A 57,671-nucleotide genomic window follows, 5' to 3' on the forward strand; every position below is an offset into this window, starting at 1 on the left:
TTCTTACGCCTTCGATCGAAAAAGCGGTTCAAGCCATATTTGGCATTGCTATTGACAAAGTAGAATTTCAAACTACACGCAAAGAATTTGAAGGAGATATCACTGTGGTTATTTTCCCATTATTGAAAGTAGTCAAAAGTAATCCTGTAGAGCTAGGGAATAAAATAGGAACTTATTTGGTCGAAAACATGGTAGAAGTGAGTCGATTTAATGTTGTTTCAGGATTTTTAAATATTGTTATTTCTGATGACTATTATTTGGATTTCTTTAATGAAATAAAAGACGATTTACGCTTTGGTTTCGTTACTCCATCCCGAAGCGTCGGGACTGAAGACAAAGCCGTAATGGTGGAATATTCTTCACCAAACACCAATAAACCATTGCATTTAGGTCACGTACGCAACAATCTTTTAGGATATTCGGTGGCAGAGATTATTAAAGCTTCTGGTAAAAAAGTGTACAAAACTCAAATCATTAATGATAGAGGAATCCATATTTGTAAATCGATGTTGGCTTGGCAAAAATTCGGAAACGGAGAAACTCCAGAATCAACAGGATTAAAAGGAGATAAATTAGTTGGTAATTATTATGTTGCTTTTGATAAAAAGTACAAAGAAGAAATAGCGCAATTAATAAGCGCAGGTAAAACAGAAGAAGAAGCAAAGAAACAAGCACCAATTATTTTGGAAGCGCAAGAAATGTTACTAAAATGGGAAGCAGGAGATGAACAGGTAATCACGCTTTGGAAAACTATGAACCAATGGGTTTATGACGGTTTTGCTATTTCGTATAAAAACCTTGGAGTCGATTTCGATAAATATTATTACGAAAGTAATACCTATTTATTAGGAAAAGATGTTGTTCAGATTGGTTTAGACAGAGGCGTTTTCGAAAAAGATCCGGATGGTTCCGTGTGGATTGATTTAACGGACGAAGGTTTAGACCGTAAAATTGTATTGCGTTCTGACGGTACTGCAGTTTATATGACGCAAGATATTGGTACGGCAATCCAGCGTGTGAAAGATTATCCAGATGTAGGCGGAATGGTTTATACCGTAGGAAATGAGCAGGATTATCACTTTAAAGTGTTGTTTCTTATCTTGAAAAAATTAGGTTTTGATTGGTCTAAAAACCAATTTCATTTATCATACGGAATGGTAGATTTGCCTTCTGGAAAGATGAAAAGCCGTGAAGGAACGGTTGTTGATGCCGATGATTTAATGCAGGAAATGATAGATACAGCGCAAAAAATAGCAGAAGATTTAGGGAAATTAGACACCTATTCTGCGGAAGAGAAAAGTGAGCTATATAAAACTATTGGTTTGGGTGCTTTGAAATATTATATTTTGAAAGTAGATCCTAAAAAGCGAATCCTATTTAATCCCGAAGAATCGGTAGATTTTGCCGGAAATACCGGTCCGTTTATTCAATATACGTATGCCAGAATTCAATCTATTATTCGTAAAGCGAATTTTGACTTTTCGAATAAATCAAAAGTTGCAATACTTCATGAAAAAGAGAAAGAATTGGTGAAACAGTTAGCGTTGTTTCCTGAAGTGATACAAAATGCAGCACAGCATCACAGTCCGGCTTTGCTTGCAAATTTCACCTATGATATAGTTCGGGAATACAACTCATTCTATCAGGCGGTTCCTATTCTTGGCGAAGAAGATTTTGAAAAGAAAATTTTCCGAGTTCAATTATCTAAAAAAGTAGCAGATACTATAGCGGCTTCCTTTAAACTATTGGGTATTAGTGTGCCAGAAAGAATGTAATAATGGCATATTTTTTGCGTTAATAATTACTTAATAATTTAAAAATACGATTATGAAAAAAATTTCAATCTTAGCTTTACTTGCACTTGTAATAAGTTCTTGTACAAATGATCCCGCTTCAGGAGGGAATGTAACCTTGAAAGCCTCCGCGGTGTCTACAACAGCTAAGACTTCTCTAAATGCTCGTACTGCTGCCTCTACAGTAGTTTTTACTGATTTTAAAATTAATATTGGGAATATCGAATTTGAAACCGACATGGAAGATGCGATGTACAGTATGGATCCTAAATATGATGACGTTAAACTTAATGGGCCTTTTTTATTAGACTTGCTTGATCCAAACCTAACGTTAAGTCCATTTATTACTTCTGTAAATGTTCCGAATGCGAGATATGAGGAAATCGAATTTAAATTCGAAAAATCTACTTTACTTGATGAAATGAATGGTAAGACTTATTTGATTAAAGGAACCATAAATGGGAAACCATTTATTATCTGGAGCGATGAGGATGCCGAACTTGAATTGGATTTTGAAGACCAAAACAAAGATTTCACTATCAACAGTAATGATTTGTCTTTAAACATTAAAATACATCTTGATGCTTTAATGAATAAATTAACAACTTTGGCAGACCAAGGCCTATTATTAGATACCGATGGAGACGGAGTTATCGAAATTAGTACTGGTAATGAAGATAGTCACAACGATATTGGCGACTTCATAAAAAATTTACTAGAAAATGAAACAGATTTAGACGACAACGATTAATCTAAAGTTAATTGATCGTATAATAAAAGAGGCTATCTGAAGAAGATAGCCTCTTTTTATTTATAATACTATTTAAACTTCAAAATCAAATGCTTAAATTTGCGCCTTAATTAAAGAGAAAAAAAAGTATGTTCGATAATTTAAGCGATAAACTAGATAAAGCCTTTCATATACTTAAAGGTCACGGAAAAATCACGGAAGTAAATGTAGCCGAAACGTTGAAAGAAGTTCGAAGAGCCTTGCTTGATGCGGATGTCAACTTTAAAATCGCCAAAGATTTTACCACCAAAGTAAAAGAAAAAGCAATTGGACAGGATGTATTGACAACGCTTCAACCTGGACAATTACTAGTAAAGTTAGTAAAAGATGAATTGACAGAATTAATGGGTGGTGATGTTGCCGGAATCAATCTTTCCGGGAATCCAACGGTTATTTTGATGGCTGGTTTGCAAGGTTCGGGGAAAACTACTTTCTCGGGGAAATTAGCGAATTATCTTCTTACAAAAAAGAACAAAAAACCACTTTTGGTGGCCTGTGATATTTACCGTCCAGCGGCAATTCAACAATTATATGTAGTTGGAGATTCGATAGGAGTGGAGGTATATTCTGAGCCAGAAAATAAAAATCCGGTTGAAATTGCTCAAAACGCAATCAAACATGCAAAAGCAAATGGATTCAATGTCGTGATTGTCGATACTGCTGGTCGTTTAGCTGTCGATGAGGAAATGATGAACGAAATAGAACGTGTTCATAAAGCCATCGAGCCACAAGAAACCTTGTTTGTAGTGGATGCAATGACCGGACAAGATGCTGTGAATACAGCAAAAACCTTCAACGAAAGATTAAATTTTGATGGAGTTATTTTGACTAAATTGGATGGAGATACGCGTGGTGGAGCAGCAATTTCGATCAAATCAGTTGTTAATAAGCCCATTAAATTCGTAGGTACAGGGGAAAAGATGGATGCCATTGATGTGTTCTATCCAATTCGTATGGCCGAAAGAATTTTGGGAATGGGAGATGTTGTGTCTTTGGTCGAAAGAGCCCAAGAGCAATTTGATGAAGAAGAAGCACGAAAAATACAAAAGAAAATTGCCAAAAATGAATTCGGTTTTGATGATTTCCTTTCTCAAATTCAACAAGTAAAGAAAATGGGTAATATGAAAGATTTGGTTGGAATGATACCAGGTGCTTCAAAAGCCATGAAAGATGTGGAAATAGAAGACGATGCTTTCAAACATATTGAAGCCATTATTCACTCGATGACTCCAGTTGAAAGGAGCAAGCCGGCTCTAATTGACGTGAAAAGAAAAGCCCGAATTGCTAAAGGCTCCGGTACCAAAATCGAACAGGTGAATCAATTGATGAAACAGTTCGAACAAATGAGCAAGATGATGAAAATGATGCAAGGGCCAGGAGGTAAAAACCTTATGAAAATGATGGGTGGTATGAAAGGTGGAATGCCAGGAATGAGATAAAATGAGTCAAAAGCCGAAAGTCTTAAAGTTGTAATGACTTTAAGACTTTCGGCTTTAATACATTAAACTAAATAAAAATGCAATTACTAGACGGAAAAAAAACTGCGGAAGATATAAAAAGCGAGATTGCTATTCAAGTGCAGAAAATGAAAGCTGACGGGCAGAAAGTGCCCCATTTAGCAGCGGTTCTTGTTGGATCAAACGGCGCAAGTTTGACTTATGTTGGCAGCAAAGTAAGATCATGTCAACAAATAGGATTCGAATCTACATTGGTTTCTTTAGCGGAAGACATCTCGGAAGTTGAATTATTGGCAAAAATCAAAGACCTCAATGAAGATGATGAATTAGACGGTTTCATTGTTCAATTGCCTTTGCCCAAACACATCGACGAGCAGAAAATCCTGATGGCTATTGATCCTGATAAAGATGTGGATGGATTTCATCCAACCAATTTTGGAAAAATGGCTTTAGAAATGGAAACGTTTTTGCCCGCAACGCCTTATGGAATAATGGAATTGTTAGAACGTTACAAAGTAGAAACAGCGGGCAAACATACTGTTGTTATTGGACGAAGCCATATTGTGGGTCGACCAATGAGTATTTTGATGAGTCGCAAAGGTTATCCAGGGGATTCAACTGTAACTCTTACGCACAGTAGAACCAAAAATATAGAAGAATACACTAAAAATGCCGATATCATTATTACGGCTTTAGGAGTTCCTAATTACCTAAAAGCAGATATGGTGAAAGAAGGTGTTGTGGTTATTGATGTGGGTATTACCAGAGTGGAAGATAGTTCACATCCAAAAGGATATGTGATTACCGGTGATGTTGATTTTGAAAATGTAAGTAAAAAAGCATCGTTTATTACTCCGGTTCCGGGTGGAGTAGGACCTATGACCATTGCAATGTTATTGAAAAATACGCTTTTGGCACGGGAAATGAAAAGAAATAAATAAAGAGAAAATAGTTTTGATTGAAAGCCTTAGACAGTAGTTTAAGGCTTTTTTTAGTTTAAAAATGTATAAAATTCTGATAATTGAAGCGGAAATGGAATTTAAAGAATACTTTTGTACCACTTAAAAAAACCTTTAAAATGGACGATTATTATTCGGAAATGTTGAACTAATATAGCGCTTGAACGATTTTCAAGAGGCTGTACATAAACCTATAGAATTTTTGAAATGAAAGCTTTTTACAAAAACAATAACGGATTAATTGCCACCGCTGAATGGACTCCAAACTGCTGGATAAATATTGAATGTCCTACCAAAGCCGAAAAAAAATATTTACTCGAAGACATACAAATTCCCGAAGCCTTTTATAATGATATTGAAGATATTGATGAAAGACCAAGGATAGAAATTGAAAATGGTTGGACTTTGATTATCATGCGAATTCCTGTGAAGAGTAATGATGTGAAGTTGCCTTTTCATACGATTCCTGTTGGAGTTGTTTTTAAAGGAGAAGTTTGTATTACCATCAGTTTTCATAAAACGGAAATGCTTACTGATTTTGTAACCTATACCAAACGTAAGAATATAAACATTAAAGACAACTTCGATTTAGTGCTCAAATTATTGCTTTCTTCCAGTGTTTGGTTTTTGAAATATTTAAAGCAAGTCAATCAAAAAATAAGATTAGCCGAGGACAATTTAGAAAAGTCAATTAAAAATGAAGAATTACAAGCGTTGCTTCAAATAGAAAAATGTTTGGTATTCTTTATGACTTCCTTGAAAGGGAATGATATCCTATTGCATCGAATCAAGAATATAAAGTCCCAAAAAGAATATTTTGATTTAGATTTACTGGAGGATGTTGAAATTGAATTGCGTCAGGCACAGGAAACCACTAATATTTATAGCGACATCTTAACGGGAACTATGGATGCGTACGCTTCTGTGATTTCTAATAACATGAATGCGATTATGAAGCAGATGACTTCGATTTCGATTATTCTGATGATTCCAACATTGATTGCCAGTTTGTACGGAATGAATGTGCCTAATGATTTACAAGACAATCGTTATGGAATCTGGATTGTCATTTCTGTATCTGTTTTATTATCTGCTTTTGGTGTGTTTTTGTTCAAAAGAAAAAGATGGTTTTGATAGAAATAGATTTCAACTTTAAATTTCACTATTCCTGAGACTATGGATTTACTTTAATAGTGTATCAAAAAGTTTTAATTTTCCAAAATAATGATTTTGAAATAAAAGTATAATACTATGTTTAGGGTTAAATAATAGCTGTATACACCAAATAATGGTCTTTTTTAGAGTTAAAGCGCCTTGTTAATGATGGCTTTATAAAATATTTTTCGCATAATTTAGGATAGGCCAAATTTATAAACTACATTTATTTCTCAAATAAATTACTATCTAATGAGAAAAAAATTACTGTTTTTATTCGTACTTTGTTTTGGTATCACTCACGCTCAAAAGGACTACCTGAGCTATGAAAACCTTACTAAAAGTCTAAAAGAGCTTGACGCCAAAAGTAAATATTGCACTGTAAAATCAATTGGTAAAAGTAGTGGAGGCAGAGAAATATGGGTAGTAACAATTTCCGAATCAACCACTCCAAAACCAGCTTTGCTTATCACAGCCGGGCTTGACGGAAAATACCGTGCTGGTACACAGATCACCTTAAAAATGATTGATAACGTATTGAAAAACGAGAAGTTAGCTGCGATTTTAAAAGAAAAAACGATTTATTTTGTTCCTGCTGTAAATCCGGATGCCATAGATGCTGCTTTTGGTGCTGTAAAAATGGAAAAGCGCGGTAACGATAACAAAACAGATGATGACAGAGACGGTAAAATAGGCGAAGACCCTTTTGAAGATTTAAATAAAGATGGTTTAATTACGCAACTTCGGATTGAAGATGTAACAGGAAGTTTCATTGAAAGCCCAGAGGATTCCCGTGTTTTAATAAAAGCAGATCCAACAAAAAATCAGGTTGGCAAGTATGTTTTAATTTCAGAGGGAATTGATACCGATAAAGACGGAATGTTTAATGAAGATTTTTCAGAAGGAGTCAATATCGACAAAAATTTTACTTTTGACTATCCTGCTTTCGAAAAAGGGGCAGGAGTTTATGTAGCTTCTGAGCCAGAAACCAGGGCACTTCTTGATTTTTTATATTTGAATCAGAATATTTATGGTGTACTTACTTTTGGGATGCACAATAATTTATCTGAGACTCCAAAGTATGATAGTAAGTTAGCTAGTTCTAGAATTATTAAAGGATGGTTAGAAAAAGATAGTAAAGCAGCAGAGCAGGTTTCTAAATTATATACCCAAAAAGCGACAATCAAAGGCGGCCCTAAAATGCCGATGACCAAAGGAAATTTTGCGCAAACCGCTTATTTCCATGCAGGGAGATTCAGTTTTTCAACACCAGGCTGGTGGGTTCCTAAAGTAGAGGCTAAAAAAGATTCGCTGTATTCTAAATTAGAAAAGCCAGCAGAAAAAGATAAAGAGGAATTGAATTCAGAAGTCTCTTTTTTAAAATGGGCTGATAGCCAAAATATAAAAAATGTTTTTGTTGACTGGTCAGTTATTAAACATCCTGATTTTCCAAATCAAAAAGTAGAAGTAGGAGGTTTTATCCCTTATGCTCTGAACAATCCACCTGTGAAATTTTTAGAAGAAACAGCGAATAAACATGTGCTTTTTGTGGAAGAACTTTTGGCAGCCATGCCAAAAATTGAAACAAATGTTCCCGAAGTAGAAAAGATAAAGGAGAACTTATACCGCGTCACTATAAAAGTGGCCAATAAAGGGTTGCTGCCTACTTATACTGAAATAGGAGACAAAATCCGATTTGTTTCTAAAATGAAAACAGAAATTCTACTCCAAAAAAATCAAATCATGGTTTCTGGCAGGAAATATTTTATCCGTAATAGTATGCAAGCGGATGAATCAGAGGAATATTCATGGTTGATTTCAGGTACAGGAAAAGTGACGATCACTACAGGTTGTGCCACTGCAGGATTTAAAGAGGTAATTGCTGATTTGAAATAATAAGTTGACTTCAAAAAAATAAAAAAGGATATTGAATCCTCACCGATAAAAAGTAAAAAAATGAAAAAATACATACTATTCAGCTTGTTCAGTTTTGTTTTTTGGGTTACTAATGCTCAAAAAAATGGTATTGCTCCACAAGATTTAAATGGCATCCGTGCCATTGGTTCCCCTGCTAATCCCAAAGTAAAAATGACTTGGGATCAGTACCATGATTATGCACAGGTGACTCAGCTAGGAAGAGATTTGGTGAAAGCCTATCCAAATTTAGTTAAAATGGAATCCGTAGGGAAATCCTATGAAGGAAGAGATCTTTGGGTATTAACGATCTCTGATTTCGATTCCGATAAAGTTGAAAACAAGCCTGGTTTTTATATCGATGGCGGAATTCACGCAAATGAAATGCAAGGTGTTGAGGTTGCCATGTATACGGCATGGTATTTAGCGGAGAGTTTTCAAACTATTAAATTCATAAATACTTTATTAAAAGAAAAGGTGTTTTATATTGTAATGACTATCAGTCCTGACGGGCGGGAAAATTTTATTTACAAACCGAACAACTCTAATACCTCTCGTTCAGGAATGCGTCCTTTTGATAATGATGGTGACGGTCTGGTGAATGAAGATACGCTTGATGATTTAGATAACGACGGGAATATCGTGATGATGCGCAGAAAATCAAAAATAGGACGATGGAAAACAGATCCTAAATATCCTACTCGCATGTATCAGGTCAAAGGAGATGAAATAGGAGACTATGAAATGTTAGGGTATGAAGGTTTAGATAACGATAAAGATGGTTTAGTAAATGAGGATTTGATTGGGACGTATGATCCAAACCGAGATTGGGGATGGAATTGGCAACCTAATTATGTTCAAAATGGGGCATTGTTTTATCCAGGTACACTTCCTGAAACCCGTGCTATAAAAGCCTTTATTATCAATCATCCCAATATTGCCGGAGCACAAAGCTACCATAATTACGGCGGAATGTTTTTAAGAGGTCCCGGCGCTGCAGAAGACGATGCGTTATTTGCTCCACAAGATATTGAAGTGTACGATAATATTGGAAAGTTAGGGGAAAAAATGATTCCCGGTTATAATTATTTTGTAATTCACAAAGACTTGTACACTGTTTATGGTGGAGAAATTGATTTTTTGTCTTTGACTCGAGGGATATTTACTTTTAGTAATGAATTGATGACTTCCTATAAGTTATTTAACCAAAAAAATACCGCTGGACGATGGGATAATGATGAATTCAATGAATTTGATAAATACCTGTTGTTTGGTGATGGCTATGTAGAATGGAAGGAGTTTAATCATCCGCAGTTTGGCGATATTGAAATAGGAGGTCCTAAAAAGAATTACATTCGGAATCATCCGGGGTTTATGATTCAGGAAGATGCACACAGAAACATGGCGTTTTCATTGTACCATGCGTATCAGACTCCAAAATTAGAAATTGTAGGTATTGAAACTGAAAAGCTTTCAGGGGATTTAGTTGCAGTGACTGCCACAATTATGAATACAAGGATCATTCCAACCCATTCGCGACATGATGTAAAAAACAAGATAGAGCGTCCTAATTATATCAGTTTAGCGGGTAGTACCGTTGTAGCGGGTATGACAGTTCAAAACGAAGATTTGAATTTATTTACAGAACAAAAATTCAGTCCAGAGACCATTGCAGTACCTATTATTGAAGGGATGGGTAATGTAAAAGTAAGATGGATCGTTAAAGGAAATCCTTCAGGAGCAACGGTAAACGTTTCCAGTGCCAAAGGCGGAACAGTCTCTGAGAAAGTAAAATAGATAAATACTACTGTGGTTTTTAATCAGTACAAACGTGTAATTTGTTTTAGAGTGAAGTGCTATTCAGTACGCTTTAAAATGGTTTCTAAAAACCCAGACTAGCTCTGGGTTTTTTATTTATAATTGTTTTTTAATAATCGCCTCGTCCTTTAAATCTAGGATCATCTCTTTTGATAAATTCCGTTCTTCTTTTTGGTACTTCTGTTTTTGGTAAACTGGCTTCTTCGGTTTTGATCGAAGGTTCGATGAGTTCGTTTAATTCTTTGATTTCGGTATCAGTCAAATCACGGAAACGACCCACAGGAATGTCCAGCGAAATATTGATAATTCGGATGCGTTTTAATGCCGTAACTTCATACCCCAGGTATTCACACATTCTACGAATTTGACGGTTTAAACCTTGTGTCAACACGATTTTAAAAATGGTAGAACTAATTTTTTCTACCTTACATTTTCGGGTGACGGTGTCTAAAATTGGTATGCCATTTCCCATTTTTTCAATAAAACGATCGGTGATGAGTTTGTTGACCGTTACGGTATATTCTTTTTCGTGATTGTTTCTTGCACGTAGTATTTTATTGACGATATCGCCGTCATTGGTCATAAAAATCAATCCTTCACTGGCTTTGTCTAATCGTCCTATAGGAAAAATACGTGTGGGATAATTAATGTAATCTACAATATTATCGCGAACCTCCAGATTTGTGGTGCATTCAATTCCTACCGGTTTGTAGAAAGCAAGATATACAGGTTTTTCATTTTTCTCACGGATTAGTTTACCGTCAATACGCACTTCATCATTTGGTGAAACTTTAGTGCCTAATTCCGGTACGACTCCATTGAGGGTTACTCGACCTTCTGCAATGATTTTGTCAGCTTCGCGGCGGGAGCAATACCCGGTTTCTCCTATGAATTTATTGAGTCGTTTTAGATTTTCTTCCATGATACAAAAGTAATGAATTTGGAAATAGTTATAGGAGTTTTGTATAATCTTTGTCATTTGGACAAAGCAGAAATGGCATAACGATAATACTATTCTGATGGTGTTTGTTCTACTCCGTTTCAAATAAAAAGCGGGAGACTTTTTTATACAACCCATCGTCATGCATGCTATGCCCTAACCCATTAGTTTCAATGAAAATAGAATTTTTCCAGGTGCTGGCTATTTTTTTTCCTTCTTCAAATAAAACAACTGTATCATTAGTGTCATGAGCGATTAATCCTTTTGTTTTTATTTTAGTAGCAAAATGCTTGGCTGAGAATTTTTCAAGTTTTAGTTTAAAATGGTGTAGATAATGTGCTTCAAGTCCTTTTGAAATTTTAGAGTTTAAACTCAACATTGCAATATAATTATCGAGAATGATTTTGAAATCACTCGGCGATCCTAAAATCACCATTTTCTCAATAGTGTTGTTTTGATAAACAGATTGATAATACAAGCAGGTTTTTCCTCCTAAGGAATGGCCAATTAGGTATTGCGGTTTAAATTTTTGAACTATAAAATCAATAGATTTAGCATATTGGGGAATATTAAATTCCTTTCCACTTGATAAGCCATGAGCAGGAGCGTCGATTGCTATGATTGTACTACCGGATTTTTTTAAATAGGGTACCATTTTTTTCCAGCGTGAGGCATTGCTTTCCCATCCATGCACGAGGAGTATTACAGTATTATTTCCTTTCCAAGTATAGGTTTGAATGTCGTGTCCGTTATGCTGAAAAGTTTCCGCAGCTGTTTCTTGTAGTATTTTAGGAAGTTTTGCAGCAGTAAGCCTGCCTTCTCGGGGTTCGCTAAAAAGAGAATAAGCAAGTTGGGTTGCCTTGTCAAGAAATACGTAGCTTAATAAATTTACGTATAATCCAATAGTTTTAGTAAACAGATAATAAAGTATTTTTTTCATAAAAAAAAAGTCCCGATTGGTATCGGGACTTAACTATAATTAGAATTTAGAAAACAATTGTTCCATTTTCTCTTTTTCTTCGTCAGCCAATACACTGTCGACTAATATTCTTCCGGAGTGTTCATCAGTAATGATTTTTTTTCTGGAAGCAATTTCTACCTGTGTTTGTGGGGGTATCGTGAAGAAAGATCCTGCAGAGGCTCCTCTTTCGATAGAAACAACAGCTAAACCATTGCGAACACTTGTTCGGATTCTAGTGTATGCTTTTAGCAATCGTTCTTCTATTAAAGCTTGGTATTCTTGTGATTTCTCAGTTAAGAACGCTTCTTCTTTAGCTGTTTCTGCCATAATGGCGTCTAACTCTGATTTTTTATGCTTTAAGTGATTTGACTTCGCTTCTAATCTTTCTTTAGAACTAGAAATTACTTCTTTCTTGTGTTCGATTGAAGCTTTCATTTCTTTAATTTGTTTTTCAGACAACTGAATTTCTAATTCTTGAAATTCAATTTCTTTAGTCAACGAATTAAATTCTCGGTTGTTACGAACCGTTTCTTGTTGCTTAGTATATTTTTTGATGGACTCTTTGTGCTCATCAATTGCATTCTTTTTTACTTTGATTAGATCCTCAACAACTTCGAGTTCTCCTTTCAGTTTTTCTGAACGGGTGCTTAAACCTGCAACTTCATCTTCTAAATCGTCTACTTCTAAAGGAAGTTCTCCTCTTACGTTTCTGATTTCGTCAATTCTAGAGTCAATAAGTTGTAAATCATAAATTGCTCTTAACTTGTCCTCAACACTTAATTCTTTCGTATTCGCCATATTCTATAAGTACTTAACTGGATTTGAATTTTCTTCTGATAAAATAACTGCAAAATTAAGGATTTTTTTCCGAAGATACTCAACAATATAATTTTTTGTATAACGTTCGCTTTCAAAATGTCCTATATCGGCCAAAAGCAACTTGTTTTCGGCCTCATAAAATTGATGGTACTTCAAATCGGCAGTCAAATAGGCGTCTGCTCCGGCCTGAATTGCATTTTTTATGGCAAAACTTCCCGCTCCGCCAAGCACAGCTACTTTTTTAATTGTTGCACCTGTAAAACCGGAATGCCGAATTCCGCCGCACTCCATTTTTTCTTTTGCAAAAAGCAGAAACTCTTTTTCATTCATGGGATTTTTTAATTCGCCTATCATGCCTAAGCCAATATTTTGGTGTTGGTTTTGCAATTCATAAATTTCATAGGCCACTTCCTCATAGGCGTGGCTATTGAATAAGGCTTTCAGGATTTTTTTTTCTAAATGTTTTTCGAAAGTGACTTCGATTTTGATTTCGTCACCTTGTACAAATTCAAATCGTTCTCCAACCTGCGGATTGCTGTGCTCGTTTCCCATATAGGTTCCAATTCCTTTCGAATTAAAACTGCAATTTGCATAATTCCCAATCGTTCCCGCTCCTGCGTCAAAGAGGGCATTTCGTACTTCTTCCGCATTTTTAGGAATCGTGTAGGTTACTAATTTCCGAATGAAGTTTTGCTTTGGAATCAGGATTTTAGTATGTATTAATCCTAATGCATCACTAAATATTTTATTTACACCTTCTTGATGATTGTCTAGCGCAGTGTGAACGGCATATATAGCTATGTCATTTTTTATGGCTTTGATAACAGCGCGTTCCACGTAGTTTTTACCCGTTATTTTTTTCAATCCAGAAAATAAGATGGGATGAAAACAAACCACCAGATTGCATTTTTTTGCAATTGCTTCGTCAATTATATTTTCTAAAGCATCATGGCAAACTAAAATACCTGTAGCCTCCGTTTCCTGATCGCCAACCAATAGTCCTACATTGTCAAAATCTTCAGCATAGGCGAGTGGCGCCATTTCTTCGAGTACGTCTATTATTTCTTTGATTTTCATGTTTTTGACTCTGATTTACACAGATATATATTTATACACAGATTCAAAGTTATTTTTAATTTGCGAAAATTTGTGAAATCTGTGTTAGATTTTTAAATCAAAGATAATTTATTCTACTTTCGTAAAATGAATTTACTTCGAAAATTACTATTCCCTTTTGCCGTTTTGTATGGTTTAGTAACGTGTATTCGAAACTTTCTTTTCGATAAAGGGGTTTTAAAATCATACTCGTTTGAATTGCCCATTATTGCTGTTGGGAATCTTAGTGTTGGAGGAACCGGAAAAACGCCCCAAATTGAATATTTGATTCGCTTGCTTTCGGATAAATATAAAATTGCTACACTAAGTAGAGGCTATAAAAGGCAATCTAAAGGTTTTATTTTGGCAGAAGCCACTTCGAATGCGGAAACCTTGGGAGATGAACCTTTTCAGTTTTATCAAAAATTCCCATCGATTCAAGTTGCGGTTGATGCCGACAGAAAAAATGGAATAGAGCAATTGCTTTCGCAATCCATAAAACCAGAAGTGATTTTGCTTGATGACGCTTTTCAACATCGAAAAGTAAAAGCGGGTTTTTATATTTTATTGACTTCTTATGGTGATTTATATTCGGATGATTGGATGTTGCCAACCGGGAATTTACGCGAAAGCCAAAGCGGAGCGGCAAGAGCGAATGTGATTATGGTGACTAAATGTCCTCATAACCTTTCATTTGAGGAGCAGGATGACATTAAAAAGAGGCTAAAAGTTGGTAAAAATCAAGAATTATATTTTACTTTTATAGCATACGATGGTTATATTTATGGTGAAAATTTAAAGATAAAGGGGAATGAAATTCAAGATGCTGCTAAGGTACTAGTGGCAGGAATTGCAAAACCGGAACCATTTTTCGCCTATTTTAAGGATACTAATGAGGTCTGTTTGTCTTTTCCGGATCATCATAATTTTACCGATAAAGACATTTTAGAAATTAAAAAGTTAGCTCAAAACAACATGATTATCACTACCGAAAAAGATTATATGCGATTGAAAGGAAGTTTACCAAGCGGACAACTCTTTTATCTGCCTATAAAAAGTACTTTTATTTCCGGGAGTGAAAATTTTGATAAAACAATTACAGATTATGTGGGAACAAGTACAGGAAACCGTTAGTTACATTAAGCAAAGAATTGATTTTACGCCAGAATATGGTGTGATTTTAGGATCAGGATTAGGGAGTTTTACCGATGAAATGAAGGTAGAATATACACTGCCCTACAATGAAATTTTAAATTTCCCTGTATCGACGGTACCAGGTCATAAAGGGGCCTTGGTTTTTGGAACAATAGGCGGTAAGAAAGTAGTGGCCATGCAGGGACGGTTTCATTTTTACGAAGGCTATTCGATGACTGAAGTGACTTTTCCGGTGCGAGTGATGAAGTTTTTAGGGATTGAGAAATTAGTGGTTTCAAATGCATCAGGCGGTGTGAATCCGGCTTATAAAGTAGGCTCTATTGTGATGCTTACGGATCACATCAATATGACGCCGGAGCACCCTTTACGTGGGAAAAATGACGAACGTTTTGGACCTCGTTTTGTAAATATGAGTGAGCCGTATTCGAGAAAAATGATTGCAAAAGCGACTGAATTAGCTAAGCAACTTCATATCGAGGTTCATGAAGGAATTTATCTGGGGCTTCAAGGGCCTACTTTTGAAACTTTGGCTGAATATAGAATGGTCAAGATTCTTGGTGCAGATTGTGTTGGGATGTCAACCGTTCCTGAAGTAATTGTGGCCCGTCACATGGATCTGGAGACCTTTGGAATTTCTGTAATTACGGATATGGGTAATGAAGAAAGTATTGGCACTATTTCACACGATGAAGTATTGGAAGCAGCAAAAAAAGCTGAACCGCAAGTGAGGAGTCTTATTAAAGAATTGATTTTAAACTATTAATGACTAGATGTATTCAGCGATTGTTATGTAAAATTCCTCTGGGGCGAACGGTTTTGTAATGACTTCATTCATTCCAAAAGACAAGAGCATTTTGCGGTTTTCATGCAATGTGATCGCCGTAAACGCTATGATGGGGGTGGTTTTATCAAATATTCTAATCAATTCTGTAGCGATTGTGCCGTTGATACCCGGTAAATGAGCGTCCATAAGAACCAAGTCAAATTTGCTTTTTCGAACTAAATCAATGGCATCTTCCCTATTGTCAACTAATTCACAAATGATTCCTTTATTGATGAGTATCTTTTTAGTGATCATTTGGTTGATTTTATTGTCCTCTACCAAAGTATTTTTTATTCAACAATTTTGAATCATAGTTTGCTTTTGGTTTGGTTTCTTCTTGTAGTGGTTGTTCGCTTATTTTAAAGTCCAGCAAGAATGAAAATGTAGATCCTTCTCCTAACAGTACTTTTTAGTTTAATTTGGCCGCCCAGTATTTTAATTAATTTTTTACGATAGTTAATCCTAGCCCCGTGACGCCATGTTTTTGATTTACTTCTATGGGACTTTGGGAAAAATTGTCAAAAACACTTGCCAGTTTATCTTCGGGGATTCCAATTCCGGTATCAGTAATTTCATAATATAAAGTTGCATTTTCATTCTGCAAAGAGTGCAGTTTGGTAATTACGTGTACGGCTCCGTTTTGTGTAAATTTTAGCGCATTGTTGATTAAATTTCATTTGGGTTTTCTACCAATAACAAATGGGTAATTCCGTTGATGGCATTCAGAGGGGTTTAAAACTTGAAAATAAAGTCGCGCTCTTAGAGAACGTTTCTATGGCGTTATCATACTCTTTTAAATCAAAATAAATTTTACCCAGATTATAATTCTGAAGTGCTTGATCTTCTATGTTTTTATTTCGAGTCGCATAAAGGATTGCTTTTTGAGGGTGTAGCAGTGCCTCTTTTAATTGTTAGTTTGAATGCTGGAGTTCCTTAACTAGTGTAATATAAAATACTGTCCGTTTTCTCTGTAGATTGAGGAAACAGTGAGGATTAAAAAACAATAATAAACACGAAAAAATAATTCATTTGTAATTAAATTTTTTCGTGGTTATTTTCTGTCAATAGTATTAGGTCAATTATTCTGGATGAATAACCAATTTCATTATCATACCATCCAACTACTTTTACCATTTTATCAATAACCGAAGTGAGTTGAGCATCGAATATACAAGAATTTTTATTGCCAATGACATCAACTGAAACAATTGGGTCCTCGGTATAATCTAAAATACCTTTTAAAGTAGTTTGTGCAGCATTTTTGAAGGCGGCATTTATTTCCTGTATTGTTACTGTGCGCTTTACATTGAATGTGATGTCAGTCAAGGAGCCGTCAGGGACAGGTACCCGGATGCCGCAACCGCCAATTTTACCTTCAAACTCGGGAAATATTTTTGTCAACGCTTTTGCAGCGCCAGTTGTTGTGGGTACAATAGATTGACTTGCTCCTCTGGCGCGACGCAAGTCTTTATGTGGTTGGTCGTGCAGACTCTGGTCTGTGGTGTACGAGTGAATCGTAGTAATGTAGGCTTGTTCTATACCGCAAAGGTCATTGATTACTTTGATCATTGGAGCGGCATTATTGGTAGTACAGCTGGCATTTGATATAATGGTTTCCGTTCCGTCAAGTATACAGTCATTGACACCTAAAACGACTGTTTTGATAGCGTCTACTTCTGATGGTGCGGAAAGGATTACTTTTTTGGCCCCAGCCAAGATATGGGCATTCAGCGCTTCAAAAGTCTTGTATTTACCTGTGGATTCGATTACGTAATCAATGTCTACACTTTTCCAGTCCAGATTGGAAATGGTTTTTTCATGGAAAAACAAAAAATGATTTCCGTCTACCAGAATTCCTTTTTCATCATCGCTGACCGTAAAGGGTAACACCCCGTGAATACTATCATATTTCACTAAATGGGCCATCGTTTTCTTGTCGGCAATATCATTTATGGCAACAACTTCTATTGAGGGATGGTTTAAAAGTAATCGGAATAAATTTCGGCCGATTCTTCCAAAACCATTTATGGCAATTCTTGTTTTCAAATGGATTCGTTTATTCATTTATTCGTTTATTTGGTTAACCGATTAAACAAATAAACGAATAAACTATTTATAAAATATGTTTTTGTGCTTTATATGAGGAACGTACTAATGGTCCGCTTTCTACATGACGGAACCCTAGTTCTAAACCAAATTTCTCGTATACTGCAAATTGATCGGGTGTTATGAATTCTTTTACCGGCAAATGTTTTTTGCTGGGTTGCAAGTACTGACCTATTGTAACAATATCCACATTGGCTTCCCGCAAGTCCCGCATGGTTTGAAAAACTTCGGCTTCCTGCTCGCCCAGACCTAGCATAATACCTGATTTTGTTCTCTTAATTCCTTTTTCTTTCAAGTAGCGTAATACGGCTAAACTTCTGTCGTATTTTGCCTGAATGCGGACTTCACGGGTTAATCGGCGTACCGTTTCTACGTTATGCGAAACTACTTCAGGATTGGCTTCTACGATACGGTCAATATTTCTTTCGATACCTTGAAAATCAGGAATCAGCGTTTCCAGTGTTATATTGGGGTTCATTCTTCGAATGGCTTTTACGGTTTCTATCCAAATGATTGAGCCGCCATCTTTTAAGTCATCTCTGTCAACGCTGGTAATCACGGCGTGTTTGATATTCATGATTTTGATAGAACGCGCTACCTTCTCGGGCTCATCCCAATCTACGGTTTCGGGTCTTCCTGTTTTTACCCCGCAAAAACCACAAGAGCGCGTACAAGTGTTTCCCAGAATCATAAAAGTTGCTGTTCCTTCACCCCAGCATTCACCCATATTAGGGCAACTTCCGGAGGCACAAATTGTATTTAAGCTATATTTGTCCACTAAGCCACGAAGCTCAGTGTATTTTTTTCCTATTGGGAGTTTTACCTTCAACCATTTTGGCTTTGCAGTTGGTAAAGTATTTTCTAAAACTATTTCCATATTTAAATTTTCAAAGTACAAAGATAAGGAATAGAGTTTATTTGTAGATTCGTTTCGTTGTTTATTTGAATAAAGAGATACGGATACTTTGGCAGTACTAGAGTCGCTTTTCTTAGGAAGTAGTCGTTCTGATTTTCGGTATATCCATGCTTTTTGCTATGTTTCTCGAAATGGCGGCAAGGGATACCACTACCATCAGAGCTCAATTAGATTAAGGTACACTCGTAAAAAAAATCAGGTATAAAAAAGCTTCAAAATGAATGGAATCTTTTTTATATCTGCTATTTGTTTTCTATTTCATTTTTGGAATTATTCAATTTGTTAGAGTTTTATGGAATAATGAAGTATATGTTTTTCATGGTTGTGAAGATGTAGAAAATTCTCAAGGATATGTAAGTAATTATAAAGAAGGAGATATTATAGGAAGACCGTTAGTTTATTTTACTTTTTTTGGAATAGTGACGAGTCTGATAATAGACATATATTGAATTTAAAAAACAAGATAAACTTTTTAAGTAAGTTACCCTTTTTGATATTTCCAATAATAATTTTGGGGCTTTTATATTTTTTTGGTTTAGATAATAAATTTGAAAATCAAAAAATAGATTTGCTATATTTTTTAAGATAAATTTACCTTCTACTTTTAATGATTTCTGCCAATAATTTCTTGGCACGAAGCAACTTAATTTTGACATTACTTAGCGGCTCATCAATCTTGTTTGCAATTTCCTGGTAACTCATTTCCTGAAAATAACGCAACTGTATCACCTCTTGATAATGGGGTTTCAATTCTTTAATGAATTGCAGTAATCGGGAAAGATTTTGTTCCGTTATCAATTCATCTTCCGCAGATGGAGTAGTGTCGGCAATATTGTAGGCTTGCTGATCGTGTTCATCGGTAATTTCTACAAAAAGACTCGATTTTTTTTTCCGCAATAAATCGATGTGAACGTTTTTTGCAATAGCAATAAGCCAGGTGTTGAACTGGAATTCCGCATTGTAAGTGGCTATTTTATCAAAAGCTTTCGAGAACGTCTCAATGGTGATATCTTCGGCATTGGTTTCGTTTTCGGTGCGTTTCAGCATAAAACCATATACTTCATTCCAGTAATGATTCAACAGAAAAGTGAAGGCAACTTGATCGCCTTGTTTTGCTTTTTCTATCTGTTCGTTTATTTCCAATGGACTGGTTTTGAGAATGTATTTGTTATAAAAATATTGATTTGAGTAAATAGCAATACCAATTCAATTATTGGATACCAATATACAACATCTTTTTCTTTTAATTTGCCTGCCGAAAATCCGATGACAATCCATGTTACAAGATACCGAAGCGCAATTAAACTAAGCACTAATATCCATTGGAATTGAAAAGACAGCAATACAATGGGCAATAAAATGAATAACAATTGCGAACAGTAAAACAGACCTAATTGTAATTTATCAAAAGGTTTGTAATAATTTGCCGTAGCCACATGTCGTCTTTTTTGAATCAGCCAGTCTTTGTAAGTTTTTTTTGGTCTGGAAAGCGTAATGCTTTCCGGCGTGAAAGCAATAGTGGTATTTCTAGCATTTGCCGCCTGGTTTACAAATAAATCATCGTCACCGGAACGAATTTGCATGTGATCAATAAAACCATTTACATTGAAAAACTCTTCTTTTTTATACGCTAAATTTCTTCCTACACCCATGTACGGATGTCCTGTTTTTGCCCAGGAAAAATATTGAATCGCGGTTAACAAAGTTTCAAAACGAATTATTTTATTCAGGAAAGAATTGGCAATTTTTTCATATTTCCCATACCCCAACACGATAGTTTTTTGCATCGTAAATTGAGAACTCATGGCTGTTATCCAGTCCTTTGAAGTGGGATAACAATCCGCATCAGTGAATAGTAAATACTCTTTTTTTGCGGCTTTTATTCCTAATGTCAACGCATATTTTTTGTTTCCCCAAAAGGCTTCGTTGTTTTGTACTTTTACCAAACGAATATTTGGATATTGTTTTTCAAAACCTTCAAAAATAGCCAGAGTAGCATCACTTGAGGCATCGTCAATCAAGACAATTTCAAAATCAGGATAGTTTTGTTCCGCCAGTAAAGGGATGAAATTTGCTGCATTTTCTTCTTCGTTTTTGGCACAAACAATAACTGAAATGGGGATTCTTTTTGGTGTTATTTTTTGGATTTTGGCGAAAGCAAATTTCCCAAAAACACCTAGATAATATAAAATTTGAACCGCAATAATAAAAATAAAAAAGTAAAGAATTAGTATAAGCATCTGAGTTTAATGAGTGTTTAAATCCCCGATCCCGAAGCTTCGGGACGGCAGAGTGCAAAGGTATGAATAGAATTATGAATTGTAAATTATAAATTATGATTTTTAAAAGAATTTATAGTAGGCATTTCTTCATCTCATTTGCAACTGCTATTGACTGAAAATCTTTTGTTTTTTCTAACTCAGAAATGATGTTTTGATGGTTTTTTTCGTCTCTGTTTTGAGATAATTTTTTTGTGGCTTGAATTTCAGTTATTTCAATTTCAAAGGCGACAATACCGCGAGTTTGCATCATGGTTTTTTTAGATAAATCTGCTATACGAATCGGGTTTTCAGAATTCTGTTCGTACTTATCGACCAGTTTTTTTAAGGATTCAATGATGGCTTCTCCTTTAATAATTTTTATTTTTCCGTACACATGAACCGCAATATAGTTCCATGTTGGAACATTTTCATGATCGTACCAAGAAGAAGAAATATAACTGTGAGGTCCGGAAAATACAGCTAAAATTTCGTCGTTGTCTATAAAACCATTCCATTGTGGGTTTTCTTTAGAAATGTGCCCACATAAAATTTCCTTGCCTTCTTTGTTGGTTTCCAGTTCCAAAGGAATATGTGTGGCACACAATTTCCCATTGGTTTGATTGATTAAAATACCAAAACTATTCTCTTGCAGAAATTTTTTGATTTCTTCCTGATTTTCGTTTTTGTAGATTTCTGGAGTGTACATTTTAGGATTGGGTTTTTGGGAATTAGGAATAGGGATTAGTAAAACGATTTTAAAATTTATTGGACTAATGCCTAGCACCTAAATCACATTTACTTCGGCCTCAATATGGATGCCAAAAATTTTAAAAATAGTGTCCTGAATATTTTTAGAAACATTCAAAATTTCCTGTCCGGTTGCATGACCATAATTCACTAAAACCAGCGCTTGATTTTTATGGATTCCGGCATCGCCAAAACGTTTTCCTTTGAAACCGGCCTGTTCTATCAGCCATCCAGCAGGAACTTTTACTTCAGTTTCTGAAATATCAAAATATTTCATTTCAGGAAATTTCTTGTAAATTTTTTCGAAATCGGATTTTAACAGAATCGGATTTTTAAAGAAACTGCCACTGTTTCCCAATACTGCCGGGTCGGGTAATTTGCTTTGTCGAATGGTAATTACAGCATTGCTGACGTCCTTTAAAGTCGGATTGCTGATGTTATTTTTGGTTAATTCAGCCGAAATATCGCCGTAAGAAGTATTGATTTTATGGTTCTTTTTAGTCAATTTAAAAACAACTGATGTAATGATGTATTGGTTTTTTATTTCGTTTTTGAAAACACTTTCCCGGTAACCAAAATGACATTCGTCCTTTGTGAAAATTTTTATTTCCTGATTTGCTACCGTCATTGCTTCACAGGAAACAAAAGTATCTTTGATTTCAGTTCCGTAAGCACCAATGTTTTGGACCGGCGTAGTCCCTACATTTCCGGGAATTAGTGACATGTTTTCTAATCCTCCAAAATTTTGATCGATGGTCCAAAGCACAAATTCATGCCAGTTTTCGCCCGCCTGACTTCTGACCCACACAAAGTCTTCGTTTTCTTCAAGGATTTTTTTGCCTTTCAAATCGATATGAATCACAAGGGCATCAATGTCTTTTGTCAAAAGCATGTTGCTACCTCCGCCCAAAATAAATTTTTGCTGCGTTTTATTTTCTTGTAAAATAGTTATCAAATCCTGTATAGAATGAATGGCGACAAACTGTTTTGCTTTGGCTTCAATACCAAATGTGTTGTATTTTTTTAAAGAGAAATTAGGTACTATTTCCATAAAAGAAAGGGCGTTTTGTGTTGTTGAATCCTGCACCAAAAGTAAGGATTAAAATTTAGTTGCATACGTTTTCATCCAGATATGCATCATAAACAACGGCATTATGTACGGCGTCATTCTGGTGTCTCCTTTTTGTAAATTCATTATCAGTTTCTGGATGTGAATATGTTCAAAATAAGGGATTTGAAACAGATCACTTTTTGCGAAAGACTCTAGTTCATCTTTAAAGGTATGACTCTTTGTGATATAATCGCCCCAAGGCGCACTCAAACCTACTTTTCTGAAATTCAGAATTTCATTTGGTAAACGTTCTTCCATTGCTTTTTTTAGAATGAATTTCCATTTTTTCCCTGAGAAGAGCCACTTGTCATCCAACGATCCTAGACCAATAATTAATCTTGGGTCCAAAAATGGTTCTCTACACTCAATGGATGCGCCCATTGTACAGCGATCGTTCCTGTCCAGAAGTGAGCATAAATAGGTGTGTTGGTCAAAATAAAGGGCTTGTCTCCGCAAGTTATCTGGATACAAAGATTTCGCTTCTTTATAAATTTGTTTTCGGTATTCGTTTTCTGGAGGGGTATTAATACCAAAAGTTTCCGCAATATCATTTGGATAAATATTAGAGCCATTATAAATAACCAAATCAGATTTTTTACTAATTTGAGCATAACGACGCAGCTTTTCATACCTCGGTTTTTTAGAAAATAATTCGATGTTGCTGATGGTTGCAATTGAATTTAACAAAGACGGATATTTCAAAGCTTTGTAGCGTACATAACCACCCATTAACTCATCAGCACCTTCGCCGGAAAGCAATACTTTTACGGCAGGTTTTGCCATTTGAGACACTGCTAAAATATGTGGTTCGCTTAAATGCATGATGGGTTCATCCTGAAAATAAGTGGAACGTATTAACTGATCATAAAGATTCTCATCTTCTAATTGCATGGTGTGAAATCCATAATTGAACTTCTCGGCCATCATTTTTGCTAAATGCGCTTCATTGTGTTCCTTTTCTTTGAAACCCATATTGAACGTCTGAATGTCTTTATATTTTTGATGGTGTAACGAGGCTAAAACAGAGGAGGAATCCAGTCCACCACTCAATAAAACACCTACAGGCACGTCACTTACCATGCGCATTTTAACTGAATCATCAAAGGTTTCCCGAAACCATTCGACCGGATTTTTTATTTCAGGGTGGTTTTGAATTTCCTTTTTTAGATTCCACCAGTTTTCTATAATGGTTTTTCCGCCTTCTTCAATAATTAGGCTATTGCCAGGCAATACCTTTTTTACGTTTAGGTACAGCGTGTTTTCTCCAGCTACAAATCGGTTAAAAACATATTCTTCCAGTCCGTCTTGCGCCATTTTAAGCGGAACTCCAGCCGTGAAAAGTGCTTTTTGTTCTGATGCAAAATAAAATGTTTCGTTATAAAAAGAATAATATAGCGGTTTAACGCCCATTCTGTCTCGAACAAGAGTCAGCTTTTTTTCTAATGTATCCCAAACAGCAAAAGCAAACATACCATTTAGGCGGTGGAGCATTTTTAAACCGTACAATTGAAATAATTTCATCAAAACCTCCGTGTCTGAGGTCGTTCTGATATCAAATCCATTACTTTTTAACTCTGGATAAAATTCTTTGTAGTTATAAATTTCGCCATTATAAATGAGCACATATCTTCCGTCTTCGGATAGGAAAGGCTGGTGCCCGTCTACTGAAACATCCAAGATTGAAAGTCTTCGGTGTCCAAAACCAATATTGTTTGCTATAAATAATCCTTTGTCATCCGGACCGCGATGTTCCAGAGAATCCCGCATATTAGTAAGAACGCGTTCGTTTACTTTTTTCTGAGATTGTAAATGCAAGATTCCATTAATTCCACACATAATTAATTGGATTGATTTTGGTTGATTAATTCGTGGTATTTATGGGCAATAATCTTCATGTTAATACTATAATCAGCATTTTTTTCAACAATTTTTCTATTCATAGAAACAGCTTCGTTTCGGTATTTATCGTTTTCAAATGCCCAAATTAATTCTTCGGCAAGTTTATTGTAATCATCTACGGGGACTAATTGCCCGTTTTTGCGGTGTTTAATCCAGCTTTTATTTCCGGAAATAGCACTTACAATTGGATAACAATTAGTTGCCATTGCTTCAAATAAGGATGCCGAAACGCCTTCCGTTACGGGCATACTGATGTAAATGTTTGATTCTTGCAATAGCTTTGGCAATTCCGTATTCAGAATTCTTCCGGTAAAATTGACTTTATTTTCAATGTTTAACTTTTTAGCTAACTCTTTTAATTTAAAAAGTTGTGTTCCGTCTCCTACAATGGTAAGGACGAAATCTATCCCTTTTTGATTTAAAACAGCAAACGCTTTTAAAACAATAGCATGGCAGTATTCAGGCATCAAAGAGCGGGTGACGATAGCGCAAATTTTTTCAGGATTGGCAGTTTTTTGATTGCCAAATTGCACCAAATCAATTCCCTTTGGTAATACCAAAACTTTACTCATGTCAACTTTAGCCTCCAGCATAGATGAAGTCATCGCGGGTCCCCAAGCGTGAATTAAATCGGCTTTTTTGAAAGCGTAATGCTGAATTATTTTTTTTAATGGAAGTGAAATAGATTTTTCCGGCCACAAATCCGTTCCGCCTTGTTGTGCGATTGCAACTGGTTTTACTCCGGACAATGCAGCAAGAAAACCATAACTGGTGGTTCGTTCCGCGATTACCATATCCGGTTTTTGCAATTGAATAAGTTTTCTAATTTTAAAAAAAGCAAATTTAAATTCGAAAATCCGTAGTATTCGGTTCTTAAAACTATCGCTAGGCGTTTTTAATTCCCATGTTATAATTTCGAAATCACCAAATTCCTTGAGTCCATTCATCCAGGTGATGGCATCGGCTCTGTAGGATTCCCCCAAAAAAAGTATCCTTCTCTTTTTTGTCGATATCATTTGAATTACTCGGAAGTTAAGGCTCGATTGATGAAATCGTTCAATGGTTTTAGCACAATCAGTTTTTGACTCATTACGGCAACAAAATCTTTTTTGGCAGCTGCCGAAAAATCAATTTTCTGTGAAGACTCAAAACTTTTTAGTTTTAATAATTCAATAGCCGGATGTTCTTTTTCGTACCCTCGTGGCGGGTTTTTCAGGGTGTTTTTTTCATTACGATCAAAGTTGTTAAATTCTTTTTTGAAATCTTTCTTCTCAAGAATAGCTTCCAGATCCTCATGAAAAAATGCTATTTCTTTGCGCATTTTTTTTAAATCTTCGGATTCCGGGCAGTACAATCCGCCGGCAATAAAACTCGCGCCTTTTTCCAGATGAATGTAATAGCCGGAACGATTCAGCCCTTTCGCACCAGACGAAAGCCAGATTCCCAAATGCGATTTGTAAGGCGTTTTGTCCTTAGAAAACCGAATGTCGCGATTGATTCTGAACGTACAATTTTTAACTTCTAGCATTTCCAGCGATGGATCCAAAGGTTTCATCGCGTCCAGTAAATCCCCAACTAGTTGTTGGTAGTCTTTCTTGAACCTTTCGTAGCGTTTTTTGTTTTCCAGAAACCAATCCCGATTATTATTGGCTTTTAAATCATCAAGAAATTGTAGTGTTTCTTTTGAAAGCATCTTGTACTATTGTATTTGTTTTCTTAATTCTTCTTCGCTAATGAAACCGGATTTTCTCCATTTTACAGCTGCTTTTTCATATAATAATAGAGTAGGAAGTTCACTGATTTTCATTTCGGTCATTAAGGTTTTGTTTTTGTCGGCATCCAATCGTATGATGGTTACGCTATCTGCTAGTTCAGTTTGCATTTTTGTGATGTAGGGCGTCATTTTTTTGCATGGCGCACACCATTCTGCATAAAAACTAACCAATATTTTTTTATCAGAGTCTACTGATTTATTGTAGTCCTGCAAAGTCATTCCAGTGATTTTGTTGCTTGGTTTAGACAGTCCTGCAGCGTCCCATTTTAATATTCCGCCTTGTAATTGGTAAACATTTGTAAAGCCAAGTTCTTCCAGTTTTTCAACGGCACTTTGACTTCTTCCGCCGCTTTTGCAGTACACGAAAACAGGTTTTGTTTTGTCTAGTTTTTCGGTGCCTGCAACAAAGCTGTCTCCGAGCCAATCTACATTTACGGCTTTATCGATATGATCTGACGAAAATTCCGCAGGCGTTCGTACATCCAGAATTTGTGGATTTGGTGTTGCCGCAATTTTTTCGCTAAAAGCTTTTGCATCGATAGTTTGACTTTCTTTTGATGCTTGTCCATTACAAGATAAAAAAGCAAAAGATATGATTAATACGAATATTGAACTGAATTTCATTGTAATTTGATTTATAATTGAATACGCTAAATTAGGTGTTTTTTCAATTTTCAGGCCTTATAAAGTACTAAATAAAAGTTATAAGTTGAAAATTTTATAGCTCTGATGGGTCAATTTTAGAATAACTTCCGTACGTTCCGGATGGGTATCTGAAATGAAAAGTTGACCAAAAGTATCGCTGTTGACCATTTCGATTATTTTGGCCACGCGACTTTCGTCTAATTTGTCAAAAATATCATCAAATAACAGAATTGGTTTTACACCGCTTTGTTTTTTTAAAAACTCAAATTGCGCTAATTTTAAAGCGATCAAATACGATTTTTGTTGGCCTTGCGAGCCAAATTTCTTTATTGGATGTTGGTCAATTTCAAAGGCTAAATCGTCTTTATGGATTCCTACACTCGTATAATGTAACGCTCGGTCTTTATTGATGTTTTCCTGTAAAAGGGTCAACAAGTCTTTTTCGAATAAATGGCTTTCGTAAACGAGTTGCACGGTTTCCTGTGAACCCGTTATAGCTTGATGATGGGTATTGAAAATAGGAATGAATTGTTCTATAAATGCTTTTCTTTTTTCGAAAATATAGTTTCCAAAACCATTGAGTTGTTCATTATATATGGAGAGCGTGTCAGTATCGAAAACATGATTTAACGCAAAATATTTCAACAAAGCATTGCGCTGACTCATTACTTTCTGGTATTGAATAAGTTGCTGTAAATAGTGGGAGTCCAGTTGCGAAATCACACTGTCCATGAATTTCCGTCGGGTTTCGCTGCCTTCCACAATCAAATCTCTATCGGCCGGAGAAATAATCACTAAAGGAATAAACCCAATATGATCTGAGAATTTGTCGTAGGCTTTGCCGTTGCGTTTCAATATTTTTTTCTGTCCTTTTTTAAGGCTGCAGACAATTTGTTCCGTTCTTTCGTTTTTTTCAAATGCAGCATCTATAACGAAAAATTCGGCTCCATGTTTGATGTTTTGTACCGCCAATGGATTAAAATAGCTTTTTCCGTACGATAAATGGTAGATTGCATCGAGCACATTTGTTTTGCCAATACCGTTTTTACCTACAAAGCAATTTATTTTAGAGTCAAAATCAAAATTAGCTTCAGAAAAATTCTTATAATTGAACAGTGAAATTTTTTTTAAATACATGGGTAAGGCTTACTGGTATTGAGAACTTTGCTGTTTTTGAACAGACTTTTCAAAGTGGGTGCAAATTATTGAAAAATATCGATAAAACCGTCTTTTCTGTTTTTTCTATGAGAATTATTTTGTCTTTGGAAACAAAGAATCTGATAAGATATTTTTTTTAAATATAAAAGCATATTTTTTGTGTGGGTTTGAATAAAAATTTTATTTTTGCGACTCACTAAATTAAATTTAAATGGCTACTTACAATAAAAGAGGATATAAAGCACCAAAAGAAAAAGAAACAAAAGACGGCGTTGAAGCAGTAGTAATTGATGATAAGGACAGTACAACAGCAGAAGTATTTTCTAAATTAGATCAAACCGCTACAATAACGGAGGATTGGGTAGCTAAAAACCAAAAAATTATTATTGGATTAGTTGCCGCTGCTACCCTATTTACTATTGGATATTTAGCCTACCAAAGATTTATTGCTGCGCCACAACAAGAGGAAGCCGCTAATGAAATGTTCGTGGCACAACAAAATTTTCAAAAAGCAACTGATGGAGTGGCAAGTGACTCCTTATATAAGCTGTCTTTGAATGGTTCAGAAGGTAAATTTGGATTCCTGAAAATTGCAGATGAATATTCTGGAACTGATGCTGGAAATTTAGCTAATTATTATGCTGGAATTGCCTATTTGAATACCGGAAAATATACTGAAGCGATTGATTATTTAGGTAAATTTAAATCGGATGATATTGTTTTAAGTGCGTTGGCAAAAGGAGCAATTGGAGATGCTTATTCTCAAAAAAATCAACCAAAAGAAGCGTTAGAGAATTATGTGAAAGCGGCAGGATCTAATAAAAATGATTTTACAACACCACGTTTCTTATTGAAGGCCGGAAAAACAGCTTTGGCTCTAGGAAATAAAGAAGAGGCATTGAAATATTTTACTGACATCAAAGAAAATTATGAGGGCGCTCCAGAAGCTGCTTCAGTTGACGTTTTAATAGGATTGGCACAATAATATAAAAGTTAATAGTCACAGTTTTTAGTTTCCAGAAACTGCATACTGCGACTGCGACTGAAAACTAAATAAGATGGCTACCGAAAATAAAAATTTATCCGAGTATGACAAAAATATGGTTCCAGATGCGAAAAAATTTCGTTTCGGAATTGTAGTTGCAGAATGGAATGACACCATCACCGAAGGGCTTTTTGATGGGGCATTCAAGACATTATTAGAAAATGAAGTTCCTTCCGGACAAATCATACGGTGGAATGTTCCAGGGAGTTTTGAACTTGTCTATGGAGCCAAAAAAATGTTGCAAACTCAAAATGTGGATGCTGTTATTGTTATAGGGTGCGTCATCCAAGGACAAACCAAACATTTTGATTTTGTGTGTGAAGGCGTTACGCAGGGAATAAAAGATTTGAATGTTCAAACGGATGTTCCGGTTATCTTTTGTGTTTTGACAGATAATACCATGCAACAATCAATTGATAGAAGCGGAGGAATTCATGGAAATAAAGGGACTGAAGCAGCTATTGCTGCTATAAAAATGGCGTATATCCGCCAGCAGGCTTCTTTGAATCATCAGTTTGATAACCAACAGTTATTGTCTCCCGGTGCTTTGCAAATTGAAAATTTGCCATTGGAATTAAAAGAATAAGAATAAAAATTTATAATTCTTTAACCTATACTATTGCATATATAGTATAGGTTTTTTGTTTTATTTATGATTAAATACGCTACCATTCCCCGTAGAAATTCATTAAATTTGTGCTTCTTGGTTTTATAATAAACTATTGTCGCCCGGAGAAGTCTATACTGAGCGAAGTCGAAGTACAGTCAAAGGGATAAACTTTAAACCTAATTTTTTTAATGTCGAGTATAATTCAATTACTTCCGGATCATGTTGCCAATCAAATTGCTGCTGGCGAAGTCGTTCAAAGACCCGCTTCGGTAGTCAAAGAATTGCTCGAAAACGCGGTAGATGCCAGAGCAACGGATATCAAACTAATTATTAAAGATGCCGGAAAAGCATTGGTTCAAGTCATTGACAATGGTTTAGGGATGAGTGTTACTGATGCGCGTTTGTGTTTTGAGCGCCATGCTACCTCCAAAATCCGTCATGCCGAAGATTTATTTTCACTGCATACCAAAGGGTTTCGTGGCGAAGCATTAGCATCTATTGCGGCAATTGCCCATGTGGAAATGAAAACCAAACAAGATCAGGAAGAACTTGGAACCCATATTATTGTTGAAGGCAGTAAATTCGTATCTCAAGAGGTAGCTGTTTTGCCTAAAGGAACTTCATTTGCCGTGAAAAACTTGTTTTTTAATATTCCAGCACGACGGAATTTCTTAAAGTCGGACACCGTAGAATACCGCCATGTAGTGGATGAGTTTCAGCGTGTGGCTTTGGCTCATCCAAAAATACATTTTACATTTTATCACAACGGCAGTGAAATGTTCAACTTGCCTCCATCAACTTTACGACAACGAATTGTGAATATTTTTTCAGGTAAAACCAATGAAAAATTAGTTCCGGTTCAGGAAGAAACTGAAATTGTAACAATTCAAGGATTTGTAAGCAAACCAGAATTTGCCAAAAAAAATCGTGGAGAACAATTTTTCTTTGTCAATGACCGTTTTATAAAAAGCGGTTATTTGCATCATGCGGTTATGGCTGCCTATGACGGAATCTTGAAAGACGGTGCGCAGCCCAGTTATTTTTTATATTTGTCAGTGCCACCCAACACTATTGATATCAATATTCATCCCACTAAAACGGAAATTAAGTTTGATGACGAACATGCTTTATATGCTATTTTACGATCTTCGATAAAGCATAGTTTGGGCCAGTTTAATGTGGCTCCAGTGTTAGATTTTGATCGCGATTCTAATTTAGATACGCCGTATCATTACAAAGATTTAGAAGGTGCTACACCGACGATTCAGGTAGATGGCAACTTCAATCCGTTTTCCGAAGAAAAACCCAGTAAGCAATTTTCCAGTTATAGAAAACCAGAACCAACCGCTAATTGGGAAAGTTTATACGTAGGCTTAAAACAGGATACGGATGAAATAGGGCATTTGACTTTCGAAAATGAAGAAGTTACCTCGTCTTTATTTAATGACGAAGAAGTGGAGCATTCTGTTCATAAAACGTATCAAATACATAAAAAATATATTGTTTCCTCCATCAAATCCGGAATGGTAATTGTCGATCAGCAGCGGGCGCACCAACGTGTTTTGTATGAGCAGTTTTTGGTCAATATGACGGTTAATCAAGCCTCAAGTCAGCAGTTATTATTTCCTTTGAACCTATTTTATTCGTCAAGCGAAATGGAGCTTATCGGGGAATTACAATTATCATTAATGAATACCGGATTTGTTTTTGAAGAAAATAACACCGATCATATTGTTATTTCAGGAATACCGGTAAATGTAACGGAGAGTGAAGTTTCACTGGTTTTAGAACAATTATTAAGTGATTTGCAGGACGGAATTCCAGAAAGCAGTTTCAGCCAGAACGATACGATTGCCAAATCGATGGCCAAAAGTTTAGCCGTGAAAACAGGAACACACCTGACAGAAAAAGAACAGGAAAATTTGGTCAACGGACTTTTTGCCTGTAAAGACCCAAATGTTTCCCCATTCTATAAACCCACTTTCATCACCATGCGTGTGGAAGATTTAGATAAAAAATTTGCATTATGAGAAACGTTACTGAAACCGTTAAACAATTAATTATTATCAATGTATTGTTTTTTGTAGGGACACTGATTATAAAAGAGCCCGCCTATAAAATATTAGCATTGTATTTTCCGGAAAACCCAAGTTTTCAATTGTGGCAACCGGTGACGCACATGTTTATGCATGGCGGTTTTATGCATATTTTTTTCAATATGTTTGCGTTATATTCATTTGGATCTGCTTTAGAGCAAATGTGGGGAAGTAAGAAATTCTTGTTTTTCTATATTTCCTGCGGATTAGGTGCAGCGTTGTTGCATACCGGAGTCAATTATTACTATTTTCAAGACGGATTGAATACGCTAATGGCTAATGGTTTTTCTAAACAAGAAATTTTGCAAATTTTGAACGAAGGTAAGATTGATACCAGATGGCAGGAGATCTTAGCGGTTTCTGATTTTCAGAATTTCACAAGTGCCTATGTAGGTACTGCAGTGGGAGCCTCTGGCGCTATTTACGGAACGATAGTAGCCTTTGCCTTTATGTTTCCTAATGCTGAGTTGTCTTTGATGTTTATTCCTGTACCCATAAAAGCAAAGTATTTTGTTCCGGGTTTAGTGTTAATCGATTTGTACCTGGGTATTTCAGGAAAATCAATTTTTGGTGGTGGCGGAATTGCCCATTTTGCCCACGTTGGTGGCGCCTTATTTGGTTTTATTATTACGTGGTACTGGAAGAAAAATCAGTTCAATAAGAACCGTTGGAATTAAAAGTCTAACAGCTTTTAAAGTAGTATATAACCTAAACAGCAGCTCTTAAATCCCAATTAACTTATGAATATTATCGACGACCTGAAATTACAATACAAAATGGGAGGAATAGTGACTCAGCTACTCTTTTGGAATGTCGCTTTGTTTGTGCTTCCGTGGTTGTTTTTTGCACTTTTATCCGTGTTGAGTGTCCATATTGATCATGTTCAATATGTGAGTTTGTCGTCTAATCCGTTGGATTTGCTCTGGAAACCATGGTCGTTGCTTTCGTATGCTTTTTTTCACAGCGGCATCATGCATATTGTTTTTAATATGATTGTTTTGAATTTTTCAGGCAGATTGTTTATGACGTTTTTTACCTCCAAACAGTTGTTGGGCTTGTATCTTCTGAGTGCCATTTTTGCGGGGATTTGTTATATTCTGGTGTTTTATGTTTTAAATATCAATGCACCAATGGTAGGGGCTTCAGCTGCTATCATGGGTATTTTAGTAGCTGTTACAACTTATTATCCGTTGATGAGCGTACAGCTTTTGATTATTGGAAATGTCAAATTATGGCATATAACCGCTGTAATTATTATTATTGATTTGATGCAGCTGCGTTCCGAAAATATGGGTGGACATATTTCTCACCTTTCCGGAGCTCTTTTTGGTTTTATTTTTATTAAATTGCTTCAAAATGGAACGGATTTAAGTACAATTGTATCTCGTAGTTTAGATTTTTTTACAAATTTGTTTCGTAAAAAACCTACTACACCGTTCAAAAAAGTACACAAAAATTACCGTAAACCTGTTGAAAAAACGGCTTCAAAAATAATTGAAAAAGATAAAGCACAGCAACAGATTGATGAGATTTTAGATAAAATCAGCCAGTCCGGTTACGATAGTTTGACTAAAGAAGAGAAAGAGTTCTTGTTTAAAGTAGGTAAATAAGCTTTTTAAAGTGGTTAACATTTTTGTTTAAATATAAAATATAGAAAAAAATGAAAAATCTTTCATGGTTTAATAAAGGAATGTTTTTTTTGAACATAGTCCTTACCCTTGTGACTTTTACTGCCTATGTTTTGCCTTTTCTAGCCCCTAAATCGTTTCCTTTTTTGTCAGTTTTGACACTTTTTATGCCTCTTTTTTTTATATTAAACGGCTTGTTTTTTATGTATTGGGCCATACAATTCAAAAAACAGTTGATTGTATCGGGTTTAGTATTATTGATTGGCATTACTTTTATAAATAAATTCTATAAGTTTTCAGCACCGGAAGTAATTAAAGAAGAAAAAGATTTTACTATAATGAGCTACAATGTGCGCTTGCTAAATGTTTTTAAGTGGATCGATAGAGATGATGTGCCCTCAGATATTTTAAACTTTATAAATGATAAGAATCCAGATATAGTGTGTATTCAGGAATTTTCATCTTCGGGTAATATTGATTTAAAGGTATATCCACATCGTTATATTTTTATGAATGGTGATAAAATTAAAACAGGACAAGCAATATTTTCAAAATTTCCAATCCTTAATCAAGGGAAAATAACGTTTCCTAACTCCAGTAATAATGTGATTTTTGCTGATATAAAAAAAGGAAAGGACATTATCAGAGTCTATAACATGCATTTACAATCTATCAAAATTTCTCCCGATGTAGATGAAATTGATGAAAATATTGAGGTCATTAATCAACAAAAATCGCAAATGCTTTTTATCAGAATCAGCAAAGCGTTCAAACAACAGCAACAGCAAGCAGAGATTTTTAAGGAACACAAAATGAAATGTATTTACCCTACAATTATTTGCGGAGATATGAATAATAGTGCGTTTTCTTACGTGTACCGTAACATAAAGGGCAACATGAAAGACAGTTTTGAAGAAGCCGGAACCGGTTTTGGAGAGACGTATAAATTCAGGTATTACCCGGCCAGAATTGACTATATTTTTGCCGATGAGAAAATGTCAGTAAAGAAATTTGAAAACTTTCCTCGATTTATTAACTCGGATCATTTTCCTATTATGGCACGATTGTCTTATGAGTAGCAAGTAGAAAAATGCTTTATTTGATAATCAATTCTTGTTTTTTTAAATAATCCATCGCGTATTTTCCTTCATTAAACAGCAAATCCAGAACACTCAAATTGTTGATAAAACCATGTTTATCATCAAAAACCTGTGTGTAGTTTTCAAATATCGAAACGTCTTTTTTTCCGTTGACCAAAGCTCTTAAGTCGGTAATTGTCTCGGTATCAACCTCATGAAAGTATTCCGTGGTTGTAGTATAATCCAGTTTTATTCGGAAACATTTGGATAGAAGGGCTACAATTTCAAAATTTAAATCCAATAAAAATAGTTGTTTTTTTTCAAAAATGGGACGAATGTCATCTTCAAAATATTCAAAAAAAGGAGAACTTCTGTAGGCGGCTTCCAATGATTTGAAATGCTGTTTTTGCCAGTCAAAGTCGGTTTCGATTTTGATGTCTTTAGTTTTTTGATGACTTTCTTTTGAATGCTTCACGGGAATATTCAACAGCTGAATCCCATTGGGACTATAAATATAAGCGCGGTTGCGATTGGTTTGTTTCTGAAAATTATCGGCAACCTCAAAGGTGATGCTCTCCGATTGTACCATGGCAGCAAAATTGCTAATCGAGGGGAAGTAAGTTGGGTGTATGAGAATATTCATATTTGTCTAAAGTTTTTAAAGTTATAATGTCCAAAGTCATAAAGTTAGATTAGATGCTAACTTGATGACTTTGGACGTTTGAACTTTGGACTAATTTTTCGCCTCTTTTCTTTTTTTCCAAAAATATTCTCCTACGAAGAAAATAACGAGTCCTAACAGAAATAATTTAAAATACGACTGCGGTTGCCCTTCACCGCTAACCGTTGTGAAAACCCTGTCCCAGCGTACTTTTTCTAATCCTTTGCCGTTAGGATCGATACTGAGCCATATAAATATAGGTTTCCCTACAATGTGATTTTCGGGTACAAATCCCCAATAACGACTGTCTTCAGAGTTATGACGGTTGTCTCCCATCATCCAGTAATAATTTTGTTTGAAGGTGTATGTTTTTACAACGGCACCGTTCAATCTGATTTCGTTTCCTGTAACCTTTAGATCATTTTTTTTACCATCCTCATTCATTTCATAATCAGTAATGATTGCTTTATAGAAAGGCAGCGTTTCAGTGGTTAACGCAACCGTTTTTCCTTTTTCCGGAATGTAAATTGGGCCAAAATTATCACGATTCCATTTATTGATATGCGGGAAGATTGTGTTGTCCGCATCCTTTGCTATCTGTCTGATTACAGTCGTGATACCTGGTGTGTTTTTTAATCGTTCTGCACCTGCTTCAGTCAAGGCACTCAGAAAAAGGGTGTCTCTTTTTGTTTGATCTATAAATCCAGCAGGATCCGTCACATCTAAATCCTTAAATATTGATTCAAAATCGATAGGTGTTTTTCCGTCCAGAGCTACTTTATAAGAGAACTGTGGTTTAGCTCTTTCGGGCATTTGCAAGAGTTTGCCATCAATATAAATCATGCCATCCTTTATGGACAAGCTGTCTCCAGGGATTCCCAGACATCTTTTTACATAATTCGATTTCTTGTCAACGGGCTTGTAGGCACGTCTTTTTGAAGTATCAAAAAATCTATAAACGGTATCTACTGGCCAGTTGAACACAACAATATCCGTACGATCAATATTCTGAATGCCGGGCAGTCTCATGTACGGCAATTGTGGCCAGATGAGGTATGATTTACTTTTTGTCAAAGGAATAGAGTCGTGTACCATTGGGAATGCTACTGTGGTCATGGGAACTCTTGCACCATAATTCATTTTACTTACAAATAGAAAATCACCGACTAATAAGGATTTTTCTAAGGAGGAGGTAGGGATGGTATACGGTTGAATGAAATAGGTATGAACAACTGTGGCTACAATTACAGCAAAAAGCAAGGAGCTAATAGTGTCTGCCGTTTTGTTTTCAGGACTAAGGCTTCTGTCAGCATTATAATTTAATTTTTGGGTATAATTAATGTAGTATATATATAATCCAAAAGTAATTATTCCCAGAAAAGTGTCTAATCCGGATCGTTTTCCAAAACTGCGTAGCGTTTCTACCCAGATTACCGGAAATACAATGAGATTGATGATTGGAATAAATAGCAATACAGTCCACCAAGTGGGACGTCCTATTATTTTCATTAAAACAATTGCATTGTAAACGGGAATAGCGGCTTCCCAACGTTTTCTGCCGGCGCTCTCATATAGTTTCCAAGTTCCTAGAAAGTGAACAATCTGGACTAGCAGAAAAAATATAAACCATTGATATACTGACATAGTTTTTTGTTTTAAGTTTGAGATTTAAGATTGTTTCGCTAGAAATGTACTCAAACAGGTGAATAATTTTATTTTAATTCTAATACATCTTTCATTGTGAAAACGCCTTGCTTTCCTACAATCCATTCAGCGGCAATGACTGCCCCAAGCGCAAATCCTTCACGATTGTGCGCGGTGTGCTTCATTTCGATTGCATCCACAGCAGAATTGTAATTAACGGTATGCGTTCCAGGTATTGTACCAATTCTTTTGGCTTTTATAGGAATTTGTTTTTCCAGTTCGTTTGGGCTCAAGTGATTTGCTTCCGGTTTTTCTAAGGTCCAGTTGGTGTAAGAACTATTTGCAAGTATTCCGTTGGCCAATGAAATAGCAGTTCCGCTAGGTGCATCCAGTTTTTGGGTATGATGAATTTCTTCAATCGCTACTTTGTACGTGTCAAATTTCGACATGATTTTAGCCAGATATTCATTGAGTTCAAAGAAAATATTTACTCCTAAACTAAAGTTAGAACTGGAAATAAAAGCGCCTTTTTTTTGATTACAAAGTGCCACCATCTCCTCATACTGTTCCAGCCATCCTGTGGTTCCTGAAATAACGGGCACATTGGCCTGGAAACAACTGGAAATATTGCTCACTGCAGCAGTTGGAACACTGAAATCAATAGCCACATCAGCTGCTGAAAGTCCATCAAAAGTGTTCTTTTTCTCTTTTTTCAAAACGATTTCATGCCCTCTTTCCAGTGCAATCCGTTCAATTACCTGACCCATTTTTCCGTATCCTAAAAGCGCAATTTTCATTTTTTATTTTTTTTTGAATAGTGTACAATTCCTATTAGTAGTAATCCTATTAAAAGACCGGCGATAAAACCAGAAAAGAAATCATTCATTCGGATCGAATCAAACGCTTTAATTTCTGAATAATTCACTAAGGTGAGCAGCAGTAAAACGGTAGTGAGGATAAAAAAATATTTCTTTCCTATTTTAGTAACTAATAACATAAGCAGCGGTTCTTTTTTTTGTATTTAAGCTTTCCGGTTTTGTGTCTAAAACTGATAATTAAATGTTAGTCCTACATTCGTCTTAAATGTTACATTATCTGGATAAAGAACGGGTCTTACGGATAAGTTTTCATCAACATTAAATTGTAATAAAGCTGCATCTACATTCGCATCAAGAATATTCAGGGCGTAAAAGGCAATTGTTATCAAAGCGGACAAATCACGATTTCGCTGGTAAAATTTTTGGCCAGCAATTAATCGATTGTTGTCTAAGAATGCTAAATCGTCAGTGGTGTAGCCTTCTAGGCGACTTTTATAGGCGTCTCTGTATTGGTGGTACTTTTTATTACTGTCGATGTAAAAGTACAGACTGGTTCCTATGGCGCCATAAACCAGCGGTATTTTCCAGTATTTTTTATTGTAAGCCTGGCCTAATCCGGGTAAAATTGCAGAGAAAAAAGCAGCTTTTGCTGGGGTCAACGGATCAATGTCATTTGATTTCAAAGTGTCTTTTGCCACCAAAACCGCCTCTGTTCCCGTTTGGGAAAAAACAGTGTGATTTCCTAAAGTGAAAAGGAGCAGACTTATGAAAATGATTTTATGCACTATTCGTTTATTAGTTTAATGATTCTTTTGAAGTCTTCTTCAGAGTGAAATGGAATTGTGATTTTTCCTTTACCATTTCCGGCTACTTTCACATCGACTTTAGTTCCAAAATAATTTGTAAAAGCGCTCTTTTGAGTATCTGCAATTTCAAAGGAGGCAGTTTTTGGTTTTCCGGCGACTTTAGGTTTCAAACTTTCCTGATAGTTTTTTACCAAAGCTTCCGTATCACGAACCGATAGATTTTGACTGACAATTTTTTGATAAATATCAGTTTGAATATCCTGGTCTTCAATATTGATTATCGCACGACCGTGACCCATACTGATAAAACCATCTCGAATTCCAGTTTGGATTATCGGATCCAGTTTCAAAAGCCTCAAATAATTAGCAATAGTAGAGCGTTTTTTCCCTACTCGCTCACTCATTTGTTCCTGAGTCAGCTGAATCTCATCGATCAAACGTTGGTAGGATAAGGCAATCTCAATAGGATCTAAATCGTGGCGCTGAATATTTTCGACTAAGGCCATCACCAGCGATTCGTTGTCATTTGCAATCCGAATGTACGCAGGAACAGTAGTTAATCCCACAAGGGTAGAGGCACGAAGACGGCGTTCTCCTGAAATCAATTGGTATTTATTGAAATCTAGTTTTCTAACAGTGATTGGTTGAATAACACCTAATTCCTTGATAGAAGTTGCTAATTCCCGCAATGATTCCTCATTGAAATTGCTTCTGGGCTGGAACGGATTTATTTCAATAGCTTCAATTTCAAGCTCAATAATGTTTCCTACAACTTTATCGGCATTTTTATCATTTACGGATTTTATATCGTTTTCCGGATCTTTCAATAACGCAGATAATCCTCTTCCCAGGGCTTGTTTTTTTAGTGCTTTTGCCATAAAACTATTTGCTGTTTTTCTTTATAACTTCTTGAGCTAGATGCAGGTAATTGGTAGCTCCTTTGCTTGTTGCATCGTAGTTTATAATGCTTTCGCCAAAACTAGGCGCTTCACTCAATTTGACATTTCTTTGAATAATAGTGTCAAAAACCATGTCGTTAAAATGTTTCTGAACCTCTTCAACCACTTGGTTTGACAAACGCAAACGGGAGTCAAACATGGTCAGTAATAATCCTTCGATATCTAAATCCGGATTGTGAATTTTTTGGATACTTTTTATGGTATTCAGTAATTTCCCTAGTCCTTCTAATGCAAAATATTCACACTGAATAGGAATAATTACGGAGTCAGCGGCCGTCAACGCATTTAAGGTAAGTAATCCCAATGATGGCGCACAATCTATGATGATATAGTCGTAATCGTCTTTGATACTTTCTAATGCTAGTTTAAGCATATATTCTCTATTCTCCTTATCGACTAATTCAATTTCAATAGCAACAAGATCAATATGCGATGGAATCACATCCACGTTTATAGCAGAACATTTTATGATGGCCTCTTTTGGTGTGTGACTGTGTTCTAAAATTTGATACGTACCTATTTCTACGGATTCCACGTCAATACCCAATCCGGAGGACGCATTAGCCTGAGGATCAGCATCAATAAGTAATACTTTTTTTTCTAAAACACCCAATGAAGCAGCAAGATTAACTGACGTAGTAGTTTTGCCAACCCCTCCTTTTTGATTAGCAATCGCGATGATTTTGCCCATTTATTTTTCTAAATTTTGAACCGTAAAAATACAATTATTTATGGTTTCTAAAAATCTATTTTGTTAACATTTGTTAATGCTTGATTAGTCGCTATTTGACCATTCCTGTTTTGAAAACGAATTTCATTTTATGGGAGCTATTTCAGCTGTGCACTACAATCCCGATTGTTCGGGACTTGAGTTGCAATGTGGGCTAGGGGAAGTTGTGGATTCATTCTGCTTTGAAAAAATATTTTTATTTAGATTTTTACATTGATTTTCCAGTCAAATAATTTTAGTTCTTAATTTCAGTAATAGTTTTGCTAAAGCAAAAAATAATGCTATCTTTGCACCCGCTTACGGGGTGTAGCGTAGCTCGGTTATCGCGCCTGCTTTGGGAGCAGGAGGCCGCAGGTTCGAATCCTGCCACCCCGACAACTTTGTTGTCAATCCATATCAAAAGGCTGTAAATCGTATGATTTACAGCCTTTTTTATTTTTTGTAATTTAAACTAATTTAAGTTATTTCAAATAAAATGAGACCTAAACGGTGAACCAAATTAAAATCTACTTTTAGGTCACCAGAACGATGCAAACGCCTTTAAATAAAAGGATTACAAAGAATAGACCTCTCTCATTTTTGTACTCATTTGCACTGTTTTGGAATCATTTGGGTGAACTGTTTCGTGCTGTTCACTTCTAGAGTGATTAAATCGCTTTAAAACAACTTAAATTAAATGAGTTATGATTTCAAAAAACACCTTCGGAGTACAGTTTATTATTCGGGTTAATAAAACTAAAGATGGTAAAGTTCCGATCTATGTCCGAATAACTGTGGACAGCCAAAGAGTAGAAATGTCACTAAAACGGTGCATTCAGCCAATAGAATGGAATGCTGCCAAAGGACTGGCAAGAGGAAGCCGCAAAGAAATGACTGTATTAAATACTTATTTGGAACAAGTCCGAGCTCGATTGGTAGAGTGCTATCAAGAAATTCAATTGAAAAAGCAGCTCATTACAGCCAAAGGAATAAAAAGTTTGTTTTTAGGAGAGGACGACAAACAATTCACTTTGACAAAACTCGTAACCTACCACAATGAAACGATGAAAACCGTTTTGGCTGTAGGCACATTAAAAAATTACTCCACTACCGAAAAATACATTTTAGAATTCTTAAAAACCAAGAAAGGCACATCAGATATTTACTTATCCGAAATCAATTACCAGTTTGTTATTGATTTCGAAATGTTTCTCCGAAACCATAAACCTGTTGATCATCAAAAGCCGATGCAAAACAATGGCGTGATGAAACACCTGGAGCGATTGAGAAAAATGCTCACATTGGCTATAAAAATGGAGCTGATGATAAAGGATCCTTTCAGTAAATATGCTTTGAGGTTCGACAAAGTAGAACGTGAATGTTTAACAGAAAGTGAATTATACGCAATCGAAAATAAAAAATTCAGTATTGAACGATTGGATATTACAAAAGATTTGTTTGTTTTTAGTTGCTATACTGGATTGGCTTACATAGATGTTATGAAATTGAATGTTGATAAAGTTAACATCGGAATTGATGGGCAATACTGGATTACAACCAAACGTGAAAAAACTAAAAATCCCGTTCGAGTTCCCATACTACCCAAAGCTTGGGAGATAATTCAAAAATACCAAGACCATCCTAAAGTGATTGCTTATGGAACGCTACTCCCACATCTTTCAAATCAAAAACTAAATGGCTATTTAAAAGAAGTTGCCGACTTGTGCAGCATCAAAAAAAATATTACGTTTCATTTAGCACGTCACACTTTTGCCACAACCATCACTTTACTAAATGGTGTACCCATTGAAACAGTAAGTAAAATGTTAGGACACACCAAGATAAGCACAACTCAAATTTATGCCAAAGTAGTAGAACAAAAAGTGAGTCAGGATATGATTTTAATTTGAATTATTGATTTTCTTGATAAAGATATTTAATAAATATTCTTGCGTTTTTAAAAGATTACAAATAAAAAGTTAGTTTTATAAAAAAAATTAATGCTTTTACGGAAAACCGTAAAATAACAAATTTTTTTCCCCTTTTATTTACAGTAAATTAAAATTCCTATTTATAAATTAAAACAAAAAAATTATGTTTGAAAATCCATTTTCATTTGAAGGTAGAATCAGAAGATCCGAATTTGGATTTTCATTTATTATTTATTTAGTAATTGCAGTGATAATTAATCTAATTATTTCAAGTAATTCAGATGCAGCGGCAGTAGGTTTAGCATATATTCCTACCTTGTGGTTTTTATGGGCACAAGCTGCAAAGAGATGCCACGATGTTGGAAATAGTGGTTGGTGGCAATTAATCCCATTTTATGTTTTTTGGCTCATATTTCAAGATGGTGAACCTGGGCAAAATCAATACGGGGCAAACCCTAAAGGAGTACAACAAAATAACAACTACAATTCTCCAACAAATACACAATCTCAACCTTCCAATACTTCTTCTGGAGGTTATAATGCTGGGCATTATGATGGTGGTCATAATAATTCTAATGGGCAAGGAAATTCATACAATCCAAATTATAATCCAAGCAATGACTCTAATTCTTCAGGAGAATACAAAAGCGGAGAAATGTATAAATAAAATAATGAAATATGACAGATTTAACAAATTTTACAATAAGCAGCACCAATCCTTGTCTAATAATATTCCTAATTGACCAAAGTGGTTCTATGAGTGATAAATTTGGGAATGCTTCACACGATAAATCCAAAGAAGTTGCAAATGCAATAAACGAATTATTATATGAAGTAGGTTTACGATGCTATTCAGGTGATGAAGTAAAAAACAGATTCGAAATTGGGATTATTGGTTATGGTAAAGATAGCAAAGTAGGATCGGGATGGGAAGGCAACTTGTCGAACAAATGGGTAGTATCAATCAAAAATATTTTTGAACATCCATTAGGTAATGAGGATGATAAGCCAATTTGGATTACTCCTATAGCAAGTGGATCAACCCCTATGAAACAAGCTTTTGATAACGCCAAAAGATTAACACAAGACTGGATTAATTGGGGGAATCATAGAGAATGTCATCCACCAATAATTATCAACATTACCGATGGTGAAGCCACTGACGCAGGTAATAATTATCAAGATTTAATAAATGAAGTCAATCAATTAAAACAATTGAGAACAAATTATGGTCTAGTCAATATCTTGAATATTCATATTTCAGGAAAAAATGCAGACCGTGTTTTATTTCCAAATGAAGTTTCTCATTTAAATAATAAGTTTTCAAAATTATTATTCGATATGTCAACCCATTTAAATGAAAATATGGTTAGAATTGCTTTGCAAAAAGGGTATAATATTCCTAACAATGCTAAAGGTTATATTTATAATGGGAATGCTGTTGATTTAATCAATTTCTTAAATATTGGCACACCTCAATAATGAATATTAAAATTCTACAACTGCATAAAAGAGCTTCTTATGAATATAAATATATTCAAGATAAGTGTAACTTTTCAAAAGTAAATAAATGCATTGCCCTTTCAGATGGAACAACACAAAGTTTTAAATCTGAATTGTGGGCTAAAATGATTGTGGATAGTTTTATAAATCACCCAACCTTTGATATAAAAATCCTAAAAGATCAATTTAAAAAGTTAGCATTTAATTTTCAAAATAATGATTTCGAATACAGTACAAATTTTGCAAAAGCAGCCTTAGAAAAAGACAAACAAAAAAAGGGCGGGACGGCTACATTTATTGGATTACAATATCATAATGAAGATTCAATCAAAGTATTGAACTGTGGGGATACCTGCTTATTCATCATTAGAAAAGACAAAATAATTCCTTTTCCTTTTAAAAGCCTTGGTGAATTAGATCACAATGATCATTTTATAAATTCAACAAAGTTAATTGAAGACAAAATTGACGATGAGTTTTTTAATTTTATTGAAATAAAAGTTGAAAAAGACGATATAATTATATTAGCAACAGACGCTATTAGCAGGTTAATATTTAGAAAACCTGAGGTTATAAATCTACTAATTAAAATAAACAATTTTGAAGAATTAAACCAATTTTGTTTAAATCATTGGGACAACAAAGAATTAGAAGAAGACGATATTTCTATAGTTATTGTTTCTCCTTTTTTGCCTACTAATACAATTGAAATATTTCCTCCAAAAGATTTCTCCTTCCCAAAAGAAGAAGAAAAAGAATTTGTCCCTTTTATTGGAAATCAAAATTACATTAACGAAATAGACCCTATTCAAATGCAACAGCTAAACAGAATGATTCAAGATCTTTTTAGAGAGACCAATTTTTTAAAAAACAAATTAAAACTAACACAAATTTTATTAATTAGTGCATTATTACTGCTCGTTTTAAACACAGCTTTGCTCTTTTATTTGATTAAAAATAACAATGTATATAACTTAAAGGAAGAAAATACAATAACAACACCTTATGAAGCAAATGAACCTGACATTGTAACGGAGGCAAAAACGGAAAAAGATGTAAGTAATACACCTACAGAAAATAATTCATCTGCTAAAGAACAAAAAGACGGCATCATTAAAGAGCCAAACATAAAAATAAATGTTCAAAATGAAAAGGAAAACACAAGTCCAAAATCTGAAGGTTTAATAAAAAACACTGTTAAACCTGATAAAGTTGTCGAACAAAAAAACACAGCCACTCAGACTCCTAAAAGCGAAACAAAAAATGACAGTTTAAAAAAATAATTTTATGTTTCCAACATTATCTCAATATAACAGGGTAATTCAACAACAAGGATCTAGTGCCTTTCGTACCTTAAATAATTTATTTTTTTTACCAGCTAAAACTTCCCCCATTAAAATTTATAATTTTGGTTCAGGTTCTTTTGCTGTAGTTTTTAAAGCTTTAGAAAATAATAAAGAAATTGCAATAAGATGTTTTATTGGCTCCGATGATGATTATGTTGAGAGATACCGTAAAATTGACAATTATTTGAAGGATATTGATGAAAGTTGGAAGACAAACATACAATTTTTAGACAATGAGATTAAAGTTGATGGTAAGTATTTTCCCGTTCTTAAAATGGACTGGGTAGACGGAAAACTATTAAATAAATACATTGACAATAATCTTAACAATAATGAAATTCTTTCCAAACTTCAAAAACAGTTTGTAAAAATCAGCAATAATTTAGAAGAAAACAGAATAGCCCACGGCGATATTCAATGCGGTAATATTATTGTTAAAGAAGTAAATGGCAAGCCAAAAATTAAATTAATTGACTATGATGGTCTTTTTATTCCTAATTTTAGAGGGGGAAAACAAAAGGAAAGAGGTAGGTCTGAATTTCAACATCCTCACAGAAGTAATTTTGCTTTCAATGAAAAAATAGATCGTTTTTCGTTTTGGGTAATACTATGTGCTCTCGAAGCTTTGAAATTTGATAAAACACTTTGGAAAGAAACGATGCAAGGTGGCTTTAACACTTTAGACAATATGTTGTTTGTTGGAGGTGATTTTAGCAATCCTAATCATTCCAATCTATTTCAAAGAATTTCAAATTTAAATCAACCTTCTTTAAATTTTTATATTGCCAAATTACAATTGTCACTAAATACTTCTAATATTGATAAATTAAGTTTTTTTGGTCAAGAGAACTCCTTAATTGATAATGTGACGGATGAATCGGACAATGAGAATAACACAACAGGTAAAATAGACCATTCAAAAGGAAACAATACAAATCAATATGCTCGTTTAAAAATCACATCATCACCTAGTGGTGCATCGGTACGAAATAAAGATTTTGCATCAATTGGAAACACTCCTCTTACAATAAATAAATATGAATATATTAATGAAGAAATAAAAATTATTTCTGGCACAAAATCAAAAACCAGAACAATCAATGAATTTTCAAGTGATATTCACATAACTTTTGAAGAACCAGTTTACAAAAGTCCTATAAATAGTTCGGTCCCGCCTACTCCTCCAGTCATACCATCCCCGCCACCTCCTGGAAATGATGATTCAGGAATGTGGATTGGTTTATTCGCGGTAATCGTTATTATTGTTTTTGCTTTTATTATTTACCATAGTAAAAAATCAAATTATGACGACAATGCAGAAGTTACAGTTGATACTACAGCAGTAGTTGTTGATACTACAGCAGTAGTTGTTGATACTACAGCTATTAACTTTGATGATGTGACCATTGATACCACTGCGGTAGCAGTTGATACTGTTGCAGTGGTAGTTGATACTGTTGCAGTTGTAGCACAAACTAAAACTGTAAATTTTAGAAATGATTCAAACTATACGATTTCTTTAGCATATGCTTTTTATGACAGAGGATGGGAATCTATAGGTTGGGTAAGAATTTATTCTAAAAGTTATCAGGATGTTATATTACCCGATTCTTTTACAGGAAACACTATTTATTGGTATGCAACAAATTCTAATGGCGAATATTATTTAAATAAAAATGGATTTAATTTCTGTATTGATAAAATAAATAAATTTCATTTTTATACAGATGAGAATTGCACAGAACAGGCAAACTTTATTAAAAAGGAATTAACAGGTTTTTATACAACACAACCTTTAAATTGATTTATTAAAACCCTAAAAGTAAGATAGAAGTCCAAATTTCTTTAATATAATAAATTAAATTACTCATTTACAGGCACTCTATGAATTATAAATAAGTCATAAAAGAAATTTGGTGATTTGTGGCTCTGAATATCTCTAGCTTCACTGCCAAAAAAAACTTAACAAAAAAAGCAACAAATTTTCTATTAAGCAAATCATATGAAAACTTTATCACTATTAGCAACAATACTTTTATCAAATCTCTGCTTTGCTCAAACAGTAGATTTTGTAAATTATAAACTTTCAGACATTGGTTATATTTCCATTCCACAAAAAATGGAAATACAATCAGGTAATTACAAGAAACTTGCTCAAGAGTTTCAAAAAGATTTTAAGAAGAAATTTGGGTTTGAAATATCAGGCAATCGCATTGTCTTTCAACAAAAAGGACTTAACAACTTAGAAAAAAGTGGTTTTTCTTCTTATGCAAGAGTAATTTTAGAAACCGATATTGGTAAAAATGGTGATTATGAAAAACTAAATACAAATTATTCAGCGACTCAAGCCGAGATAAATGAATTAAACCAAGAGATAAAAAGTCAAGTTCAACAATCATTTGCAGGAACAGGGCTAAAAATAATTAAGTGGTACGGAATATCAATAGTTAAAGTAAACGGAAAGACAGCACTGAAAGTGTCGTATTTGCGACAACTTAATAGCAACCCTTTTGTTTTAGTAAATATGTACAGCTTTCAGAATAATGATAGATTGCATAGGCTTATACTTTCATATAGACAATCAGATGAATCAACTTGGAAGCCGTTTTACAATATAATTTTGAACAGTTTTACAATAACGAATATAAGATAATTAGACTTAAACATTTTAGAACCTTTAGACAAAATGAGCAAATGATCAAATTAATTGAAACAACTATATAATAAAGAAAGGGCAATCAAGCGGTCTCTCTGCGGTCGTTCCCTTTGTTCCGTTCGGCTGTTCCAGTCGGTCGTACCTTCCTCCATTCCACAGACACTTCACAGCACAAAAAAATAAGGCAGCCAAAAAATAGGCAGCCTCATTTTTTCCGCTGTTCGTTCCTCATCTTCACACGTTCTCTTCCTTCGTTCGGTCGGGCTTATGCATCCATAATACCGCTTCATTTCGTTACAGTCATTTGTTCGCTTAACGCTACATTTCATTCCGCTGAAAGCTCTCTCATTCATTTCACTGCATTCCAGCCGTATTATATCTGCCGCTTGGTAGATGTAGGTTTCTTTAAATAAATAGTTAATGGCTCGGATATAGCGTCCCGCAATGGCGGGAAGACCGCAGGTTCGAATCCTGCCACCCCGACAAAAATCCATTCTGTCTCAACAGAATGGATTTTTTTATTAAAGCATAACAAAAACTGATACTTCCAGTTCTTTATTCCAGCAATAATATCTTATTTTTGCACTGTTAAATCCAAAAAAAACATCACTATGTCTGATACAATCGAAAAAATTAAATGTCTTATTATAGGTTCTGGTCCAGCAGGGTATACTGCCGCTATTTATGCTGCTAGAGCAAATATGAATCCTATTTTATACCAAGGAATGCAACCGGGTGGCCAACTAACGACTACTAACGAAGTAGAAAATTGGCCTGGTAATCCTGAAGGGATAACGGGTCCGGAGATGATGGTAGGATTGCAAGCACAAGCGCAACGTTTTGGTACGGATGTACGTGATGGTTGGGCTACAAAAGTAGATTTTTCAGGAGATATTCATAAAGTTTGGATCAATGATACAATAGAATTGCATTGCGAAACAGTAATTATTTCTACCGGGGCAACCGCTAAATATTTAGGCATGCCATCTGAACAACACTATTTAAAGATGGGTGGCGGAGTTTCGGCATGTGCCGTCTGTGATGGATTTTTCTATAGAAATCAAGAAGTAGTAATCGTGGGTGCAGGAGATTCAGCTTGCGAGGAAGCACACTATTTATCTAAACTTTGTAAAAAAGTAACCATGTTGGTGCGAAGCGAAAAATTCAGAGCATCGAAAATCATGGAAGAGCGCGTTCGCAAAACAGAGAATATCACCATATTGATGAATCATGATACTGTTGAAGTGTTAGGAGATGAGCAGGTTGTTACCGGAGTAAAAGCTTTAAATAAAACAACTAATGAAGTTTTTGATATTCCTGCCACTGGTTTCTTCGTAGCTATTGGTCACAAACCAAATACAGATATCTTCAAAGATTTCATTTCATTAGATGAAACGGGTTATATTATCAACACTCCCGGAACTTCAAAAACGAATGTGGAAGGCGTTTTTGTGGCAGGTGATGCCGCGGATCATGTGTATCGTCAAGCAATAACTGCAGCCGGAACAGGATGTATGGCCGCTCTTGATGCCGAAAGATATTTGGCCGCTAAATAATCATAGTTAGGAAAGTTAATATTGAAAAAGTCCCATTTGCCATAGCAAGTGGGACTTTTTGTATAACATCAATCCGGTTTTTCTCTCTCTCTTTTGGAGAGGGTTGGGGAGAGGATTATTTCAATTTTTTCGCCAATTGAGCTTCATCAGTAAATTTCCGTATTTCTATTGTTGGGCTACCCAGAAGTTGAATTTCAGATTTGCCAGCGGCATCAATAATTACCGCCGTCTCCACAAATAAACTGCAGTTGGAATAACTTTCAGTTATTATGTCCGCATTTTTTGTATTGAATTTATTTCCGGTGAATGAGGCATTGTTATCCAGTCGAATCCGCATATTTGTGGCATTTCCTTCTAGGGTTGCAGCTGATTTTTGGTACAAATCTACCTTCAAATCAATTGTGGTAACTAAGGCTTTAAGTGTTGCATTTTTGCTTAATTCGACAGTACTGTTTTCAGATTTTAAATTGAGTTCTGTTTTTGATTTGTCATCTGCCTGAAGTAAGAAATCCGTTGCGTTGACATTCACAAATAATTTGGAGGCATCATAGGCTTTTAGTGTAATGGTGTTTAACAAAAGCTCCTGTATCGCATTGACGGTCGATTCATCTTTGGCGGTAATGAGGTTTAATTCATTGGTATAGGTCACTCTTACAATCATTTTTTTATAGTTAACAGCTGATTTTGTTGTATAAATACGCAAGGTGTTGTCTTTTAAATCCAAAGAAATAATACCATGTAAGTTATCATCAGCCTCAATTTTTAGGGCTGTTTTTTCTCCTCTTTCCAGATGGACTTCTAGATTGTCTTCGACCAGCAGCGCTTCAAAATTGCCGACTTCTCTTTGCTCAACAGTCACTGTTTTTGATCCTTTTATTTTTTCTTTTTTCTGAGCAAATAGCAATGTAGTTGATACAAGCAGCAGGAGTATAACAGTATATTTTTTCATGGTCATTTAAATTAGTGTCTACACAAATATAAAAAAATCATCCACTTGTGATGGATGATTTCTTTATATTTTAACAAAAGTATATCTTATTCTTGGCTGATGCTCCCGCCTGAACTGGTATTTTTCTGAATCGATTTTGGCTGTATGTCGTACGTGATGTTTCCTCCGCTGGATGCCTGAGCATTTAAGCTAACGATAGGATGAACGCTAATGGACGCACCGCTGGAAACATCGGCACTAACTTCATTTGCTAATAATTTATCAGCGTTGATTTCACTACCACTTGATGCAGTTGTTTTAATCTGTAGCGCTTTCCCATTAATCGTAATGGTACTTCCGCTACTGGTGTCACAAGTAATATTGTCAGATTCGATGCTTAAATCTATCGATGCTGCACTCGAAGTATTCAATCGGATGTTCTCCCCTTTCAGGGTGTTTTTGCTCGTGATAGTCGAGCCGCTTGTTGCTTCTAATTCATCAATAACAGGCATTTTTACTGTCACTTTTTTTGATTTCATGTTGATGAAAGAATTTTTATCACACGAAATAACAAGTGTTCCATTTTCTACTTTGGTAGTGATGTGTTTTTGTAAATTATCATCTGCTTGAACAATTATTTCAATTTTATCAGATTGTTCTATAACGACATCTATGGCATTGTTAACCTCTATGCTTTTGAAAGCACCTTCAACAAGCCGCTTTTCTGTGGTGATATTTCCGCTTCCTTCTATTGCATTGAAATTAATGGAGTGGTTGCACGAACCGAATAACAAGGCTGTTAGGGCAACCAGAATGAACTTTGTAATTAAGGTGATGATTTTCAACATGACTAATTCGTTTTAATGATGATCCCGTCTTTATTTATTTTCAATCCTTTATTGGTTTTGTTTGATTTTAGGGTGTCTTTCTCTACAGTAACGCCATTGTTATTTATGGTAACCGTAACATCCGTGCTATCGTCTCGAGCGGTACTGTTTACATCATTATACTCGTTTTCATCAGCGGGACAATTTAAACATTTTATTTGAGAATTTTCTACTTTGTAAATGTAATTATCTGAACTGTAGTGTAAATTGAAAAATTCATCATCAGATCTGTCGTAATTTTGTACAGAGGCATCTGGTTTTAACAACGTTCCTTCAGGTACAAATACTGTTATTTCTATTTCTTGATCTCTGTATTTATTTTTTAAATCAGTAAGTAAATAGTTGTCTAAAATCAGTTGATTGCCTATTATTTTATAACCGTATTTAATTTGTTCGGCTCTTCGTTTTGCTTCTGATAACGATTTTCCTCTTGCTTCTTTTTCAATCTGAATATAAGGCAGTTTCTCCTCTGTTTTTTCGATTTTAAAACTAACTTCATTAGAGTAAATAATATCTGTTCCGGTAGAATCTTGTGTTACCATGAAATCATTACGGTCTTCCACATTTTTAGCAAAATAATCATTGTGTTTGAATTTAATTAAAAGGGTGTCATTTGGATTTAAATTAAGGGTTTCTTTCTTAACCACTCTCCCATCTACGGCAAATGCACTGGCCTGTTTTATTCCAATTGATATTGCTAATGCTACTGCAATTAGCCATAATGCAAACAGCGTATATTTTGCAATATTTCCAATAGACTTCATGTTTGGGGCCAATAGCTTAAACCCTAATAATGCTAAGAAGAAGAACGGGATTCCAACAGCAAAGAACATTAACAATCCAAAAGCCCATATTGGATAATCTGTAAAATTACCTGCTTCTATAAAACCTTGCCAAGGAAAATCAATAAAAATTCCGGAACCTAATGTGAAAATACCTATTAACAAAAAAAACAGTATTGTTATTCCTGTAATAATCAAAATTACACCTAAAAATTTGGCGAAAATTTTAAAAATAGTCATGATAAAGTCGCTAAAAGAACTTCCTATTTTCCCGACACCTGTTTTTATCTGGTTGCCATACTTGTCGTAATCCACATTTTTTATTTTGTCTGAAACATTTTCAAATTCTTCTCTAACTTTTTTTTCAATGTTAGAAATGGTAACCGGTTCCCCGGTCATTTCCAGTTTTTCAGTGGTAGTAACCGCCTCCGGAGTTACAATCCAAAGAATGATGTAGGCGAGAATTCCAGTTCCAAATCCAGCAAAAACCAATAAGATAAGAACGATTCTGATCCACACGGCATCTACGCCAAAATAATGCCCTAATCCTGCGGCTACTCCGCCAATCATCCCTTTTTCTTTGTCGCGATATAGTTTTTTAGTTCGTCTGTTTGAGTGGTCACTAAAACTTTGAGAACCCTTCAAGTCATCTTCAATGATGTAATCTTCCGGTTGTCCCATTACGGCGATAACGGCATCTACATCTTTCAAACCAATAACGTATTTGTCTGTTTTTTGTTTGTCATTTAATAATTCCGAAACACGCATTTCAATATCCTTGATGATTTCATCATGTCCAGACGAATTGGATATAGAACGTTTTATAGCATCAAAATAGCGCGTCAATTTTTGGTATGCATCTTCATCGATGTGAAAGAACATTCCGCCTAGGTTTATATTTACAGTTTTGTTCATGACTATTGTTTTTGGTTGGTTATTAGGTTTACGGCATCGGACAATTCCGTCCAGGTACCATTCAATTCGTTTAAAAAAGTTTGTCCAATTTCGGTCAAGCCATAATATTTTCTTGGAGGTCCTGAAGTGGATTCTTCCCAACGGTAGTTGAGCAATCCATCGTTTTTTAATCGCGTCAGCAGTGGATAAATGGTTCCCTCCACGACTAATAATTTTGCGTTTTTTAATGTGTCCAATATTTCCGATGTGTAGGCTTCTTTTTCTTTTAAAACGGATAGGATGCAAAACTCGAGAACACCTTTACGCATCTGGGCTTTTGTGTTTTCAATGTTCATAATTTCTTTTTTTGATTTTAGTGTTGATTAAACGGTTCATTTTTTGATTGCCGTGCCAGTTCTCCTTTCTGGCTCGGGTGATGATTTGTCATTGCGAGGAACGAAGCAATCTCGTATTGCATGATTCTCTTTTTATTTTTTCGGAGCTTATTCCTGCTTTCCACTTTATCTTTACTTGCTTAAAGAAAGCAAGTAAAGGATGTCGTTTCAATCAGGGCTAGTTTGTTCGCTCTATGTATTACGTCTGTTCTCTTTTAATCTGACTGCTTCCTTATTTAAGGAACGGAATCGTTATTGGATATTTGTATTTTTCTCCGTTTGATGTTTTAATCGAGGCATAAATAATCAAGAAGAATTCAGCCACTTTCAAAAGTCCGAAAATCAGAACGCAAATTAATCCAACCGTTAATAGTGCAATGTTGTCTTCAAGGTTGAAATTCGAAAGTGTAATGTCGTTATGATGTATCAATGATTCGAAAGAAACATTTTTGAAAACCGAAATAAGAAATGAAGGAATTGCAATCATAATCAGCACCAAAGAGTAGATCAATAAACTCAATTGAAAATTCAACACTTGTTTTCCGTGGTGATCCACAAATTCAGATTCCTCTTTCTTGGTTGTCCAAAGAATTATTGGAAAAATATAATTTCCAAAAGGAATGAAATACTGCGTTAAAGTACTTAAATGCGTAAATGTCGCGATGTTTTTTTTAGTTGTTGTTTCCATGATTAAAAGTATATAGTAATTTCTTATGCAAATATATATCTAAAAGATAGTATCTTGTAACGCATAGTACCAAAAATTAACACAACATTAACAAATAATTTTTATATGTACGCATAGTATTTTTTTGTAATTTAGCAAAAAACCTAGCGGTAATAAACGCGCCTAAATTCAAAATCCAAAGAATAATACAGAATGGCGACACTCTATTCCCATAAAAACAAACAGTAGCTACCTATGAAACTTACAGCCTCTAAACTTAATAAATTTTTGTTTTTCAAATTACCCTCGGCATTTATCTGTGGCGTACGCGTAAAAACCATAGACGAGAACCAATGTATAGTTTCTGTAAAACACCGTTGGATAAACCAAAATCCATTTAACTCGATGTATTTTGCCGTGCAAGCCATGGCTGCAGAGCTTGCCACGGGTGCTTTAGTAATGTTTCAAATTCAAAAAAGCGGCAAAAAAATCTCGATGCTTGTTGCGAATAACAAAGGAAATTTTACCAAGAAAGCTACTGGTAGAATCACTTTTACCTGTAATGACGGCCATTTAATAGAAAAGGCGATTCAAGAAACCATTGCTACAGGAGACGGACAAACGTTTTGGATGAAATCCATTGGAACCGATGAAAAAGGAATTCAAGTATCCGAAATGGATTTTGAATGGAGTGTGAGGGCCAAATAAATAAATCTTTTTTAAACACTTATTCACAATCGAATCTCTTTCGTGAAGTGACCATTAAGCAGAATTAGAATTTTTGGTTTAAATAGGTTCTTTTTTTTGTGAAATTAGAGTACTGTTTTTTTGCTTTATCTAATAGTTCAAAACCCAGAATAAATTTGAACCCCGGAATGTGTATTTAGCTTTTGAACTGAATTAATAGAATACCCGTAGGCGTTTTAATGCGGGCGTTTATTAAATTGATAGGTACTCCGCTTTTAATTGCATATCAGCGCTATCAAGATTAATAATACAATCTAAAATCGAGTAGTTGACAAAGGGCAAAGTGCTTTTCATGTAATTCGGTAACAATATCTACAACATTATCTTGCTCTTCAAATAAGCTAAAAAAAGCTTTGTCTATGGCACAGCTTGTTAATGTATTGGATGGTGCTCCATACCCGGAAACGGCACGTGCTCCAGTGATATCTAAAAAGTATTGTGCTTCTTCCGGGCTTAAGTCCAATACCTTTGCATTTGCAAAATGTAAAATTTTTCCTTTCATTTTTCCTTCAAAAAGCTCGGCTATTTCCTCTAAACTATAGTAATAGTCATTGAGACAAATGGTGTTTCTTTCGCCTGGCATCACTAAATAGATTATTTCATAATTTTTAAAATTATGGTCGTCATAAAGCAATGCATTTAAGCTTTCTTCTAACCCCTCAATGGTATCACAGGTTTTGTAAATACTGGTTATACCTTGTTCAAAAGCCAATTGCTCTAAGTTTTTAATCACTTCAGTTGTGGTGGTAATTTCTGTATTAGGAACGGCTTCCAGGCAGAAAATAAAGGTATCAGAATCCATTAAATTCTGAGTGTTCAGATGGTTCATTAGTTACGAATTATTTATTGGTTCCAATAATAGTTAAAACGAGGTGCTTTAGTCTATTTTGTTTATAGCTTCTAAAAAATTTGTGATTGTTATTTGCTCAATGTTGTGGGCACAGTTTACAAAACTGCTTTCGATAGCGGATTTTCAATCCGTACCCGTAAATAATATCAAAATAATTCTAATAAAACCACTTCTAATTCACTCTCTAAACTGGCATAATTTCTTGCTGAATCATTCTCTTTTTGGGCTCGGATTGCAAATCCGCCCTATCGTTGTCCGAAAATTAAATATCCGAGTGATTAGGATTAAAAAGTATTCTCATTACATTATTTAAGTTAATGATAAGCTACCGTTTAGAGTTATTTTATCAGCATTAATGACCCCATAGTTTCTATACCATCAAACAAATTTTGAAGTCGAATGTTTTCATTTTCTGCATGCTGGTTGTTGTCATGGTTCGCTATTGGAACGGAAATGGTGTTTGTTTTTAGATATTTTTCAAATAAATATAACGGTAGACTTCCTCCCATAGTTGGTTGCAGTACAACTTGGTCTTTTGTTGTGGCTTCAACTGCAGAAATCACCTTTTTGACAATTGCTAAGTCCATGGAGGTGCGTTGCGCATTTATTCCATTTTTATCACGGATGACTTTTATAATTTTAGGGTACAAATTTCTTTCTTCATCTGTAGGTTCGTTGCTTGTGACGAAGTAGCCTTGTTTTATTATATGATCAATTACTTTTTGTTGTTGTCTTTCCCAGTCGTTCCCTAATACTAACCTCAGGTCTATAACAGCGGTAGCAGTAGTTGGAATTTGATTTGAGGCCATTTTGCCTACGTTACCACTTTGCATACCATTTATGTTTAAAGAGGGCAGGTTGATCGATTCGCTTAATGTTTTATCTCGCATTTCAGCACTATTTATACCAAGCTCAGTTTTCATCTGTTCGTCAACAGAAGGAACTGTCAATAATGCTTTATTCTCTGATAGTGTTAATGGTATTACATCATCATAAAACCCCTTTATCGTCACGCGACCATTGTTATCTTTCATTGATGCTAACAGCTGTGCTAGCATCATCGCTGGGTTTGGAGCCCAATTACCATAATGTCCGCTATGTAATGGCCTTTTTGAGGCATATACCGTAAAGTAAAGGTTTGTATCTCCTCTAACACCAAAATAAATTTGCTTTTTCCCAGACTGATGTACCGGTCCGTCGCATATTATCCATAAATCGGATTGTAAAAGGGCTTCGTTCTCTTGTAGGATTTCATCTAGGTGTGTTGAGCCCTTTTCCTCTTCTCCTTCAAAAAAGAATTTAAGATTGTAACTCGGTTTTAAGCCGCTTTTATTAATGGCGTCGTAAGCATTTATAATAGCATCAACTCCTGCTTTGTCATCGGAAGCACTTCTGGCATATATTCTCCATTCGTTATTGTATTTTCCATCTAAAGGGAAAGGAATGTTACTGCCGTTTTTATCAATAGCTGCCGTATATAACTTTGGGATAAAAGGACTCAGATTTTGATTCCATTGTTCAGGATTTACAGGTTGGCCGTCGTAATGGGCATAGAAAATCAAAGTTGTCTTTGCACCCGGTATAAGAACTTCACCGTAAACGGCTGGCGGAATATTTTTAGTTTTTCCATGTAATAACTGCACATTTTTGATACCTTTTCGATTCATCATTGACATGATGAAATCAGCATTTTCACGAAGGCTTAATGGCTCTGATGCTACGTTAGGGATACTTAAAAATTCTGAGAATTCAGTAATAATTTCGTTTGCGTTCTTTTGTGTGTATTTTTTTATTTTTAAACTTTCTACTGATTGTGCGTTAACTAGTTGTATAGTCAAAATCAAGAGTGGAATAATTAGATTAAGCTTTGTCATATAAAATAGGATTAGTTAAGTATTTAGAATATTAATTTTGCGGGCGGCTGCTACCAAATATATATAAATTTTTCCTGCTTTTGGGTCCCTATAACCAGGATAGGCGGATTTTTAATCCGTGCCCGTAAATAATATCATAATAATTCTAATAAAACCACTTCTAATTCACTCTCTAAACTAGTATAATTTCTTGCTGAATCATTCTCTTTATGGGCTCGGATTGCAAATCCGTCCGAAGGGTCTGGATTCTCCCGTAATAAGGGGATGGGATGGACTGTGTAAAACGAGTTTCATTGTTAGTGCC

54 protein-coding genes and 1 tRNA gene (1 of these 55 cut by a window edge) are annotated in these 57,671 nt (G+C 35.0%); 24 read left to right on the forward strand and 31 right to left on the reverse strand.

Going from position 1 to position 57,671, the window contains the following annotated elements; translation table 11 throughout:
• The 7 genes from argS to EKL95_RS07265 all read left to right on the forward strand — a co-directional run.
• A protein-coding gene (gene argS / locus EKL95_RS07235; protein ID WP_126555075.1) for an arginine--tRNA ligase crosses the window boundary here: on the forward strand, nucleotides 1-1,775 show its 3' portion. 16 nt of this gene lie to the left of the window's left edge; the window shows 1,775 of its 1,791 coding nt (coding positions 17-1,791); the start codon falls outside the window, past its left edge; the stop codon is at nucleotides 1,773-1,775.
• A gap of 52 nt (nucleotides 1,776-1,827) precedes the next feature.
• Nucleotides 1,828-2,544, forward strand: coding sequence for a hypothetical protein (locus EKL95_RS07240; protein ID WP_233584089.1), 717 nt, complete (start codon nucleotides 1,828-1,830; stop codon nucleotides 2,542-2,544).
• A 128-nt stretch (nucleotides 2,545-2,672) separates the two neighbouring features.
• Nucleotides 2,673-4,022, forward strand: a complete 1,350-nt coding sequence (gene ffh / locus EKL95_RS07245; RefSeq protein ID WP_126461544.1) for a signal recognition particle protein — start codon at nucleotides 2,673-2,675, stop codon at nucleotides 4,020-4,022.
• 77 nt (nucleotides 4,023-4,099) lie between these two features.
• Complete coding sequence (locus EKL95_RS07250; RefSeq protein ID WP_126453576.1) at nucleotides 4,100-4,981, forward strand: bifunctional 5,10-methylenetetrahydrofolate dehydrogenase/5,10-methenyltetrahydrofolate cyclohydrolase; 882 nt, start codon at nucleotides 4,100-4,102, stop codon at nucleotides 4,979-4,981.
• 225 nt (nucleotides 4,982-5,206) lie between these two features.
• Complete coding sequence (locus EKL95_RS07255; RefSeq protein WP_126563850.1) at nucleotides 5,207-6,133, forward strand: magnesium transporter CorA family protein; 927 nt, start codon at nucleotides 5,207-5,209, stop codon at nucleotides 6,131-6,133.
• Nucleotides 6,134-6,406: 273 nt separating this feature from the next.
• Nucleotides 6,407-8,050 carry a M14 family metallopeptidase gene (locus EKL95_RS07260; protein WP_126563851.1) on the forward strand — a complete coding sequence of 548 codons (1,644 nt, stop codon included), beginning with the start codon at nucleotides 6,407-6,409 and terminating at the stop codon, nucleotides 8,048-8,050.
• Nucleotides 8,051-8,110: 60 nt separating this feature from the next.
• The gene (locus EKL95_RS07265; RefSeq protein ID WP_126461532.1) at nucleotides 8,111-9,865 is read left to right on the forward strand and encodes a M14 family metallopeptidase; all 1,755 of its coding nucleotides are present in this window, start codon (nucleotides 8,111-8,113) and stop codon (nucleotides 9,863-9,865) included.
• A gap of 130 nt (nucleotides 9,866-9,995) precedes the next feature.
• Here EKL95_RS07265 and rluF read toward each other — a convergent pair whose 3' ends face one another.
• The 4 genes from rluF to EKL95_RS07285 form a co-directional block, all read right to left on the reverse strand.
• A complete protein-coding gene (gene rluF / locus EKL95_RS07270) occupies nucleotides 9,996-10,808 on the reverse strand; it encodes a 23S rRNA pseudouridine(2604) synthase RluF (RefSeq protein WP_126563852.1) in 813 nt (270 codons plus the stop codon).
• A gap of 109 nt (nucleotides 10,809-10,917) precedes the next feature.
• On the reverse strand, nucleotides 10,918-11,766 hold the full coding sequence (locus tag EKL95_RS07275; RefSeq protein WP_126461526.1) for an alpha/beta fold hydrolase: 849 nt from the start codon (nucleotides 11,764-11,766) through the stop codon (nucleotides 10,918-10,920).
• Between the two features lie 39 nt (nucleotides 11,767-11,805).
• On the reverse strand, nucleotides 11,806-12,585 hold the full coding sequence (locus tag EKL95_RS07280) for a zinc ribbon domain-containing protein (RefSeq protein ID WP_126453591.1): 780 nt from the start codon (nucleotides 12,583-12,585) through the stop codon (nucleotides 11,806-11,808).
• A gap of 3 nt (nucleotides 12,586-12,588) precedes the next feature.
• Entirely contained in the window at nucleotides 12,589-13,683 is a 1,095-nt protein-coding gene (locus tag EKL95_RS07285; RefSeq protein WP_126461523.1) for a Nif3-like dinuclear metal center hexameric protein, read from the reverse strand.
• 126 nt (nucleotides 13,684-13,809) lie between these two features.
• Here EKL95_RS07285 and lpxK point away from each other — a divergent pair, with 126 nt between their 5' ends.
• Both lpxK and EKL95_RS07295 read left to right on the forward strand, forming a co-directional pair.
• Complete coding sequence (lpxK, locus tag EKL95_RS07290; RefSeq protein ID WP_126563853.1) at nucleotides 13,810-14,835, forward strand: tetraacyldisaccharide 4'-kinase; 1,026 nt, start codon at nucleotides 13,810-13,812, stop codon at nucleotides 14,833-14,835.
• Nucleotides 14,807-15,619: a purine-nucleoside phosphorylase gene (locus tag EKL95_RS07295; RefSeq protein ID WP_126563854.1), complete on the forward strand. Its 813-nt coding sequence runs from the start codon at nucleotides 14,807-14,809 to the stop codon at nucleotides 15,617-15,619. Before lpxK ends, EKL95_RS07295 begins: the two co-directional genes overlap by 29 nt.
• Before the next feature lie 3 nt (nucleotides 15,620-15,622).
• Here EKL95_RS07295 and EKL95_RS07300 read toward each other — a convergent pair whose 3' ends face one another.
• The 14 genes from EKL95_RS07300 to recF all read right to left on the reverse strand — a co-directional run bounded on the left by EKL95_RS07300 (nucleotide 15,623) and on the right by recF (nucleotide 28,275).
• A complete protein-coding gene (locus tag EKL95_RS07300; RefSeq protein ID WP_126563855.1) occupies nucleotides 15,623-15,934 on the reverse strand; it encodes a response regulator in 312 nt (103 codons plus the stop codon).
• 184 nt (nucleotides 15,935-16,118) lie between these two features.
• Nucleotides 16,119-16,346, reverse strand: coding sequence for an ATP-binding protein (locus tag EKL95_RS07305; RefSeq protein WP_126563856.1), 228 nt, complete (start codon nucleotides 16,344-16,346; stop codon nucleotides 16,119-16,121).
• 55 nt (nucleotides 16,347-16,401) lie between these two features.
• Entirely contained in the window at nucleotides 16,402-16,575 is a 174-nt protein-coding gene (locus EKL95_RS15400; RefSeq protein WP_126562342.1) for a tetratricopeptide repeat protein, read from the reverse strand.
• 139 nt (nucleotides 16,576-16,714) lie between these two features.
• Nucleotides 16,715-17,725 carry a type I glyceraldehyde-3-phosphate dehydrogenase gene (gap, locus tag EKL95_RS07315; protein ID WP_126563885.1) on the reverse strand — a complete coding sequence of 337 codons (1,011 nt, stop codon included), beginning with the start codon at nucleotides 17,723-17,725 and terminating at the stop codon, nucleotides 16,715-16,717.
• A 67-nt stretch (nucleotides 17,726-17,792) separates the two neighbouring features.
• Entirely contained in the window at nucleotides 17,793-18,662 is an 870-nt protein-coding gene (gene lipA / locus EKL95_RS07320; protein ID WP_126453603.1) for a lipoyl synthase, read from the reverse strand.
• Between the two features lie 630 nt (nucleotides 18,663-19,292).
• Nucleotides 19,293-19,844, reverse strand: coding sequence for an RNA polymerase sigma factor (locus EKL95_RS07325; RefSeq protein ID WP_126461508.1), 552 nt, complete (start codon nucleotides 19,842-19,844; stop codon nucleotides 19,293-19,295).
• On the reverse strand, nucleotides 19,835-20,941 hold the full coding sequence (locus EKL95_RS07330) for a glycosyltransferase (RefSeq protein ID WP_126461505.1): 1,107 nt from the start codon (nucleotides 20,939-20,941) through the stop codon (nucleotides 19,835-19,837). The genes EKL95_RS07325 and EKL95_RS07330 overlap by 10 nt, the downstream gene beginning before the upstream one ends.
• A 112-nt stretch (nucleotides 20,942-21,053) precedes the next feature.
• A complete protein-coding gene (locus tag EKL95_RS07335; RefSeq protein WP_126563857.1) occupies nucleotides 21,054-21,668 on the reverse strand; it encodes an FMN-binding negative transcriptional regulator in 615 nt (204 codons plus the stop codon).
• Nucleotides 21,669-21,746: 78 nt separating this feature from the next.
• The gene (murB, locus tag EKL95_RS07340; RefSeq protein WP_126461499.1) at nucleotides 21,747-22,760 is read right to left on the reverse strand and encodes a UDP-N-acetylmuramate dehydrogenase; all 1,014 of its coding nucleotides are present in this window, start codon (nucleotides 22,758-22,760) and stop codon (nucleotides 21,747-21,749) included.
• Between the two features lie 48 nt (nucleotides 22,761-22,808).
• Nucleotides 22,809-24,656: an asparagine synthase (glutamine-hydrolyzing) gene (gene asnB, locus EKL95_RS07345; RefSeq protein WP_126563858.1), complete on the reverse strand. Its 1,848-nt coding sequence runs from the start codon at nucleotides 24,654-24,656 to the stop codon at nucleotides 22,809-22,811.
• Between the two features lie 2 nt (nucleotides 24,657-24,658).
• Nucleotides 24,659-25,735 (reverse strand): glycosyltransferase family 4 protein, encoded by a 1,077-nt coding sequence (locus tag EKL95_RS07350; RefSeq protein ID WP_126563859.1) that lies wholly within the window; start codon nucleotides 25,733-25,735, stop codon nucleotides 24,659-24,661.
• A gap of 5 nt (nucleotides 25,736-25,740) precedes the next feature.
• Entirely contained in the window at nucleotides 25,741-26,412 is a 672-nt protein-coding gene (locus EKL95_RS07355; protein WP_126563860.1) for a DUF2461 domain-containing protein, read from the reverse strand.
• 6 nt (nucleotides 26,413-26,418) lie between these two features.
• Nucleotides 26,419-27,117 (reverse strand): thioredoxin domain-containing protein, encoded by a 699-nt coding sequence (locus EKL95_RS07360; protein ID WP_126461487.1) that lies wholly within the window; start codon nucleotides 27,115-27,117, stop codon nucleotides 26,419-26,421.
• A 78-nt stretch (nucleotides 27,118-27,195) separates the two neighbouring features.
• A complete protein-coding gene (gene recF / locus EKL95_RS07365) occupies nucleotides 27,196-28,275 on the reverse strand; it encodes a DNA replication/repair protein RecF (RefSeq protein WP_126461484.1) in 1,080 nt (359 codons plus the stop codon).
• A gap of 232 nt (nucleotides 28,276-28,507) precedes the next feature.
• Between recF and EKL95_RS07370 the strand changes: the two genes are divergently transcribed.
• The 6 genes from EKL95_RS07370 to EKL95_RS07395 all read left to right on the forward strand — a co-directional run bounded on the left by EKL95_RS07370 (nucleotide 28,508) and on the right by EKL95_RS07395 (nucleotide 34,754).
• Nucleotides 28,508-29,281: a tetratricopeptide repeat protein gene (locus EKL95_RS07370; RefSeq protein ID WP_126555043.1), complete on the forward strand. Its 774-nt coding sequence runs from the start codon at nucleotides 28,508-28,510 to the stop codon at nucleotides 29,279-29,281.
• A gap of 73 nt (nucleotides 29,282-29,354) precedes the next feature.
• On the forward strand, nucleotides 29,355-29,927 hold the full coding sequence (gene ribH / locus EKL95_RS07375) for a 6,7-dimethyl-8-ribityllumazine synthase (RefSeq protein ID WP_126563861.1): 573 nt from the start codon (nucleotides 29,355-29,357) through the stop codon (nucleotides 29,925-29,927).
• Nucleotides 29,928-30,139: 212 nt separating this feature from the next.
• On the forward strand, nucleotides 30,140-31,981 hold the full coding sequence (mutL, locus tag EKL95_RS07380) for a DNA mismatch repair endonuclease MutL (RefSeq protein WP_126461478.1): 1,842 nt from the start codon (nucleotides 30,140-30,142) through the stop codon (nucleotides 31,979-31,981).
• Nucleotides 31,978-32,724, forward strand: a complete 747-nt coding sequence (locus EKL95_RS07385) for a rhomboid family intramembrane serine protease (RefSeq protein WP_126453633.1) — start codon at nucleotides 31,978-31,980, stop codon at nucleotides 32,722-32,724. The genes mutL and EKL95_RS07385 overlap by 4 nt, the downstream gene beginning before the upstream one ends.
• Nucleotides 32,725-32,787: 63 nt before the next feature.
• Entirely contained in the window at nucleotides 32,788-33,657 is an 870-nt protein-coding gene (locus tag EKL95_RS07390; protein ID WP_126555041.1) for a rhomboid family protein, read from the forward strand.
• Nucleotides 33,658-33,707: 50 nt separating this feature from the next.
• Nucleotides 33,708-34,754, forward strand: a complete 1,047-nt coding sequence (locus EKL95_RS07395; RefSeq protein WP_126461469.1) for an endonuclease/exonuclease/phosphatase family protein — start codon at nucleotides 33,708-33,710, stop codon at nucleotides 34,752-34,754.
• Between the two features lie 16 nt (nucleotides 34,755-34,770).
• Here EKL95_RS07395 and EKL95_RS07400 read toward each other — a convergent pair whose 3' ends face one another.
• The 6 genes from EKL95_RS07400 to EKL95_RS07425 all read right to left on the reverse strand — a co-directional run bounded on the left by EKL95_RS07400 (nucleotide 34,771) and on the right by EKL95_RS07425 (nucleotide 40,333).
• Nucleotides 34,771-35,397 carry a WbqC family protein gene (locus EKL95_RS07400; RefSeq protein WP_126563862.1) on the reverse strand — a complete coding sequence of 209 codons (627 nt, stop codon included), beginning with the start codon at nucleotides 35,395-35,397 and terminating at the stop codon, nucleotides 34,771-34,773.
• Between the two features lie 90 nt (nucleotides 35,398-35,487).
• The gene (gene lepB, locus EKL95_RS07405) at nucleotides 35,488-37,059 is read right to left on the reverse strand and encodes a signal peptidase I (RefSeq protein ID WP_126563863.1); all 1,572 of its coding nucleotides are present in this window, start codon (nucleotides 37,057-37,059) and stop codon (nucleotides 35,488-35,490) included.
• A 68-nt stretch (nucleotides 37,060-37,127) separates the two neighbouring features.
• Nucleotides 37,128-37,856, reverse strand: coding sequence for a 4-hydroxy-tetrahydrodipicolinate reductase (dapB, locus tag EKL95_RS07410; RefSeq protein ID WP_126563864.1), 729 nt, complete (start codon nucleotides 37,854-37,856; stop codon nucleotides 37,128-37,130).
• A 245-nt stretch (nucleotides 37,857-38,101) separates the two neighbouring features.
• Nucleotides 38,102-38,662 (reverse strand): DUF5683 domain-containing protein, encoded by a 561-nt coding sequence (locus EKL95_RS07415; protein WP_126461437.1) that lies wholly within the window; start codon nucleotides 38,660-38,662, stop codon nucleotides 38,102-38,104.
• On the reverse strand, nucleotides 38,662-39,561 hold the full coding sequence (locus tag EKL95_RS07420; protein ID WP_126563865.1) for a ParB/RepB/Spo0J family partition protein: 900 nt from the start codon (nucleotides 39,559-39,561) through the stop codon (nucleotides 38,662-38,664). Before EKL95_RS07420 ends, EKL95_RS07415 begins: the two co-directional genes overlap by 1 nt.
• Before the next feature lie 4 nt (nucleotides 39,562-39,565).
• Nucleotides 39,566-40,333 (reverse strand): ParA family protein, encoded by a 768-nt coding sequence (locus EKL95_RS07425; RefSeq protein ID WP_126453649.1) that lies wholly within the window; start codon nucleotides 40,331-40,333, stop codon nucleotides 39,566-39,568.
• Between the two features lie 339 nt (nucleotides 40,334-40,672).
• Between EKL95_RS07425 and EKL95_RS07430 the strand changes: the two genes are divergently transcribed.
• The 8 genes from EKL95_RS07430 (at nucleotide 40,673) to trxB (ending at nucleotide 49,343) form a co-directional block, all read left to right on the forward strand.
• A tRNA-Pro gene (locus tag EKL95_RS07430) sits at nucleotides 40,673-40,747 on the forward strand.
• Nucleotides 40,748-41,055: 308 nt separating this feature from the next.
• Nucleotides 41,056-42,261 (forward strand): site-specific integrase, encoded by a 1,206-nt coding sequence (locus tag EKL95_RS07435; protein WP_126563866.1) that lies wholly within the window; start codon nucleotides 41,056-41,058, stop codon nucleotides 42,259-42,261.
• Nucleotides 42,262-42,445: 184 nt separating this feature from the next.
• Entirely contained in the window at nucleotides 42,446-42,949 is a 504-nt protein-coding gene (locus EKL95_RS07440) for a DUF805 domain-containing protein (RefSeq protein ID WP_126563867.1), read from the forward strand.
• A gap of 11 nt (nucleotides 42,950-42,960) precedes the next feature.
• Nucleotides 42,961-43,764 carry a vWA domain-containing protein gene (locus EKL95_RS07445; RefSeq protein WP_126563868.1) on the forward strand — a complete coding sequence of 268 codons (804 nt, stop codon included), beginning with the start codon at nucleotides 42,961-42,963 and terminating at the stop codon, nucleotides 43,762-43,764.
• On the forward strand, nucleotides 43,764-45,068 hold the full coding sequence (locus EKL95_RS07450) for a protein phosphatase 2C domain-containing protein (protein WP_126563869.1): 1,305 nt from the start codon (nucleotides 43,764-43,766) through the stop codon (nucleotides 45,066-45,068). The genes EKL95_RS07445 and EKL95_RS07450 overlap by 1 nt, the downstream gene beginning before the upstream one ends.
• A 4-nt stretch (nucleotides 45,069-45,072) precedes the next feature.
• Nucleotides 45,073-46,935, forward strand: coding sequence for a DUF1036 domain-containing protein (locus tag EKL95_RS07455; RefSeq protein WP_126563870.1), 1,863 nt, complete (start codon nucleotides 45,073-45,075; stop codon nucleotides 46,933-46,935).
• Between the two features lie 198 nt (nucleotides 46,936-47,133).
• Complete coding sequence (locus tag EKL95_RS07460) at nucleotides 47,134-47,784, forward strand: hypothetical protein (RefSeq protein ID WP_126563871.1); 651 nt, start codon at nucleotides 47,134-47,136, stop codon at nucleotides 47,782-47,784.
• A 614-nt stretch (nucleotides 47,785-48,398) separates the two neighbouring features.
• Nucleotides 48,399-49,343 carry a thioredoxin-disulfide reductase gene (gene trxB / locus EKL95_RS07465; protein ID WP_126456237.1) on the forward strand — a complete coding sequence of 315 codons (945 nt, stop codon included), beginning with the start codon at nucleotides 48,399-48,401 and terminating at the stop codon, nucleotides 49,341-49,343.
• Between the two features lie 115 nt (nucleotides 49,344-49,458).
• Here trxB and EKL95_RS07470 read toward each other — a convergent pair whose 3' ends face one another.
• The 5 genes from EKL95_RS07470 to EKL95_RS07490 form a co-directional block, all read right to left on the reverse strand.
• Entirely contained in the window at nucleotides 49,459-50,292 is an 834-nt protein-coding gene (locus EKL95_RS07470) for a GIN domain-containing protein (RefSeq protein ID WP_126563872.1), read from the reverse strand.
• Between the two features lie 86 nt (nucleotides 50,293-50,378).
• Nucleotides 50,379-51,119: a head GIN domain-containing protein gene (locus EKL95_RS07475; protein WP_126456241.1), complete on the reverse strand. Its 741-nt coding sequence runs from the start codon at nucleotides 51,117-51,119 to the stop codon at nucleotides 50,379-50,381.
• 2 nt (nucleotides 51,120-51,121) lie between these two features.
• Nucleotides 51,122-52,855, reverse strand: coding sequence for a PspC domain-containing protein (locus tag EKL95_RS07480; RefSeq protein ID WP_126563873.1), 1,734 nt, complete (start codon nucleotides 52,853-52,855; stop codon nucleotides 51,122-51,124).
• A 2-nt stretch (nucleotides 52,856-52,857) separates the two neighbouring features.
• Entirely contained in the window at nucleotides 52,858-53,190 is a 333-nt protein-coding gene (locus EKL95_RS07485; RefSeq protein ID WP_126456245.1) for a PadR family transcriptional regulator, read from the reverse strand.
• Between the two features lie 271 nt (nucleotides 53,191-53,461).
• Nucleotides 53,462-53,917, reverse strand: a complete 456-nt coding sequence (locus EKL95_RS07490; RefSeq protein ID WP_126563874.1) for a DUF4870 domain-containing protein — start codon at nucleotides 53,915-53,917, stop codon at nucleotides 53,462-53,464.
• Nucleotides 53,918-54,151: 234 nt separating this feature from the next.
• Here EKL95_RS07490 and EKL95_RS07495 point away from each other — a divergent pair, with 234 nt between their 5' ends.
• Complete coding sequence (locus EKL95_RS07495; protein WP_126461413.1) at nucleotides 54,152-54,604, forward strand: DUF4442 domain-containing protein; 453 nt, start codon at nucleotides 54,152-54,154, stop codon at nucleotides 54,602-54,604.
• Between the two features lie 280 nt (nucleotides 54,605-54,884).
• Here the strand turns inward: EKL95_RS07495 and EKL95_RS07500 are convergent, their stop codons facing one another.
• Nucleotides 54,885-55,445: a DUF6642 family protein gene (locus EKL95_RS07500; RefSeq protein ID WP_126461601.1), complete on the reverse strand. Its 561-nt coding sequence runs from the start codon at nucleotides 55,443-55,445 to the stop codon at nucleotides 54,885-54,887.
• 386 nt (nucleotides 55,446-55,831) lie between these two features.
• Nucleotides 55,832-57,367, reverse strand: coding sequence for a M20/M25/M40 family metallo-hydrolase (locus tag EKL95_RS07505; RefSeq protein WP_126562982.1), 1,536 nt, complete (start codon nucleotides 57,365-57,367; stop codon nucleotides 55,832-55,834).
• Nucleotides 57,368-57,671: the final 304 nt, after the last annotated feature.

Origin of the sequence: Flavobacterium sp. LB2P53 (assembly GCF_003970305.1) — a bacterium.
Lineage (GTDB): Bacteria > Bacteroidota > Bacteroidia > Flavobacteriales > Flavobacteriaceae > Flavobacterium.

Bases quoted from the DNA above. Each gene is read 5' to 3' on its own strand.
- EKL95_RS07385 (WP_126453633.1), top strand. From the start codon at position 31,978: ATGAGAAACGTTACTGAAACCGTTAAACAATTAATTATTATCAATGTA.
- EKL95_RS07280 (WP_126453591.1), bottom strand. From the start codon at position 12,585: ATGGCGAATACGAAAGAATTAAGTGTTGAGGACAAGTTAAGAGCAATT.
- EKL95_RS07490 (WP_126563874.1), bottom strand. From the start codon at position 53,917: ATGGAAACAACAACTAAAAAAAACATCGCGACATTTACGCATTTAAGT.
- EKL95_RS07420 (WP_126563865.1), bottom strand. From the start codon at position 39,561: ATGGCAAAAGCACTAAAAAAACAAGCCCTGGGAAGAGGATTATCTGCG.
- recF (WP_126461484.1), bottom strand. From the start codon at position 28,275: ATGTATTTAAAAAAAATTTCACTGTTCAATTATAAGAATTTTTCTGAA.
- EKL95_RS07440 (WP_126563867.1), top strand. From the start codon at position 42,446: ATGTTTGAAAATCCATTTTCATTTGAAGGTAGAATCAGAAGATCCGAA.
- EKL95_RS07370 (WP_126555043.1), top strand. From the start codon at position 28,508: ATGGCTACTTACAATAAAAGAGGATATAAAGCACCAAAAGAAAAAGAA.
- lipA (WP_126453603.1), bottom strand. From the start codon at position 18,662: ATGGAAATAGTTTTAGAAAATACTTTACCAACTGCAAAGCCAAAATGG.
- asnB (WP_126563858.1), bottom strand. From the start codon at position 24,656: ATGTGTGGAATTAATGGAATCTTGCATTTACAATCTCAGAAAAAAGTA.
- lpxK (WP_126563853.1), top strand. From the start codon at position 13,810: ATGAATTTACTTCGAAAATTACTATTCCCTTTTGCCGTTTTGTATGGT.
- EKL95_RS07500 (WP_126461601.1), bottom strand. From the start codon at position 55,445: ATGGATTCTGATACCTTTATTTTCTGCCTGGAAGCCGTTCCTAATACA.
- EKL95_RS07250 (WP_126453576.1), top strand. From the start codon at position 4,100: ATGCAATTACTAGACGGAAAAAAAACTGCGGAAGATATAAAAAGCGAG.
- ffh (WP_126461544.1), top strand. From the start codon at position 2,673: ATGTTCGATAATTTAAGCGATAAACTAGATAAAGCCTTTCATATACTT.
- EKL95_RS07450 (WP_126563869.1), top strand. From the start codon at position 43,764: ATGAATATTAAAATTCTACAACTGCATAAAAGAGCTTCTTATGAATAT.
- EKL95_RS07285 (WP_126461523.1), bottom strand. From the start codon at position 13,683: ATGAAAATCAAAGAAATAATAGACGTACTCGAAGAAATGGCGCCACTC.
- EKL95_RS07390 (WP_126555041.1), top strand. From the start codon at position 32,788: ATGAATATTATCGACGACCTGAAATTACAATACAAAATGGGAGGAATA.
- EKL95_RS07355 (WP_126563860.1), bottom strand. From the start codon at position 26,412: ATGCTTTCAAAAGAAACACTACAATTTCTTGATGATTTAAAAGCCAAT.
- EKL95_RS07475 (WP_126456241.1), bottom strand. From the start codon at position 51,119: ATGTTGAAAATCATCACCTTAATTACAAAGTTCATTCTGGTTGCCCTA.
- EKL95_RS07425 (WP_126453649.1), bottom strand. From the start codon at position 40,333: ATGGGCAAAATCATCGCGATTGCTAATCAAAAAGGAGGGGTTGGCAAA.
- EKL95_RS07255 (WP_126563850.1), top strand. From the start codon at position 5,207: ATGAAAGCTTTTTACAAAAACAATAACGGATTAATTGCCACCGCTGAA.
- EKL95_RS07360 (WP_126461487.1), bottom strand. From the start codon at position 27,117: ATGAAATTCAGTTCAATATTCGTATTAATCATATCTTTTGCTTTTTTA.
- EKL95_RS07335 (WP_126563857.1), bottom strand. From the start codon at position 21,668: ATGTACACTCCAGAAATCTACAAAAACGAAAATCAGGAAGAAATCAAA.
- lepB (WP_126563863.1), bottom strand. From the start codon at position 37,059: ATGTCAGTATATCAATGGTTTATATTTTTTCTGCTAGTCCAGATTGTT.
- EKL95_RS07275 (WP_126461526.1), bottom strand. From the start codon at position 11,766: ATGAAAAAAATACTTTATTATCTGTTTACTAAAACTATTGGATTATAC.
- EKL95_RS07265 (WP_126461532.1), top strand. From the start codon at position 8,111: ATGAAAAAATACATACTATTCAGCTTGTTCAGTTTTGTTTTTTGGGTT.
- trxB (WP_126456237.1), top strand. From the start codon at position 48,399: ATGTCTGATACAATCGAAAAAATTAAATGTCTTATTATAGGTTCTGGT.
- EKL95_RS07470 (WP_126563872.1), bottom strand. From the start codon at position 50,292: ATGAAAAAATATACTGTTATACTCCTGCTGCTTGTATCAACTACATTG.
- EKL95_RS07240 (WP_233584089.1), top strand. From the start codon at position 1,828: ATGAAAAAAATTTCAATCTTAGCTTTACTTGCACTTGTAATAAGTTCT.
- EKL95_RS07455 (WP_126563870.1), top strand. From the start codon at position 45,073: ATGTTTCCAACATTATCTCAATATAACAGGGTAATTCAACAACAAGGA.
- EKL95_RS07395 (WP_126461469.1), top strand. From the start codon at position 33,708: ATGAAAAATCTTTCATGGTTTAATAAAGGAATGTTTTTTTTGAACATA.
- EKL95_RS07505 (WP_126562982.1), bottom strand. From the start codon at position 57,367: ATGACAAAGCTTAATCTAATTATTCCACTCTTGATTTTGACTATACAA.
- EKL95_RS07435 (WP_126563866.1), top strand. From the start codon at position 41,056: ATGATTTCAAAAAACACCTTCGGAGTACAGTTTATTATTCGGGTTAAT.
- murB (WP_126461499.1), bottom strand. From the start codon at position 22,760: ATGGAAATAGTACCTAATTTCTCTTTAAAAAAATACAACACATTTGGT.
- EKL95_RS07495 (WP_126461413.1), top strand. From the start codon at position 54,152: ATGAAACTTACAGCCTCTAAACTTAATAAATTTTTGTTTTTCAAATTA.
- EKL95_RS07350 (WP_126563859.1), bottom strand. From the start codon at position 25,735: ATGATATCGACAAAAAAGAGAAGGATACTTTTTTTGGGGGAATCCTAC.
- EKL95_RS07480 (WP_126563873.1), bottom strand. From the start codon at position 52,855: ATGAACAAAACTGTAAATATAAACCTAGGCGGAATGTTCTTTCACATC.
- EKL95_RS07330 (WP_126461505.1), bottom strand. From the start codon at position 20,941: ATGCTTATACTAATTCTTTACTTTTTTATTTTTATTATTGCGGTTCAA.
- EKL95_RS07400 (WP_126563862.1), bottom strand. From the start codon at position 35,397: ATGAATATTCTCATACACCCAACTTACTTCCCCTCGATTAGCAATTTT.
- EKL95_RS07485 (WP_126456245.1), bottom strand. From the start codon at position 53,190: ATGAACATTGAAAACACAAAAGCCCAGATGCGTAAAGGTGTTCTCGAG.
- rluF (WP_126563852.1), bottom strand. From the start codon at position 10,808: ATGGAAGAAAATCTAAAACGACTCAATAAATTCATAGGAGAAACCGGG.
- ribH (WP_126563861.1), top strand. From the start codon at position 29,355: ATGGCTACCGAAAATAAAAATTTATCCGAGTATGACAAAAATATGGTT.
- EKL95_RS07260 (WP_126563851.1), top strand. From the start codon at position 6,407: ATGAGAAAAAAATTACTGTTTTTATTCGTACTTTGTTTTGGTATCACT.
- mutL (WP_126461478.1), top strand. From the start codon at position 30,140: ATGTCGAGTATAATTCAATTACTTCCGGATCATGTTGCCAATCAAATT.
- EKL95_RS07460 (WP_126563871.1), top strand. From the start codon at position 47,134: ATGAAAACTTTATCACTATTAGCAACAATACTTTTATCAAATCTCTGC.
- EKL95_RS07300 (WP_126563855.1), bottom strand. From the start codon at position 15,934: ATGATCACTAAAAAGATACTCATCAATAAAGGAATCATTTGTGAATTA.
- EKL95_RS07295 (WP_126563854.1), top strand. From the start codon at position 14,807: ATGTGGGAACAAGTACAGGAAACCGTTAGTTACATTAAGCAAAGAATT.
- dapB (WP_126563864.1), bottom strand. From the start codon at position 37,856: ATGAAAATTGCGCTTTTAGGATACGGAAAAATGGGTCAGGTAATTGAA.
- EKL95_RS07445 (WP_126563868.1), top strand. From the start codon at position 42,961: ATGACAGATTTAACAAATTTTACAATAAGCAGCACCAATCCTTGTCTA.